The organism is Cobetia sp. 2AS (assembly GCF_029846355.1).
Taxonomy (GTDB): domain Bacteria; phylum Pseudomonadota; class Gammaproteobacteria; order Pseudomonadales; family Halomonadaceae; genus Cobetia; species Cobetia amphilecti.
Genome location: NZ_JARWKQ010000002.1, coordinates 807,239 through 864,302, shown reverse-complemented (window position 1 = coordinate 864,302; position 57,064 = coordinate 807,239). Strand labels below are relative to the sequence as shown.

At 63.3% G+C, this 57,064-nt stretch carries 52 protein-coding genes and 1 pseudogene (2 of these 53 cut by a window edge); 32 read left to right on the top strand and 21 right to left on the bottom strand.

Going from position 1 to position 57,064, the window contains the following annotated elements; genetic code table 11:
* Positions 1-151 carry the 5' end (the start) of a sigma-54 dependent transcriptional regulator gene (locus tag QD356_RS08815; protein WP_192837622.1) on the bottom strand. Its footprint begins 1,427 nt before the window's first position, so 151 of the gene's 1,578 nt are visible here — the first part of the coding sequence; the start codon lies at positions 149-151; its stop codon lies beyond the left edge, outside the window.
* A gap of 634 nt (positions 152-785) precedes the next feature.
* Here QD356_RS08815 and QD356_RS08810 point away from each other — a divergent pair.
* From QD356_RS08810 to QD356_RS08765, 10 genes and pseudogenes are all read left to right on the top strand, one after another.
* Entirely contained in the window at positions 786-1,709 is a 924-nt protein-coding gene (locus QD356_RS08810) for a substrate-binding domain-containing protein (RefSeq protein WP_192837623.1), read from the top strand.
* 26 nt (positions 1,710-1,735) lie between these two features.
* Positions 1,736-2,410, top strand: a complete 675-nt coding sequence (locus tag QD356_RS08805) for an ABC transporter permease (RefSeq protein WP_199852303.1) — start codon at positions 1,736-1,738, stop codon at positions 2,408-2,410.
* Positions 2,411-2,528: 118 nt separating this feature from the next.
* Positions 2,529-3,341, top strand: coding sequence for an ATP-binding cassette domain-containing protein (locus QD356_RS08800; protein WP_192837624.1), 813 nt, complete (start codon positions 2,529-2,531; stop codon positions 3,339-3,341).
* 154 nt (positions 3,342-3,495) lie between these two features.
* The gene (mobA, locus tag QD356_RS08795; RefSeq protein WP_192837625.1) at positions 3,496-4,212 is read left to right on the top strand and encodes a molybdenum cofactor guanylyltransferase; all 717 of its coding nucleotides are present in this window, start codon (positions 3,496-3,498) and stop codon (positions 4,210-4,212) included.
* A 517-nt stretch (positions 4,213-4,729) separates the two neighbouring features.
* Positions 4,730-5,329 carry a molybdopterin-guanine dinucleotide biosynthesis protein B gene (gene mobB / locus QD356_RS08790; RefSeq protein WP_192837844.1) on the top strand — a complete coding sequence of 200 codons (600 nt, stop codon included), beginning with the start codon at positions 4,730-4,732 and terminating at the stop codon, positions 5,327-5,329.
* Positions 5,326-6,753: a gephyrin-like molybdotransferase Glp gene (gene glp, locus QD356_RS08785; RefSeq protein WP_192837626.1), complete on the top strand. Its 1,428-nt coding sequence runs from the start codon at positions 5,326-5,328 to the stop codon at positions 6,751-6,753. Before mobB ends, glp begins: the two co-directional genes overlap by 4 nt.
* Before the next feature lie 163 nt (positions 6,754-6,916).
* Positions 6,917-7,780 (top strand): cyclic pyranopterin monophosphate synthase MoaC, encoded by an 864-nt coding sequence (moaC, locus tag QD356_RS08780; RefSeq protein ID WP_192837627.1) that lies wholly within the window; start codon positions 6,917-6,919, stop codon positions 7,778-7,780.
* Position 7,781: 1 nt separating this feature from the next.
* Positions 7,782-8,237 (top strand): annotated as a pseudogene (locus QD356_RS08775) (molybdenum cofactor biosynthesis protein MoaE); the annotation flags it as partial.
* Positions 8,238-8,398: 161 nt separating this feature from the next.
* The gene (gene moaA / locus QD356_RS08770) at positions 8,399-9,388 is read left to right on the top strand and encodes a GTP 3',8-cyclase MoaA (RefSeq protein WP_192837629.1); all 990 of its coding nucleotides are present in this window, start codon (positions 8,399-8,401) and stop codon (positions 9,386-9,388) included.
* A 240-nt stretch (positions 9,389-9,628) separates the two neighbouring features.
* Complete coding sequence (locus tag QD356_RS08765) at positions 9,629-9,913, top strand: hypothetical protein (RefSeq protein WP_043336782.1); 285 nt, start codon at positions 9,629-9,631, stop codon at positions 9,911-9,913.
* Between the two features lie 209 nt (positions 9,914-10,122).
* Here QD356_RS08765 and QD356_RS08760 read toward each other — a convergent pair whose 3' ends face one another.
* Entirely contained in the window at positions 10,123-11,703 is a 1,581-nt protein-coding gene (locus tag QD356_RS08760) for a ribonuclease J (protein WP_192837845.1), read from the bottom strand.
* Positions 11,704-12,117: 414 nt separating this feature from the next.
* On the opposite strand from QD356_RS08760, the gene purU reads away from it, so the two are divergent.
* From purU to QD356_RS08740, 4 genes are all read left to right on the top strand, one after another.
* The gene (gene purU, locus QD356_RS08755) at positions 12,118-12,972 is read left to right on the top strand and encodes a formyltetrahydrofolate deformylase (protein WP_043336780.1); all 855 of its coding nucleotides are present in this window, start codon (positions 12,118-12,120) and stop codon (positions 12,970-12,972) included.
* Positions 12,973-13,465: 493 nt separating this feature from the next.
* On the top strand, positions 13,466-15,004 hold the full coding sequence (locus QD356_RS08750) for a hypothetical protein (protein ID WP_192837630.1): 1,539 nt from the start codon (positions 13,466-13,468) through the stop codon (positions 15,002-15,004).
* Positions 15,001-16,356 (top strand): glycosyltransferase family 2 protein, encoded by a 1,356-nt coding sequence (locus tag QD356_RS08745; RefSeq protein ID WP_192837631.1) that lies wholly within the window; start codon positions 15,001-15,003, stop codon positions 16,354-16,356. Before QD356_RS08750 ends, QD356_RS08745 begins: the two co-directional genes overlap by 4 nt.
* Positions 16,356-17,507 (top strand): biotin/lipoyl-binding protein, encoded by a 1,152-nt coding sequence (locus QD356_RS08740; RefSeq protein ID WP_192837632.1) that lies wholly within the window; start codon positions 16,356-16,358, stop codon positions 17,505-17,507. Before QD356_RS08745 ends, QD356_RS08740 begins: the two co-directional genes overlap by 1 nt.
* A gap of 18 nt (positions 17,508-17,525) precedes the next feature.
* Here the strand turns inward: QD356_RS08740 and dinB are convergent, their stop codons facing one another.
* The gene (gene dinB, locus QD356_RS08735; protein ID WP_153636234.1) at positions 17,526-18,584 is read right to left on the bottom strand and encodes a DNA polymerase IV; all 1,059 of its coding nucleotides are present in this window, start codon (positions 18,582-18,584) and stop codon (positions 17,526-17,528) included.
* A gap of 164 nt (positions 18,585-18,748) precedes the next feature.
* A complete protein-coding gene (locus tag QD356_RS08730; protein WP_043336774.1) occupies positions 18,749-20,095 on the bottom strand; it encodes a Na+/H+ antiporter family protein in 1,347 nt (448 codons plus the stop codon).
* Positions 20,096-20,425: 330 nt separating this feature from the next.
* Here QD356_RS08730 and QD356_RS08725 point away from each other — a divergent pair, with 330 nt between their 5' ends.
* Positions 20,426-21,043 carry a YrbL family protein gene (locus QD356_RS08725; protein ID WP_043336773.1) on the top strand — a complete coding sequence of 206 codons (618 nt, stop codon included), beginning with the start codon at positions 20,426-20,428 and terminating at the stop codon, positions 21,041-21,043.
* Positions 21,044-21,181: 138 nt separating this feature from the next.
* Here QD356_RS08725 and bioA read toward each other — a convergent pair whose 3' ends face one another.
* Both bioA and QD356_RS08715 read right to left on the bottom strand, forming a co-directional pair.
* Complete coding sequence (gene bioA / locus QD356_RS08720; protein WP_225996322.1) at positions 21,182-22,492, bottom strand: adenosylmethionine--8-amino-7-oxononanoate transaminase; 1,311 nt, start codon at positions 22,490-22,492, stop codon at positions 21,182-21,184.
* 75 nt (positions 22,493-22,567) lie between these two features.
* Positions 22,568-22,765: a hypothetical protein gene (locus tag QD356_RS08715; protein ID WP_192837633.1), complete on the bottom strand. Its 198-nt coding sequence runs from the start codon at positions 22,763-22,765 to the stop codon at positions 22,568-22,570.
* Positions 22,766-23,209: 444 nt separating this feature from the next.
* Between QD356_RS08715 and QD356_RS08710 the strand changes: the two genes are divergently transcribed.
* A complete protein-coding gene (locus QD356_RS08710) occupies positions 23,210-23,593 on the top strand; it encodes a histone-like nucleoid-structuring protein, MvaT/MvaU family (protein WP_043336770.1) in 384 nt (127 codons plus the stop codon).
* A gap of 252 nt (positions 23,594-23,845) precedes the next feature.
* Here QD356_RS08710 and QD356_RS08705 read toward each other — a convergent pair whose 3' ends face one another.
* On the bottom strand, positions 23,846-24,670 hold the full coding sequence (locus QD356_RS08705; protein ID WP_192837634.1) for an anti-sigma factor: 825 nt from the start codon (positions 24,668-24,670) through the stop codon (positions 23,846-23,848).
* A complete protein-coding gene (locus tag QD356_RS08700; protein WP_192837635.1) occupies positions 24,667-25,245 on the bottom strand; it encodes a sigma-70 family RNA polymerase sigma factor in 579 nt (192 codons plus the stop codon). Before QD356_RS08700 ends, QD356_RS08705 begins: the two co-directional genes overlap by 4 nt.
* Before the next feature lie 324 nt (positions 25,246-25,569).
* Here QD356_RS08700 and QD356_RS08695 point away from each other — a divergent pair, with 324 nt between their 5' ends.
* The 5 genes from QD356_RS08695 (at position 25,570) to QD356_RS08675 (ending at position 30,127) form a co-directional block, all read left to right on the top strand.
* A complete protein-coding gene (locus QD356_RS08695) occupies positions 25,570-26,454 on the top strand; it encodes an NAD(+) kinase (RefSeq protein WP_043334090.1) in 885 nt (294 codons plus the stop codon).
* A gap of 16 nt (positions 26,455-26,470) precedes the next feature.
* Positions 26,471-27,547 (top strand): metallophosphoesterase, encoded by a 1,077-nt coding sequence (locus QD356_RS08690; protein ID WP_192837636.1) that lies wholly within the window; start codon positions 26,471-26,473, stop codon positions 27,545-27,547.
* Positions 27,548-27,848: 301 nt separating this feature from the next.
* On the top strand, positions 27,849-28,754 hold the full coding sequence (locus QD356_RS08685; RefSeq protein WP_192837637.1) for a rhomboid family intramembrane serine protease: 906 nt from the start codon (positions 27,849-27,851) through the stop codon (positions 28,752-28,754).
* Between the two features lie 138 nt (positions 28,755-28,892).
* Positions 28,893-29,168 carry a DUF1315 family protein gene (locus QD356_RS08680; RefSeq protein WP_043334093.1) on the top strand — a complete coding sequence of 92 codons (276 nt, stop codon included), beginning with the start codon at positions 28,893-28,895 and terminating at the stop codon, positions 29,166-29,168.
* Positions 29,156-30,127 carry a DUF2797 domain-containing protein gene (locus QD356_RS08675; RefSeq protein WP_279877542.1) on the top strand — a complete coding sequence of 324 codons (972 nt, stop codon included), beginning with the start codon at positions 29,156-29,158 and terminating at the stop codon, positions 30,125-30,127. Before QD356_RS08680 ends, QD356_RS08675 begins: the two co-directional genes overlap by 13 nt.
* Positions 30,128-30,269: 142 nt before the next feature.
* Here the strand turns inward: QD356_RS08675 and QD356_RS08670 are convergent, their stop codons facing one another.
* Positions 30,270-31,865 (bottom strand): RimK family protein, encoded by a 1,596-nt coding sequence (locus tag QD356_RS08670; protein WP_318833277.1) that lies wholly within the window; start codon positions 31,863-31,865, stop codon positions 30,270-30,272.
* Between the two features lie 168 nt (positions 31,866-32,033).
* Here QD356_RS08670 and QD356_RS08665 point away from each other — a divergent pair, with 168 nt between their 5' ends.
* From QD356_RS08665 to pepN, 6 genes are all read left to right on the top strand, one after another.
* The gene (locus tag QD356_RS08665) at positions 32,034-32,675 is read left to right on the top strand and encodes an N-acetyltransferase (protein ID WP_192837638.1); all 642 of its coding nucleotides are present in this window, start codon (positions 32,034-32,036) and stop codon (positions 32,673-32,675) included.
* 78 nt (positions 32,676-32,753) lie between these two features.
* Complete coding sequence (locus QD356_RS08660) at positions 32,754-33,242, top strand: YajQ family cyclic di-GMP-binding protein (RefSeq protein ID WP_054556286.1); 489 nt, start codon at positions 32,754-32,756, stop codon at positions 33,240-33,242.
* Positions 33,243-33,561: 319 nt separating this feature from the next.
* The gene (locus QD356_RS08655; RefSeq protein ID WP_192837639.1) at positions 33,562-34,404 is read left to right on the top strand and encodes a S1-like domain-containing RNA-binding protein; all 843 of its coding nucleotides are present in this window, start codon (positions 33,562-33,564) and stop codon (positions 34,402-34,404) included.
* Positions 34,405-34,560: 156 nt separating this feature from the next.
* On the top strand, positions 34,561-35,772 hold the full coding sequence (locus tag QD356_RS08650; RefSeq protein ID WP_192837640.1) for a glycerate kinase: 1,212 nt from the start codon (positions 34,561-34,563) through the stop codon (positions 35,770-35,772).
* Between the two features lie 294 nt (positions 35,773-36,066).
* Positions 36,067-36,492, top strand: coding sequence for a YbaN family protein (locus QD356_RS08645; protein WP_225996323.1), 426 nt, complete (start codon positions 36,067-36,069; stop codon positions 36,490-36,492).
* Between the two features lie 99 nt (positions 36,493-36,591).
* Positions 36,592-39,243, top strand: a complete 2,652-nt coding sequence (gene pepN, locus QD356_RS08640; protein WP_192837641.1) for an aminopeptidase N — start codon at positions 36,592-36,594, stop codon at positions 39,241-39,243.
* Between the two features lie 200 nt (positions 39,244-39,443).
* Here pepN and QD356_RS08635 read toward each other — a convergent pair whose 3' ends face one another.
* The 10 genes from QD356_RS08635 to QD356_RS08590 all read right to left on the bottom strand — a co-directional run bounded on the left by QD356_RS08635 (position 39,444) and on the right by QD356_RS08590 (position 50,092).
* A complete protein-coding gene (locus QD356_RS08635; protein ID WP_192837642.1) occupies positions 39,444-39,731 on the bottom strand; it encodes a hypothetical protein in 288 nt (95 codons plus the stop codon).
* Between the two features lie 61 nt (positions 39,732-39,792).
* Positions 39,793-42,000, bottom strand: a complete 2,208-nt coding sequence (locus tag QD356_RS08630; protein WP_192837643.1) for an EAL domain-containing protein — start codon at positions 41,998-42,000, stop codon at positions 39,793-39,795.
* A 229-nt stretch (positions 42,001-42,229) separates the two neighbouring features.
* Positions 42,230-42,865: an endonuclease III gene (gene nth, locus QD356_RS08625; RefSeq protein WP_043334098.1), complete on the bottom strand. Its 636-nt coding sequence runs from the start codon at positions 42,863-42,865 to the stop codon at positions 42,230-42,232.
* An 88-nt stretch (positions 42,866-42,953) separates the two neighbouring features.
* Complete coding sequence (locus QD356_RS08620) at positions 42,954-43,664, bottom strand: electron transport complex subunit E (RefSeq protein ID WP_043334099.1); 711 nt, start codon at positions 43,662-43,664, stop codon at positions 42,954-42,956.
* Positions 43,657-44,436 (bottom strand): electron transport complex subunit RsxG, encoded by a 780-nt coding sequence (gene rsxG, locus QD356_RS08615; protein WP_192837644.1) that lies wholly within the window; start codon positions 44,434-44,436, stop codon positions 43,657-43,659. The genes QD356_RS08620 and rsxG overlap by 8 nt, the downstream gene beginning before the upstream one ends.
* On the bottom strand, positions 44,433-45,473 hold the full coding sequence (rsxD, locus tag QD356_RS08610) for an electron transport complex subunit RsxD (protein WP_192837645.1): 1,041 nt from the start codon (positions 45,471-45,473) through the stop codon (positions 44,433-44,435). The genes rsxG and rsxD overlap by 4 nt, the downstream gene beginning before the upstream one ends.
* Positions 45,474-45,564: 91 nt before the next feature.
* Complete coding sequence (gene rsxC / locus QD356_RS08605; RefSeq protein ID WP_225996324.1) at positions 45,565-48,564, bottom strand: electron transport complex subunit RsxC; 3,000 nt, start codon at positions 48,562-48,564, stop codon at positions 45,565-45,567.
* Entirely contained in the window at positions 48,564-49,202 is a 639-nt protein-coding gene (gene rsxB / locus QD356_RS08600; RefSeq protein WP_192837646.1) for an electron transport complex subunit RsxB, read from the bottom strand. The genes rsxC and rsxB overlap by 1 nt, the downstream gene beginning before the upstream one ends.
* A gap of 1 nt (position 49,203) precedes the next feature.
* Positions 49,204-49,785 (bottom strand): electron transport complex subunit RsxA, encoded by a 582-nt coding sequence (gene rsxA / locus QD356_RS08595; RefSeq protein ID WP_043334102.1) that lies wholly within the window; start codon positions 49,783-49,785, stop codon positions 49,204-49,206.
* Positions 49,786-49,801: 16 nt separating this feature from the next.
* Entirely contained in the window at positions 49,802-50,092 is a 291-nt protein-coding gene (locus QD356_RS08590) for a hypothetical protein (protein ID WP_152965392.1), read from the bottom strand.
* 29 nt (positions 50,093-50,121) lie between these two features.
* Between QD356_RS08590 and QD356_RS08585 the strand changes: the two genes are divergently transcribed.
* On the top strand, positions 50,122-50,628 hold the full coding sequence (locus QD356_RS08585) for a DUF3465 domain-containing protein (RefSeq protein ID WP_043334103.1): 507 nt from the start codon (positions 50,122-50,124) through the stop codon (positions 50,626-50,628).
* A gap of 114 nt (positions 50,629-50,742) precedes the next feature.
* Here QD356_RS08585 and metG read toward each other — a convergent pair whose 3' ends face one another.
* On the bottom strand, positions 50,743-52,794 hold the full coding sequence (metG, locus tag QD356_RS08580; protein ID WP_192837647.1) for a methionine--tRNA ligase: 2,052 nt from the start codon (positions 52,792-52,794) through the stop codon (positions 50,743-50,745).
* Between the two features lie 249 nt (positions 52,795-53,043).
* Here metG and QD356_RS08575 point away from each other — a divergent pair, with 249 nt between their 5' ends.
* A complete protein-coding gene (locus tag QD356_RS08575; protein WP_052384628.1) occupies positions 53,044-53,517 on the top strand; it encodes a TerB family tellurite resistance protein in 474 nt (157 codons plus the stop codon).
* 177 nt (positions 53,518-53,694) lie between these two features.
* Here the strand turns inward: QD356_RS08575 and QD356_RS08570 are convergent, their stop codons facing one another.
* Positions 53,695-54,372, bottom strand: a complete 678-nt coding sequence (locus QD356_RS08570) for a cell wall hydrolase (protein ID WP_192837648.1) — start codon at positions 54,370-54,372, stop codon at positions 53,695-53,697.
* Positions 54,373-55,003: 631 nt separating this feature from the next.
* On the opposite strand from QD356_RS08570, the gene QD356_RS08565 reads away from it, so the two are divergent.
* The 3 genes from QD356_RS08565 to dcd all read left to right on the top strand — a co-directional run.
* A complete protein-coding gene (locus tag QD356_RS08565) occupies positions 55,004-55,717 on the top strand; it encodes an RNA pseudouridine synthase (protein WP_159055855.1) in 714 nt (237 codons plus the stop codon).
* A gap of 162 nt (positions 55,718-55,879) precedes the next feature.
* Positions 55,880-56,716, top strand: a complete 837-nt coding sequence (gene apbC / locus QD356_RS08560; RefSeq protein WP_279877671.1) for an iron-sulfur cluster carrier protein ApbC — start codon at positions 55,880-55,882, stop codon at positions 56,714-56,716.
* A gap of 125 nt (positions 56,717-56,841) precedes the next feature.
* A protein-coding gene (dcd, locus tag QD356_RS08555) for a dCTP deaminase (RefSeq protein ID WP_043334107.1) crosses the window boundary here: on the top strand, positions 56,842-57,064 show its start. The gene runs 344 nt beyond the window's last position; 223 of the gene's 567 nt are visible here — the first part of the coding sequence; its start codon is at positions 56,842-56,844; its stop codon lies beyond the right edge, outside the window.

Below are 57,064 nucleotides of genomic sequence, written 5' to 3'. Positions count from 1 at the left end.
ATTCGATCAGCGCGAAGCGCGAGGACAGTGCCTTCTCCAGATAGCGGCGCATGCCGGGCTCGTCATCCACGATCAGTACCGAGGCGGTGGGGAGGGGGTCGCTGCCGCTACGCCGGGTCTCACGGGGTGTGGAGGGGGCGTGGGCAGTCATGGCGTTCCTCGGGTCAACAGGGCAGTAATGGTCGCAGGGGAGATCATCTCTATCATGCGGGCATTGTGGCGTGCTGCTCACTGGTAATCTAGCGCTGGATGCCACATTGCGGCCTCTTTCTGCTTACGCTGGCCACAGGCAGGGCCTTGCAGCCTTGTCAGCACGCGGCGCTGGCGGGCAGGGTTGGCAGGCTGTCCCGTTGCGCTACGCAAGGCCCGGCGATGACTCGGCAATCGGGTCGTCATGGGCCAGTGGTGGTCATGCCTGGAGTTATTGTCAGTATTTTCTCGGCCATTCCGGCAATGCTATTCCCGCAGTGCCATTCCGGTAGCGCCATTCGCTCCAGTCGATATAGCGACGTCATCAGGGCGACAGGGCGACAGGGCGTCAGGGCGTCAGGGACGACAGGAGGCGGGTACCGGCAAGTCTGCCTGCTGGAGAGGATTCCGGTATCATCGCCGGCTGTCTTGCGTGCCAGCCCATGTATCAGCGCTGTCTGGCAAAGCCTTGAAAGCCTTTATTGGATAGTCCATCTCGTCACCAGAGCGCTTTCGGCATGTCGTTTGCAGAGTCAGCATTCACGCTGATGTCATCAAGACCGTCACGCCAGAAAAAATATTCAGGGAGCTCCTCCATGCCGCAACGCCATACCTTGTCTTCTCGTCGCCTGCTGGCCACCCTCGCAGGCCTGTCATTCGGTGCGCTGAGCATTCTGCCGGCCCAGGCAGCCGACGACATCATCCGCCTGGCCACCACGACCAGCACCTACAACTCAGGCCTGCTCGATCACCTGCTGCCGGAGTATGAAGAAGCCCACGATGTCACCATTCAGGTCATCGCGGTCGGTACCGGCAAGGCGTTGCGCATGGGGCAGGATGGCGATGTGGATCTGGTGATGACCCACGCCCCGGGCGCCGAGCGCAAGTTCGTCGATGCCGGCTACGGTGTCGAACCGCATGGCGTGATGTACAACGACTTCGTGCTGCTCGGCCCCGAGACGGACCCGGCGGCCATTGATGGCATGCAGGATGTGGACGCGGCACTGGGCAAGATCGCCGGCGCCAATGCCGGTTTCATCTCGCGCGGCGATGACTCCGGCACCCACAAGAAGGAATTGGCCCTGTGGCAGAGTGCCGATGTCACCCCTGACTTTTCCGGCTACAAGGCCGTCGGCCAGGGCATGGGCAAGGTGCTGAGCATGGCCAGTGAGCTGCAGGACTACACCCTGAGTGATCGTGGTACCTGGCTTGCGATGGAAGACAAGCTCGAGCTTGAGATTCTGGTCGAGGGCGATGCGCGCCTCTTCAACCCCTATCAGGTGATTCTGGTCAACCCGGCCAATCATGATGGGCTCAATACCCGTGGTGCGCGTGAGCTGGCCCAATGGCTGATCTCCAGCGAAGGGCAGCAGGCAATCGATGATTACCGTCTCAAGGGCAAGGCGCTGTTTCATGCCAGCCATGGCGAGACCGGCTTCGATGCTCGCCAGACAGCGGATCGCGCCTCTGAGCGCGCGCCGGTGAAGGCGCAGGGCGCACAAGCTGAGCCGCGTTCGTGAGCTTGTGGCAAACCACACAGGAGGCCATGAGCCTCCTGCTGAGCATGGATGGCGCGCTGTGGGAGATCATCGGCGTGTCGTTTCGTGTCTCGTTGATGGCGATGTTGATCGCGGTGCCACCGGCACTGTTGATCGCCTTCGTGCTGGTTCGCTGTGCCTTCCCGGGGCGCTGGCTGTTGATCTCGCTGATCAATACCCTGATGGCCGTCCCCACCGTGGTGGTGGGGCTGCTGCTGTTCATCCTGCTGTCGCGCGCTGGCCCGCTGGGTGACTGGCATCTGCTGTTCACCCAGCCGGCGATGGTGATCGGGCAGATTCTGCTCGCACTGCCGATTCTGGTGGTGATGCTGCATGCCGCGCTGGCGGGCGTCGACAAGCGTGCCTGGGAAACGGCCTTGCAGCTGGGGGCGTCGCGCCGGGCGGCGCTGTGGCGGCTGGTGATGGAGGCCCGTTTCGGCGTGATGGCGGCGTTGGTGGCCGCGTTTGGTAGAATCATCGCTGAAGTGGGTTGCGCCATGATGGTGGGTGGTAACATTGCCGGTTTCACGCGCAATATCACCACGGCCATCGCGCTGGAAACCCTCAAGGGCGAGTATGCCCAGGGGGTCGCCCTGGGCATGGTATTGCTGGTGTTGGCACTGGCGCTCAATCTGATGCTGGGCCTGTTGCGCGGTCGTGGTCAGCTGGTGGTGCAGGCGTGACCTGCGGCCTCGCCGCCAGTCACGTTCTGCTCCCGCAGCCTGCAAGCCGCCTGCCTGCCAGTTGAGACAAGCACACCAGCACTGATCGCGTCAGGCTGAATCGTCGTATGGAGTCATGATGTTCCCCCCTAGTTCTTCGTCCTCGTCTGTTCCCCCGGGCGACCCCTCCTGCCCGGTGGCGGGGACTGGCTTCGCGCAAGCCGAGCCGCCTGCTGCCCAGGTACTCCCTGCCGACGCAAGCGTTGCCCCTCTGTTGCGTGTGCGCGGCCTCGAATATCGCTTGCCGCCTGCGGCGCAGGCATCCGGCGAGGGCGCCGAGGCGCAAGGGCGCCTGTTATGGCATGTGGCGGCGCTGGATTGGGCGCCGACCCCGGCGTCCGGCTGGGTGCACCTCAAGGGTGACAACGGCAGCGGCAAGACCACGCTGTTGCGCGTGCTGGCCGGCATGCAGCCAGCGACTGGCGGCAAGCTTGAATGGCAGACCCGTGACGCTCATCCGGTGCGCTACCTGCACCAGCAGCCGTATCTGTTCGACACCAGCGTGGCCGGCAATCTGGTGCTGGCGGCTCGCTGGCAACCCGACAGCGGCTCTGCCGGCCAGCAGCGCGATCAGGTCGAGGAGATGCTGCGCTGGAGCGGGCTGAGCGATCAGGCCCGTCAGCCCGCCCGCTCCCTGTCGGGTGGCGAGCGGGCGCGACTGGCATTGGCGCGCGCCTGGTTGTCGCGTCCGCCGGTGCTGTTGCTGGATGAGCCTGCCGCCAATCTGGATCAGGCCGCCGTCGAGCAGTTGGCGCTGCGACTGGAGCAGATGTGCCAGCAGGGGTGTGCGGTGATCCTGTCCTCGCATCAGGACAATGCCTTGAGTCAGGGCTCGAGTGCGCGCTGGACGCTGAGCGCTGCCAGCCTGCACACTGAGCCCACAGCGGGCTGAGTCGTCTTCAATGGGCTGAGCCTTCAGTGCAAGCACCTCAAGCTTCAGGGCTGAGAAGGCCTTGTGCATCAGCCGCTTGCACTGGATGCCCTGCCAGCAGCCCTGCTGCATGCCATTACCTGCGCCTATGCGCACTCGACCGGGATACGCCTTCATGCCGAGCTCCAATCACACCTCTGACGCCACGCCACTGCCGAGCGATGCCGAGCAGCTCAAGGCCTCGCTCACGCCCGCCAATATCACCGGGGTGGTGCTGGCCGGTGGCCAGGCGCGGCGCATGGGTGGCGTCGACAAGGGACTGGTCATGCTCAATGAGGTGCCGCTGGTGGCGCATGTGCTGGCGCGCCTGACCCCTCAGGTGGGTGAACTGCTGATCAATGCCAACCGCTCGCACGCCGAATATGCTGCTTATGGTCATCCACTGGTCGAAGACAGCGAGCAGGGCTACCACGGCCCCCTGATGGGCATGGCCAGTGCACTGGCGGCAGCGCGGACGCCCTGGGTGATGATGGTGGCCTGCGATGTGCCGCACCTGCCCAATGAACTGGTCGAGACGCTGAGTGTGGCGCTGATCGATCATGCCAACGGCGATCAGCTGGAAGGCTTCACTGTCGAGGGTGGTCACGCTGGTGATGCCGGGCCTGCACTCTTGGCCGTGGCGGCAGACGAGTTCCGTTACCATCCGGTGATCTGTCTCATGCATCGTGGCCTGCTGCCCTCGCTGCAGGCGGCGCTGGCCGCTGGCGAGCGCAAGATCGACCGCTGGTTCGATCAGCACGTCTGGCTCAAGGTTCAGGCGGGCAGCGAGCAGGACTTCGCCAATCTCAATACCCTTGAAGAGTGCCGTGAGATGGAAGCCGGCTCGCGCTGAGCGTGCTTCTTTCCTGACGTCCTTTGCGTGTCATCCGTTCCCGCATGCACGCCCAGGGTGTGTCATTGTGATGCAGGTCGTCATAGCCGGGGGCGTCTCTTCAAGAGTCTGGCGGGTTATTGTCTTTGCCTGCCCGGTATTGATGGCCTTGGCGTTGCACCTTGAAAGTGTCGTGTCTGGCGGTTCTGGCGGCTGTCTTGCCACTCTGCGTCGTTGCCCCCATTGAACCCTTGCTCATATCGAGCCGTTGCCCCATTGAAATGAGCGCCATGCGTGTTCACCTTCATGGCATCCGCTCAGCCCGCATTGTCATCGTCACCTCTTTCCTTTGCGGGCGCGGGAGCGCTGCGGTGAGCCCGTCGACAGGCCGCCTTACGCCGGAATCATCAAGAGAACCTTCATGCCTGAGTCTTCCTCCACGACTGACCAGCGTGCTGATACCGCTGTCAGTGCTGAACATTCCTCCCCCCGCAGTGATGCTCCCACGCCGCGTGGTGATATTTCTCATGAATTCGGGATGTCGCCCGCCTGGCAGGCACGCCTGGCGGCATCAGCGTGTCCGCTGCTGGGCATCGCGGCCTGGAGCGGCACCGGCAAGACCACGCTGCTCGAGCAGCTGCTGCCCGAGTTGAGAGCGCGCGGCCTCCACGTCGCCGTCATCAAGCATGCGCATCATGCCTTTGATGTCGATACGCCGGGCAAGGACAGCCATCGTCTGCGAACGGCCGGTGCCGTGCCGATGCTGGTGGCGTCCGCCAAGCGCTTTGCGCTGATGATGGAGACGCCGGACCAGGCGGAGGCCGATCTGGAGCAGTTGGTGGCGCAGCTCGAGGGGCTGGAGGTGGACCTGATTCTGGTCGAGGGCTTCAAGCAGTGGCCGCTGCCCAAGCTTGAGCTGTACCGCGAGGCCGTGGGCAAGCCGCTGCGAGCCCCAGAGGACCCCTGGATCCATGCGCTGGCGACACCGGCGGCGCAGCTGCCGCCTCGTGATGATGTGCCGCAGGACCTCAAGCGGCTGGATCTTGACGATCCTCAGGCGCTGGCCGCCTGGATCGCCGCCTGGCCGGTGCATTGGCGTCTGGAAGGCGGCAAGCCGCGTGGCGAGGTGGGCGCATGAGCCTGTCGTGTTTCGATCCGCGTTTCGGCGAGCGCATGCTGAGTGTCGATGAAGCCTTGAGCGTGCTGGGGGAGAGCCTGGCGGGCGTGATGCGCACGCCACGCAGCGAGCGTGTCGCCCTGGCGCAGGCGCCCGGACGTGTGCTCGCCGAGACGGTCATCTCGCCGCTGGATGTCCCGGCGCAGACCAACGCGGCGATGGATGGCATCGCGCTGGCGCAGGCTTCATTGCCAGACGCGGCGAGCGGCGAACCCCTGAGCGATCGCGGCGAATTGAGCGATCACTGCGAGCTGAGCGTGATCGGCAGCTCGCTGGCGGGCCATCCCTGGACGGGGCGGGCGCTCGCCGCGGGGGAAGCCATGCGCATCACGACCGGCGCGGCCCTGCCCGCAGGCGCCGACACCGTCGTCATGCAGGAGCAGCTCGAGTATCGCTCCGCGCAGGGCGAGGGCCGAGCTGAGGGCGACGCAGGCGAGCGGGTGGTGATCGAGGGCGTGACCAGCATTCGCCGTGGCCAGAATGTGCGTCAGGCCGGAGAGGACATCGCGCGCGGCAGTCAGGTGATGGCGCCGGGCCAGTGGCTGACGCCCGCCGCCGTGGGCGTGCTGGCCTCGCTCGGACTCGCCGAGGTCGCCGTCTATCGGCCGCTGACGGTGGCGATCTTCTCCACCGGTGACGAGGTCACGGCCCCCGGCGAGACGCTGCCGGCCGGCGGCATCTATGACGCCAATCGCTTCAGCCTCGTGGCGCTGCTGCGCGACCAGGGCATCGAGGTGCTGGATCTTGGCATCCTGAGCGATGACGAGGCGAGCGTGAGTGCTGCCCTGCGTGATGCCGCGACGCGTGCCGACATGGTCATCACCTCCGGCGGCGTGTCGGTGGGCGAGGCCGATCATGTGCGCAGCGCCCTTGCTGCCTGTGGTGAGCTCGCGCTGTGGCGCATCGCCATGCGTCCGGGGCGCCCGCTGGCGTTCGGCATGTTGCGTGCCACTCCCGCCGACGCCGAGTCGTCATCTGGTCAGGTGCCGTTCTTCGGCTTGCCGGGCAATCCGGTGGCGACCATGGTCACCTTCCTGCAGTTCGTGCTGCCCGCGCTGCGCCTGTTGTCGGGCCAGCAGCGGTTGGCGAAGGCTGAGGCGGGCGCCTCCGCGACGACGCTGGCGCAGTGGCAAGCCCCGCGCCTGCAGCTGATCGCCGGCGAGACGCTGCGCTCACGTGCCGAGCGTGTCGACTATCATCGCGGCCAGATCGTACTGGATGACCAGGGGCGTCAGGTGGTGATGACCACGGGGCGGCAGGGCTCGGGTATTCTGACCTCGATGTTGCTGGCCGAATGCCTGATCGAGATTCCCGCCGGCTGCGCCACGCTTCACGCCGGCGAGCCGGTCATGGTGCAGTGGCTGGGCAGTCGCGGCATCGTCTAGGCGATCCCCGCGCAGTGGTCATGCCAGCTGATTCATGAAAAGATAGTCTGCTAATTTCTTGGCCAGTCCTGTCCATCAGGGCTTGCCTGCCTGCTTCTTCAGGCATTGGTATTTCAGAGATTGCCGCCAGTCAGGCGCACCCGATACGGATACGAGACAGCTCATGAGCCTTACTCATCTCAACGCACGCGGCGAAGCCCATATGGTGGATGTTGCGGACAAGCAGGAAACCCGCCGCGAGGCGCGAGCCAGCGCACGCGTCAGCATGCTGCCTGCCACGCTCGCCCTGCTCGCCGAAGGTGGCTTGCCCAAAGGGGATGTGCTGGCGACGGCGCGTATTGCCGGCATCCAGGCGGCCAAGCGCACTCATGAGCTGATTCCGCTCTGTCATGCCTTGATGCTCTCCAAGGTGACGGTCGACTTCACGCTGGACAGCGCCAACAGCTGTGTGGAAATTCAGGTGCTGTGCCGCCTCAATGGGCGTACCGGTGTCGAGATGGAAGCGCTGACGGCGGCCTCGGTGGCGGCATTGACGCTCTATGACATGTGCAAGGCGGTCGACAAGGGTATCGTGATCGGCGATATCCAGCTCGAGACCAAGACCGGTGGCAAGAGTGGTGATTGGCAGCGTCCGGACGAAGCCGCCGCTGTCGAGCAGACGCCGGTTGAGCCAAGCCGGACTGAACCAAGCCGGACCGAACCAAGCCGTGCTGCAACAGCTGAGCCCATCGAAGCGACAGCGGGACAGGCCGCTCCGGCGGCCCGCGGTGATGCCACCGTGCGGGTTCTCTTCCTGGCGGAACTGCGGGAACGCCTGGACCTCGACAGTCTGGCGCTGAACCTGACGACGCTGTCCGAAGCGACGGTCGGGGGCTTGAAGCGCACCCTGGCGCTGCGTGACCCTCAGCTTGAAGCGCTCAATGACACTCGCGTGCTGTGCGCCGTCAATCAGGACATGGTGCGCGATGACCACCCATTGAATGCCGGTGATGAAGTCGCCTTCTTCCCACCGGTGACGGGGGGCTGACATGACCCAAGTCGCAAACGAAGCCTCGCGGGCCTTTTCGGTCAGCATTCAGGCCAGCGATTTTGATCTGCGTGTCGAGCAGGACGTCCTGACGCGTGGGCGCGGCGACATTGGTGCCGTGGTGTCCTTCACGGGACTGGTGCGTGATTTCAATCAGCGACCGGATGTCGTCGCGCTGACGCTGGAACACTATCCCGGCATGACGGAGCGCAGCCTCGAGCGCTTGATCATAGAGGCGCGCGAGCGCTTCCCGCTCACCGGGGTGCGCATCATTCACCGTGTCGGACGGCTCGAGCCCGGCGACAATATCGTGCTGGTGCTGGTCGCCAGTGCGCATCGTCAGGCGGCCTTTGCCGGCTGTGACTTCCTGATGGACCACCTCAAGTCGCGGGCGCCTTTCTGGAAAAAGGAGCACACCGCCACGGGAGATTATTGGGTGCGGGAACGTTCGAGCGATCGCGAGGCACTCGAGCGCTGGCATCCAGAGTCCGCGGTGACGGCAGAGGGTGAAGCGGTATCCCCCTTTGTCGAGCAACACAAGGCTGATGACTCATTGGCCGAGGCCAGCAGCGAAGAGAGACAATCATCGCTGGCAACACCCAAGTTTTCGGGAGAGTCATGATGGAAACCCTGGTCGATGACTTCGGTCGTCGCATCCGCTATGTTCGCCTGTCAGTGACGGACCGCTGTGATTTTCGCTGCGTCTATTGCATGAGCGAAGAGATGACCTTTCTGCCGCGCGACGAGGTCTTGAGCCTCGAAGAGATCGCGTTGCTGGCGCGCGCCTTCGTGGAACTGGGGGTCGAGAAGATTCGCCTGACCGGCGGGGAGCCGCTGGTGCGGCGTGATATCGGCAAGCTGGTCGATGAAATCGGCGCGCTCGAGGGGCTCAAGGACTTCTCGATGACCACCAACGGCGCGGGCCTTGCCAAGCACGCCGCGCAGTTGAAGGCCGCCGGCATGTCACGGCTGAATATCAGCCTTGATTCTCTGGACCCGGAGCGCTTCAAGGCGCTGACGCGTACCGGCGACCTGAGCAAGGTGATCGCCGGCATCCGTGCTGCGCGCGAGGAAGGCTTCCGCATCAAGCTCAATGCGGTGGTGCTGAAGGGGCGCAATGATCACGAAGTGGTGTCGCTGGTCGAATTTGCGCGTGAGGAAGGGTTGGACATCAGCTTCATCGAGGAGATGCCGCTGGGCCAGGTCTCGGATCACGGGCGTGACGAGACCTTCTGCTCCAGTGATGATGTCCAGGCGCGCATCGAGACGCGTTATCCGCTGATTCCCACGCTTGAAGACAGTCTGGGGCCGGCGCGCTATTTCCGCATGGCGGACAGCGAATCACGGGTGGGATTCATCTCACCGCACAGTCATAACTTCTGCTCGACCTGCAACCGCGTTCGCGTCACGGTAGAGGGGCGTCTGTTGCTGTGTCTTGGCAATGAGCACTCGCTTGACCTGCGTGACATCATGCGTCGCCACCCGGGTGACATCGAGCCGCTCAAGGCCGCGATCATCGATGCCATGCACCTCAAGCCCGAGCGTCATCACTTCACGACGGACGGTGATGTCCAGATCGTTCGCTTCATGAACATGACGGGAGGCTGAGACCTTTTTCGTCATCAGTCGTGGCGCTCATGTTGATCGAGCCATCCAGGATAACCCACAGGCGCTCACAAAAACCCCGCTATCAAGCGGGGTTTTTGTTGGTCTATCCTGTGGAAACACTGCCTTGCTTTTGACAAGGCTTGTTAGTTCATATTTAGCGCTTATACTTTGCTGCATTATCACATCCAATGCGATGACTCGCAGGGATTCCAGCTCAGTGCATATGGTGGAGGTAGCGAAATGACAGCCGATTCTCTCGAAAAGATCGCTCGTAACAAGAATGTTGCTCGTGCAGCAGCGCGTCAGCTGTCCATGGAACAACTGCACAAGCTCTCCGAGGTCATCAATGAGGTGATCGAGCAGAAAGCCGAAGAAGACGAGCAGCGCCGCGAAGAAGAAATCGCCAAGGAGCGCAAGCTTGCCGAGATTCGTGATGCGATGATCGAAGCTGGCCTTTCCGTGGATGATCTGGTCAGTGATCAGCCCAAGCGTCGTGGCCGTCCGCCGAAGAACAAGTCCGTTTGAGACCTTCGGCCTGACGCCATGGAGGTGGCTGAAGCGCCTGAGATCGAGATTGCCAGTCGGCAAGTCGGCAATGTCGCCATCACCAGTCCCTGAGCGCCTCCCAGCAGCAGAAAAGCCCGCCCGGTATTTCCCGGGCGGGCTTTTTCATGCGCTGCTTTGTGCAGGGCAGTGAGATCAAGGTGGCCATCACTTCGATGATGGCGCGACACTCACTCCTGATTCATGGCCATGATATGCAGGAAGAGCACCGGCTCATGGCGCAGATGGTTGCGCAGCCAGCGATTGATGCGGCCATCGAGTTGCTGCTTGAGTTCACGTTCATTGCTGGCATTCAGGCCTGCCAGGGTGTCATCCAGCCACTCGGCGAAGCTGTCTTCATCCAGGCTTGAGGTGCCGCTGATATCCAGCATCAAGCGGCCGATGCGAACCCAGCCGGCCTCCTGCAGCGTGACGGGCAACGCCAGCGAGACGCTGCCATGCCGGCCGAGACGCGCGCGGGCACGGCGGTCCATGGAATCCAGCGGACGCACCTTGTCATGCTCGATGATGCGCTCGTGCAGTGTCAGGCGTTTCTCCACCGACAGCCCCTGAGCATCGAGGCGAATCACGTCACCATTGACGGGAATCAGCGGTGCCTCGATGCCCAGGGACTGTGCCACCTGGGTGTGAGCGAGCTGGTGGCGATATTCGCCATGCACCGGCAGCAGACGTACCGGTTTCAGCCAGCCATAGAAGGTGCGCAATTCTTCCTGCGCCGGGTGCCCGGAGGCGTGGAGGTCCGGGAACTGCTTCTCTTCCATGATGCCGACGCCGAGGCGTGTCAGCGCGTTGTGCAGCTTGCCGATGGCCAGCTCATTGCCGGGAATCGCCTTGGAAGAGAAGATCACGGTGTCGCCGGCGGCCAGCTCGAAGTCAGGATGGCGGGAATTGGCCAGGCGTGACAGTGCGGCGCGCGGCTCGCCCTGGCTGCCGGTGGCGATCACCATGACCTCTTCCGGGGGCAGGTAGCCCAGGTCCTTCACCGGGACCAGCGGCGGGAAGTCTTCCAGATAGCCGAGACCGCGGGCGACGCGCACCATGCGCTCCATCGAGCGTCCCAGTAGCGTGATGCGGCGACCATTGCGTGCGGCGGCGCGCCCCAGTGCCAGGATGCGGGCCAGGTTGCTGGCAAAGCAGGTCACGACGACGCGTCCGCGGCAGCCGGCCAGCGTCTTCTCCAGTGCGCGTGCTACCTCGCCCTCGCTGCGCGAATGACCCGCCAGCGGGGCATTGGTGGAGTCGCCGACGACCAGATCGACCGGCGCCAGTGCCTGATAGCGCTCCGGATCCGTGGGCTCGCCGATCAGCGGCTCCGGGTCCAGCTTCCAGTCGCCGGTATGCATCACGCGATATTCCGGCGTGACGATCAGCAACGAGCAGCTTTCCGGAATGGAGTGGGTCAGTGGCAACAATCGCAGCGCGAAGGGGCCGGATTCAAAACCTTCATCCACCTCGATGATCTGCAGGCTGGAGGTTTCCAGCTCGCGCTCGGCAAACTTGGCGCGCAGCAGGCCAGCCGCCAAGGGCGTGGCGATGATCGGGCAGCGCCATTTCGGCCACAGCCAGGCGACCGCGCCGATGTGGTCTTCATGGCCATGGGTGATCACCAGCATCTGTGGGCTGATGCCCAGGCTTGCCAGGGACTCGATATCCGGCACCTGCAACGGACCTTCCGGCAGGTCCTGGCGAATCATCATGCCGCAATCCACGGCAATCCAGTGATCCTGATAACCATACAGCGTCAGATTCATGCCGATCTCGCCGCAGCCACCCAGCGGTAGCAGGTGCAGCGGCGGACGTTGTCTCTGACGGACTTGAACGCGGGGTTTCAACATGGATGTCATGCCATCTATAAAATGTGGCTCAACTATACGGGAATCCCGCGAAGCGCCACAAATGGCGCTGTTGTCCGGTCGCGTCGATTCGAGAGCGGCCCAGCCGTTCGCACGACGCCTTGAGGTGGGCCGGCGTGATGGCCGCTGATCGCAATGTCGTATTGACCATATGGACAGAATCGGGGTGCAGCACTGTTTCAGGCCGCGTGATCAGCTACAATACCCCACCTTTGCCGAGGGGCTGCTTACGGGCGGTGTCATGATTCCTCGCGCAGGCCGGCGCTTCGCCGGCTGAACATCATTCCCGCTATCACAATGGTTGAACTTACGATGTCTCACGCCTATCGCCTGGTGGTGTCCTGCCCTGATCAGGTCGGAATTGTTGCCCGAGTTTCCACTTTCATCGCCGAGCAGGGCGGGTGGATCACCGAAGCCAATCAGCATTCTGATCTTGGCGCCGGTCGTTTCTTCATGCGCTATGAGATCAACCCCGAGACCATCGGCTTGAGCGCCGCTGAGCTCGGCAAGCGCTTCGCCCCGATCGGTGAAGAGTTCGGCATGCAGTGGCGCGTGCATGACACCGCCGCCAAGAAGCGTGTCGTGCTGATGGTCTCCAAGGACTCCCATTGCCTGGTGGACCTGCTGCATCGCTGGCAGTCCGGTGATCTGGATTGCGAGATTCCCTGCGTCATTTCCAACCACGACGACATGCGTTCGCTGGTCGAATGGCACGGCATTCCGTTCCATCACGTGCCGGTCGACAAGAATGACAAGGCGCCGGCCTTTGCCGAGGTCGAGCGTCTGGTGGAAGAATCCCGGGCCGATTGCATCGTGCTGGCGCGCTACATGCAGATCATTCCGCCGAGTCTGTGTGAGCGCTATGCCGGTCGCCTGATCAACATCCACCACAGCTTCCTGCCTTCCTTCGTGGGCGCCAAGCCGTATCACCAGGCCTTCGGGCGTGGGGTCAAGCTGATCGGCGCGACCTGCCATTACGTGACCGAAGAGCTGGATGCCGGCCCGATCATCGAGCAGGACATCCACCGCGTCACTCACTGCCATACCGCCGAGGAACTGGTGCGCATCGGTCGTGATGTCGAGCAGAAAGTGCTGGCGCGCGGGCTGCGCTGGCACCTGCAGGATCGCGTGCTGATCCACGGCAACAAGACCATCGTCTTCGCCTGAGCCTCGCTTGCTCAACGCATGAGTCTGTCATCGACCTGAGGTCGTGACGAAGAAGCCGGTACCTGTTTCAGGTGCCGGCTTTGTTGTTTGCGGGAACTGCCTGACGGCCATCTGGTTGCCAGGGAGTGTGTTGAGCAGAGCAGTATCGTCAGGACGCGCATGCCAAGGGAATGACTGGGAGGCCATGCATTTGGGGGCTTGACGGGGGAGAGGTTCAACGAGGAGAGATTCAATAGTCCATCAGGTTAAATGCAATTTGCATCAAACTTTTGTGTCAGTTTTCTCAGTCTTTGTCATTAGATAAATGTGTGTTTGACGACATGAGGGTATGAAACCACTGCTCAAAAGGCCGATGTTGGCAATCCGCCATGAACTCCATTTCATGGCGTCAGTCCCATGGGGTTGGTTCTGCACCAGTGTTTCGTCCGTGATGTCTCATGCTGAAGTATGGGCGCGCGTGGTGGAGCGAAGACTGACCTCACGGGATTTTCTGATGTACATAGCCGTTGTTGGCCGTCCTGCGGCTGCAAGTAGTGAGCACTCAAGTGGTGGGCATTCGCAGATCGAACAGGGAGAGTGGGCAGTCGAGTCACAGGACCTGCTGGCGATGCTCGCGGAGCGAGCGCCATATCGCGCCTCGCACGCCGCCGCGGCTGAATTTTCTGCGACTGGCTTTCCTGCGTCTGACGTTTCTGCGGGCAGCCAGTGTGATGCCATCCATCTGGCGGTTCAGCCGGCGGGGCATCTGACGCTGCAGGAGGCAGAGCGCCTGCTGAGCGATATCCGAGCCACGGCGTCAGGTGCGCTGATACCCGTGATCGTGACGGGGGCGAGCTCTCCCTCCATCGAGGCACTGGCCAATCAATGGCCGGGGAGCCGTCTGCTTGATCTGTCAGATGTGGTGAAGCGCCTGGAGGCCTCGGCGTCAGCTGAGCAACACGAGGCTGGGCTGTCGGCGAGCGCTGAGCGTCTGTTGCGCTGGTGGCGCCTCTATCCCGACCATGTCCTGCAGGTCTCTCTGTCACCTGCACTGATGGCCGGTTGTGAATGGCCTCTGTTGAGTGCATGGGGCATGACTGCCAGCGAGCAGCACGATCTGCTTGCGCTGTTCGCTCAGCGTGGCTGGACCCGCGAGGCGACGCTCATGACACGCACGCGTCATTGCCGACAGTGTCGCAGCGTGCACCTCAACTATATCGATGTCTGTCCGCGTTGCCGCCATCTGGATCTCGTGCCGCTCGATGGACTGCACTGTTTCACCTGCGGTCATGTGGACCGTCTTGATCACTTCACGCATGACGAACGACTCGTCTGCCCGAAATGTCATGTCCGACTGCGGCATATCGGGGTCGACTATGATCGACCGCTGGAATCGCTGGCCTGCGGGAAATGCGACCTATGGCTGGTAGAGGGCGAGGTGGAAGTCCAGTGCATGGATTGCGGCCAGTTGCAGCAGCCCGGAGAGCTGATCCAGCAACGTGTTGCCTCGCTGGCGCTCAGCGAAGCCGGGCGTCGCGTCGTTGCCTTGCCGCGCAAGGAAGGCATGCCCGAGCAGATGGTGGGACAGCGAGTCTCACGCGCCGAGCTTCATCACATGCTGGACCTGCTGGTGACGCTCGCCCGTCGTCATGCCCACCGCCATCTGCTGATGGTGATGTCCTCCGGCGCCCTTCCTTCACGCTCGGTGGCGTCTCCGCTGTCGGCTTCATCGCCGGCTGCGTCATTGAGCGCCATGGCCCAGCGTCTGACGAGCCTGCTGCGTGATACTGACCTGGTCTGTGAATACGACGCCGGCCATTGGCTCTTTCTACTGCCCCATACGCCCCGTGAACACTTTGCGGATATCGCACGCCGCATCAAGTCACTGACCGACCTGGCAGAGGACGACGCGGGGCTGAATATCGCGCTCGAGATGCATGAGCTACCCAGCGAGCGCTGCACAGGCAAGGCGCCATACTGGCTGGCGCAATTGCTGGACGATCAGGCGTCTGGTCAACCGAGTGGCAAGATGCCATCCGAGGCCGAGGCATGAGAGAGCTGGATATCTTTGTCTCGCAGGTATTGATGGAAATGCATTGGGTCAATGGCTCGATGCTGCATTCGCCGTGGGTGGCGGTATCCATTCTGCCCTTGTTGATTCTCTTCGAACTGCCACTGGCCGCCATCGTGATTACTGGCATGGTCGGCCATCTGCGCGATCGCGGCTGGGGCAGCACTCATGATGCCAGGGTCATGCCCGAGCGCTATCCCTCCGTCAGCTGCCTGGTGCTTTGCTATTCCGAGGGCGAGGGGGTGACCGCCAGCGCCGAATCCTTGTTGCATCAGGATTATCCCGGCCACGTCGAGGTGATCATGGTGATCGATGGCGCCACGGCCAATCACGAGACGTTGGCGGCTGCTCGACGTCAGGTCAGTGCTTTTCGGCAGCATGCCAACCGTACTCTGCGGGTGGTGCCCAAGTGGCAGCGCGGGGGGCGGGTCTCGTCACTCAATACCGGGCTCGGGCTTGCCACCGGTGAGCTGGTGTATGCATTGGATGGTGATACCGGCTTTGCCAGTGACATGGTCACGCGCAGCGTGGTGGTGTTCGAAGACCCCGATGTACTGGCGGCGGCCGGCAACTTGCGCATTCGTAATCGCAAGGTCTCGCTGGCAACACGCCTGCAATCCCTGGAATACCTGCTGTCGATCGAATATGGCCGTACCGGGCTGGCGCGCTGGAATCTGATCAACAACATCTCGGGGGCCTTTGGCATCTTCCGCACCGATATCGTGCGTCAGGTCGGCGGCTGGGACACCCACACCGCGGAAGACCTGGATCTTACCTTGCGCCTCAAGCAGTACCAGCGTCGGCATCCACATATGCGACTTGCGTTCATCCCCGAGGCCGTCGGCTTCACGGATGGCCCGGAAACTCTGCGCAGTCTGGCGAGTCAGCGCATGCGCTGGGAGGGCGATCTCTATTTCATCTACCTGCGCAAGCATTGGCGCGGCATGCGGCCGCGCTTGATGGGGTGGCCCGGCACGCTGTTCACGATGACCTACGGCTTGGTGCAAAGCGTGGCGCTGCCTTTCCTGATCGGTGGCTATGTCATCTGGTGGTACGCCACCCAGCCACTGGTGCATGCGGTGTCGATCAGCGTGCTGCTCTACCTCATCTATCTGCTGCTGTGCAGCTGGTACGCGCTGGCCGGGCTTTGCTGTGTCAGTCGCGATATTCCGGTCGCGCTCAGGAACATGGTCTGGCTGCCGGTGCTTCCGTTCTACCAGCTGAGCATGCGTCTGTTGGCACTGGTCGCGATTCTCAATGAAATGCTGCGTCGCAGCCACGAAGAAACCAGCATGGCCCCGTGGTGGGTCCTGCGCCGAGGAAAACGCTTCTGATGGATATTCGATTTGACCCGGAAAAGTCTCGTCACCCGGACCAGCAGTCCGGGCTGAAGGTTCCCTACGCCAAGGCCAGACGGGGCGGAGGGCGCTGGCGCTGGATAGGGCTGATGGCTCTGGTACTGGTGCCGGTGGTGGCCTTCTCCTGGTATGCGCTGCGCGACCGCTTGCTGCTGTCGGCCCCGGCGGTACTGACGCACGAGCCGCTGGTGATCACCAGTCCGCGTGATGCGCGTGTCGTGGATGTGCCTCAGCGTGCCGGCCAGCGCGTCAAGCAGGGCAACCCCCTGTTCGTGCTCGAGGATGGTGAGCTGGAGGCCGATCGCACCGCGCTCAAGGAGATTCTGGCCACGCTGCCCGCCAAGGGCGCACAGCAAGAGAGCGAGTCGCTGGTCGATACCGCTCGCCAGCGGGTCGATAACGCCGAGGCCTCGTTGCGCTTCCAATCTGGTCTGGCTGACAAGTTCGATGACTTCCGTCGCCAGGGTGAGGTCCCCCTGACGGATCTCGCCAGTATCCACGTGGCTCGTGCCAGTGCTCAGGATCAGCTGTCGGGAGCGCGTGAGAACCTGCTGCTGCAGCTGCGAGAGAATACGCGCTCCGAGCTGGCTGGCCCGGTAGTTCAGCGCCGTCAGGACCTGACCCGCCAGCTGGCGCGTATCGAAGCCAGCATCGCGGCGATGTCCTTGATGGCGGCTCAGGATGGCCTGTTGGCCAAGAGCTACGTGCAGCCTGGTCAGCAGGTGAGTGCTGGCGAACCTCTGGGCGTGCTGGTGCCTGCCAATGCGCCGGAACTGCATGCCTATTTCTCGCCGAAATATGTCGGCAAGGTGGCTGTCGGGCGAGTGGCCGAGGCACATTTCGCGGATGGCCGCAGTGTATTGGCGCGTATCGTGGCGCCGCCGGAGCTGACCCAGAAGCTGCCCTCACAGCTGGCGGGCCCCTTCGACGCCAATCAGGCGATGCTCGAAGTCAGGTTGCGCCCCCTCGAAGCCATCGATGTTCAGCATGATGTAGAAGGTCTGCCGCTGGAGATTCGTCTGCGTTCTCCATCGGCGCTCTGGGGAGATTGGGGCGATGAAGGTGAAGCGGATACCACTGCGGCAGAGCGCTCTTCGCCCGAGGCGAAGGCGAAGGCGGAAGCATGACTGCGAACGAGCAAGGCGCTAGAACAATCCCAGCTGCTGGGCGTCCTCGCGGGCCTTGAGGCGCACGCCGACGCCCAGCAGGCGGACAGGGCGATGCCCGCGTTGCCAGGCTTGCTCCATCAGCAGGGCGAAGCTGTTGGCGCTCGGCAGCGTGGTGGTCGAGGCGGGGAGCAGGCTTTCCAGCGTGGTGCTCTCGAAGTTGTTGAAGCGGATCTTGACGAACTGCTTGGCCAGCACCGGCTGGTCATGGCGGGCGTGACGGCTGGTCAGGCGTTCGAGCAGGGCGGGCAGGCGCTCGAGGCAGGCTGGCAGGTCGGGCAGGTCGTGATCGAAGGTGTGCTCGACACTGATCGACTTGCGCTCGCGCTCGACACGCACCGGTCGCTCATCGATGCCGTGCGCCAGTTCGTGCAGGCGGGTGCCGAACTTGCCGAAGTGCTCGGCCAGCGTCGTTAGCGGCGTGGTGCGCATGTCCTCGCAGGTGGTGATGCCCAGGCGTGTCAGACGCGCCAGCGTCGCTGGGCCGACCCCATGCAGCTTGCCGACGGGCAGCTGGCGGATGAAGGCGTCGCTGGTCTCGGGCGTGATCACCGTCAGGCCGTCGGGCTTTTCCCAGTCACTGGCGATCTTGGCCAGAAACTTGTTGGCGGCCACGCCAAGGGAGAGGGTGATGCCGGTGCGCTTGAGCGCCTCTTCCTTCAACCAGCGCGCCATCCAGGTGGCGCTGCCCTGAAAGTCAGTCACGGCGCTGACATCCAGATAGGCCTCATCCAGCGAGAGGGGCTCCACCAGAGGCGTCAGTTCATGGAAGAGTGCCTGGATCTCGGCGGAAACGGCGCGGTAGCGCTCGAAGTCCGGTGGCACCAGAATCAGCTGTGGGCACAGGCGCAGCGCGCGGGCAGTCGACATCGCCGAGCGTACACCGAAGGCACGCGCGGGATAATTGCAGGTGGCGATGACACCGCGTTGCTCGGTGCGGCCACCGATGGCGATGGGCACCTCGCGCCACTCGGGATGGCGGAGCATCTCGACGGCGGCATAGAAGCAATCGCAGTCGGCGTGGAGGATCTTGCGCATGCGCGCATCATGCTAAAAGACTGGATGGCTGTCCAGTGGCGGTACCCATTCATTGCGCCTGAGCCGGCTCCGCAACGACAACGCCCGACAGTGAGGAAGGTCCTCTCTGTCGGGCGTTGGCATGTCTGGCATCTCGCTTGGGCGCGAGACTGTCGCTCAGCGGATTACAGCGTCATCGCGGCCACCCAGCCGAACACGATCAGAGGGATGTTGTAGTGGATGAAGGTCGGCACCACGCTGTCCCAGATGTGGTCGTGCTGCTGATCGACATTCAGGCCGGCCGTCGGGCCGAGGGTCGAGTCAGAGGCCGGTGAACCGGCATCCCCCAGCGCGGCGGCGGTGCCGATCAGCGCGACGGTGGCCAGCGGCGAGAAGCCGAATTGCAGCGCCAGCGGTACGTAGATGGCGGCAATGATCGGAATGGTCGAGAAGCTGGAGCCGATGCCGAGGGTGATGAACAGGCCGACCATCAGCATGACCAGCGCGGCCAGCGGCTTGTTGTCACCGATGATGTGGAAGGAGGCGTCGACCAGGGTCTGGATATCGCCGGTGGCCTTCATCACGGAAGCGAAACCTGCCGCCGAGATCATGATGAAGCCGATCAGCGCCATCATGCGCATGCCGGACGTGAAGAGGTCATCCGCTTCGTTCCACTTGAATAGACCACCCAGCGAGAGGATGGCGAAGCCGACCAGCCCGCCGAGAATCATCGAGCCGGAATACAGCTGAATGCCGAGGGCGGCGATGATGGCGACGCCTGCCATGATCAGGCCGCTCTTGGACGGCGTGTGCATGGGCGTGTGGTGCGGTACGTTGCTGGACTTGATCTCGCGGGTCGCGTAGTCACGCGGCTTGCGGTAGGAGACGAACAGCGCCGTCAGCAGGCCGAGAAACATGCCGCCGACGGGAATCGCCATCGCCATCGGCACCATGCCGCGGGTCACGTCGAGGCCGAGCGACTGGCCGGCCTCATTGATGTTGGCCAGCAGGATGTCGTTGAGGAAGATGGAGCCGAAACCGACCGGCAGCAGCATGTAGGGCGCGGTCAGGCCGAAGGTCAGTGCACAGGCCACGGCGCGACGATCCAGGCGCAGGCGGTTCATGGCGACCAGCAGCGGCGGAATCAGGATCGGGATGAAGGCGATGTGAACCGGAATCAGGTTCTGGGAGGAAATCGCGACCAGGGTCACGCTGCCCAGCAGGCCGTACTTGATGGCCGTCTGGCGGCGCGGCGTGCTTTCGCCATTGAGCAGGCCGATCAGGCGTGCGGCGAGCAGGTCCGGCAAACCGGAGCGAGACAGGGCGACGGCGAAGGCACCGAGGGTAGCGTAGGCCAGCGCGACCTTGGCGCCGCCGCCGACACCGTCATTGAAGGCGCCGAGCGTGTCGGTCAGAGACAGGCCGCTGAACAGACCGCCGACCAGGGCGCCGGCGACCAGCGCGAAGACGACCGAGACGCGAGCCAACGACAGGCCGACCATGACCAGGACGGCCAGAATTACCGCATTCATGCGAGTACCTCTATGTGGGGTTGTGCCAGCTTTGGGAGTGTTGCGGACAGAGCGGGCGAACTGTGGGTGCGTGGCCACCCGATCCCGGGGCAATGCCTCGCATGACGTGTACATTCGTGACGAATGCCTTGCTGTCGCAGTGTTCCTGCGGCTTCCTCCTGAATGCCGTCAAAAACGGCGCATTATCTTACCAGAAGGGCAACGCAAGCTGAATGGCCGATGAACGTGGGCGCCGCCAAATGGCACAAGTTGGCGTGCCATGACGGCTTTTTGTAGAATGCCACGCTGCCCGGCGGCTGCAGTCGCAGGCGTTATTCAACAGGAGTGCGCATGCTGGAGCTGGAAAATGCCCGCGTCATCGGCATGGGAAATGATCGGCGTGTCTATCAGGACCCGAACGACCCCCATCGCTGCATCAAGGTCCCGCGTTACCCTGACAAGGGCAGCCGCCAGAATGAACGCGAGCAACGCTATTTCGAGGGCCTGGTCAGACGTGGCATGCGCGACTGGTCCTATGTGCCTGCCTACCACGGCAGTGTCGCCACCGCCGAGGGGCTCGGACTGGTCTTCGATCTGATTCTCGACAGTGACGGCTCCACGTCACGTCGACTGCGCGAGGTGCATCTCGAGACCCCCGAGCGCCTGAGCGCCGAGGTGCTGGTGAGCGAGCTGGCCAATCTCTATCGCTATCTCGAGAAACGCTGGTTGATTCCGTCTGATCTCAATGATCGCAATATCGTGGTCCAGTTCAGCGACGACCAGCCGCCCAGATTGTGGCTGATCGACGGTATCTCGAATCCTGACTTCATTCCGCTGGCGACCAGTGTCGCCTGGCTGGCGCGGCGCAAGGTCGCGCGTCGTTATCGTCATTTCCTCAAGAAGCTGGTCAAGGGTGGTCAGCTCTCGCCAGAGGATTACCAGGCACTCGAAGCCCGCCTGTGGGGGTGAATGCCTCTGATGGTGATAGCTCTCGAGACTGGTGGCGCTCGAGAGTGACTGCCCCTGATGGCGCTTGCCTCTGATGGCAATCGCCTTTGATGAACATCGCCAGGGGCAGTCGTGTTGTATGTCAGTGCAATCAGTGCATCAGTGTTCCAGGGTCTCGAAGTAGCTGGTCATCGCATGGGTGATCTGGCGCAAGTCCTGCGGCGAGGTGATATAGGCCGGCATGGTATAGAGCCAGCGACCGAAGGGACGTAACCAGACACCCAGTTCACGGGCATGGGCCTGAGCGCCTGCCAGACTGCTGGCATCGTGCACTTCTATCACCGCCGTGGCACCCAATACGCGTATATCGCGAATGGCGGGGTGGGAGAAATTCAGCAGGGTATCGCGCAACAATTGATTGAGCTCGGCAATCTTGCCCAGATAATTCTCTTCCTCGAATACCGCGAGACTTTCCAGTGCTACCCGACAGGCCAGCGGATTGCCCATGAAGGTCGGGCCGTGCATGAAGGCGCTATTGGCATCCTCGCCATCAAATGTATGGAAGATATGACTCTGGGCCAGGGTGGCGGCATGTCCCAGATATCCCCCCGTCAGTCCCTTGGAGAGCACCATGATGTCAGGAGAGACATTGGCGTGTTCACAGGCAAACATCTTGCCGGTCCGACCGAAACCGGTCGCGACTTCATCGAAGATCAATGCGATCCCGAACTCGTCACATAACTCGCGTGCCGCCTCGAGATAGTAGGGCGAGTACATATTGAGGCCACCTGCCGCCTGCAAGAGAGGCTCCATCAACAATGCCGCTATCTCATGCTGGTGTGTTTCCAGGCAGGCGCGCAATGCGCTGATATCGTCTGCTACCTCGTCACGACTGGCGCTGAAACCGGCAGTCGGCGCCGGTGCGAAATGATGTCTGGGCAGGAAATCGGCGAACAAGGAATGCATGCCTTCTTCGGGGTCACACACTGCCATGCAGCCCGCCGTATCGCCGTGATAGGCCTTCATCAATGACAGCATGCGCGTCCGTCCCCGCGTGTCATCGCGGTCTTTGCGCTGTTGCTGATATTGCACTGCCATCTTCATGGCGACTTCCATGCCCACCGAGCCGCTATCCGAGAAGAAGACATGATTCAGGCCCTCGGGGGTGACGCGCACCAGCGCATCGGCAAGCTCCTTGGCCGGTCGATGGCGAATGCCGCCCAGCATCACATGGCAGAGTTCTGCCGCTTGCTGCTGAATGGCCGCGACGAGACGCGGGTGTCCGTAGCCATGGATCATGCACCACCAGGAACATGTCGCATCCAGCAGTGTCTCACCTCCCGCCAGTGTCATGCGGGCTCCCGTGCCGCCGACCACCTCCAGTGGCGCTGGCATGTCCTGCATCTGGGTATAAGGGTGCCAGAGAGAAAGTGAGTCCGTATCGCGGGTCGGCATCTGGGAGAATGGCATGGAGTGTCTCTGCGAGTGGCGGGAGAGTGGAATGGCTTGAAGACGGCTCAATCTTTGTCAACTTTGACCATTCTATCAGGTTGACGGTGTTTTTGAAGTGACGCTTTCTGGAGAAAGTGTTGCATTTTGCACCACTATTAGTTCGCTACCTGCTTTAGTATGGACTTCTGTTGTTCGTTCATGTGCATGCTTTTCGAGGTGCGCAGGCAATGACAGCCCTACATCGAAAGTCTGCAATCTGACGCCGCCACGCCAACGGGAAAGTGGTTGCATAATACTTCCTTGTGGGTTGTTGTCATGAATTGTGCATATCCCGTGAATATTGGAGGTCCAGTGATGGCGGGCCCTCAAGCCCGATATCAGGTCGTGGTAAAGACTTCTTCGTGTTGTTGCAGAGACACTTTTGGAAGGCCTGTCTTCAGTTGTGACAGGGGATAATGAAGTGCCTGGGCAGTGAGTACTGTTTTTTTGCTGGCTATTGCATTGATCGGAAAGATTGCATACTTTGGAAACATGTTATTTAAGACTTCACCTCGCAGTTGACTCGGTCTATAATCGCCCTTGATCTGGTGTGGGCGCTTAACTGTCCCGAGTGTCCTGCACAAGTCTTTATGAAAACGCGCTGTTAAACATGTACGGCAGATGAATATCGCCGAGCCTCTTTCAGCATCGTGTTTTCGTGACTCAACTGTCTGTCCCGACATCCTGGAGATACTCATGTCCCTGTTGACTGATTTCATGCAGAAAGAGCAAGAGCTCAAGAAACTTCAAGAGCAGCTGGAAAGCCTGCGCAATGATGACCGTCTGAAGAACGAACTCGAATTCAAGGACAAGCTGGACGCACTGATGGGCGAGTACGGCAAGTCCACTCGTGACGTCATCACCCTGCTGGACCCGAAAGCGTCCCAGGCGCCGGCTGCTGCCGCACCGGAAAGCAAGACCGGTGGTGTGCGTCGCAAGCGCAAGCTGAAGGTCTACAAGAACCCGCACACCGGTGAAGTCATCGAGACGCGTGGTGGCAACCACAAGCAGCTGAAAGAGTGGAAGGAAGAGCACGGTGCGGAAACCGTCGAATCCTGGCTCGAGCGCACTGAAAGCTGAGCACTGGCTTTGTTGCCAGCTAGCTGACGCTGTCAGACATGAAAAAGCCCCGCAATCGCGGGGCTTTTTCATGTCTGGCGTTTGACTGACGCTAGACGACGGACTCCCTCTTTTGAGCAGACCTTGAGCAGACCTTGAGCAGGTCTTGAGCAGACCGATAGGGCGCTTTCCCGTGAGACTCGCTGTGAAATTACAGCGTCAGAAAGCGCCACTATCGGCAGCCGTCATGCCCGAGGGCTACCTCGAGGGCTTTCAGCTATCACGCTGATTGAGGTCCACCAGGCGACCGATGGCGAGAATCTTGCCCGTCGGTTTGCCGGTCGGCGAACCGCCTTCTGGCTCCAGTGTCATCTCCAGCAGCTGGCCCGGACTCATGCTGCCGATCTGCTCGGCGCTGAGTTCGATGCCCGCAATCGGGTCGACCAGCCCCAGTGAGCGCGGCCCTTCTTGCGGGTCGGTCAGGGTCCACAGTTCGATGGCGCGATCCGTCGGGCGCTCGATGGAGACCTTCGGTGTCAGCTGCAGGCCACCGCTGGGCGTGACATTGGCCACCCAGGTCGGCGTGCCCGGATCTTCCAGTGTCTGCAGGATAGCGACCATACGTTGCGCGTCGCCGTCAGGTGTCTGGGTAGCCACCTCCGGTGACGTGCCTTCCAGCGGCGCGCTGGGAGAGAAGGGCCCCATCTGCATGACCAGTGCCAGGGCGAGACCTGCCCCCAGACCCAGTCCGAGGCCACCGCCGAGCCAGCGCAGCAGCCAGGGCGCCTTGGTTGAGGTGCTTGCCTGATCTGCGTCATGTCGAGCGGCGTCATCGCGGGTGGCGGAGGACTGCTTGAGGCGCACCAGGCTGGCGTCGATGCGCTTCCATAATGAGTCGGAAGGGGGCTCCGGCGGCAGGCGATCACTCACGCTCAGCCAATGTTGCTGCCAGCGCAGGGCCATGCGTGCGGCATTGTCATCGCTCTCGATCCAGGCGCGCACTTCGGCCTCGCGCTCAGGGTCCAGCAGCCCGAGGGCATGCTCACCCAGCAGCAGGTTCTGTTCTTCGGGAGATTCGGGAATCAGGGGGCTATTCATCGTGACAGGCACTCCTGCAGTAGCTTGAGACCGGCGCGGATGCGTCCCTTGATGGTGCCAAGCGGTGCGCTCAGCTTCTCGGCGATCTGTTCGTGTGTCAGTCCCTTGAAGAAGGCCAGCAGAATGGGCTCGCGTCGCGGCACTTCCAGCTCACCCAGGCAGTCGCTCAACTGATGGGCCGTCTGGCTGTCATCGGCCGCGGTTTCCGGGTTGGCGAGCAGATCGGCCAGCGTGTCGAGCGCATCGCTGTCGCCGCGAGGCGTCCGCCCCTGGGCGCGCAGCTGGTCCAGAGCGCGATAGCGCAGGATGGTAAACAGCCAGGCGCGACCATTGCCGAGTTCTCGGCGGTACTGGCCCGCATTGGACCACAGCTTGATGAAGGCGTCATGGACGGCATCTTCCGCCTGGTCGCGGCTGTTCAACAGGCGCATGGCGAGCGCCAGCATGCGGCCCGATTCAAGATCATAGAGGCTGCGGAACGCGGCCTCGTCTCCGCGTGCACAGGCTTCTATCGCACTGGCGTGGTCAAAGCTTTCCGCCTCTGGCGGACTGACTGACGGCTTCTGTGCTGGCATGGGGCGGCCGGCTCCTTTGGCAGGGGGTCCATTGTTCAGCTGACGGTAAGTGCACCGCCGGGGAATGGCAAGTTGCATGATAGAGGCCTTTGTTCGGGAAAGAATCAACGCCCGTGACGATCGGGATGGCGGTGCGTCAATTGCGGGGGGATAGTCAGGTAACGTCCCGCTTCCCGCCTTGGATGTTCGTGGCCGGTTTTCAGACGTGTCTGGGCGTGGCGTCAGCCGGGCACCTCACATCCGATGGGAAAAGCGCGGCGCGGCTGCATTGCTGCTCGCGCGGTGAGTCCGCATAATGGCCGGCATGACAGCCTGGGAGGCGTGATGAAGCAGCAATTCAATACGATCGGCGTGATTGGCCGACTGGGCAGTGCCCAGGTGGTGGATACGCTCAAGCGCTTGATTCGCTTTCTGGATTCCCGTGGCCTGGCCATGGTGATCGAGGAACGCACTGCCACGCTGCTGCTGGACCACGGTCTGCAGGTGGCCAGCCGCCGTCAGATGGGCGAGCAGTGTGATCTGGTGATCGTGGTCGGCGGCGATGGCAGCCTGCTGGGCGCCGCGCGCGCGCTGTGCCGCAGCGGCACGCCCGTGCTCGGCGTCAATCGTGGGCGACTCGGCTTTCTGACCGACATTCGCCCCGATGAGCTCGAGGAGAAGGTGGCCGAGGTGCTGGGCGGTGACTATCTCAGCGAGCAACGCTTCCTGCTCGAGGCCGAGGTTTACCGTGAAGGCGAGCGCATCGGGGCGGCCGATGGCCTCAATGATGTGGTGCTGCACCCCGGCAAGGCGGCGCGCATGATCGAATTCGAGCTGTTCATCGATGGCCAGTTCGTCTACTCCCAGCGCTCGGATGGCTTGATCGTCGCCACGCCGACCGGCTCGACCGCCTATGCGCTGTCCGGTGGCGGCCCCATCGTGCATCCGCGTCTCGAGGCGATCACCCTGGTGCCGATGTTCCCGCATACCCTTTCCAGTCGTCCGATCGTGATCGATGCGGCCAGCGAGATCATCCTGCATATCAGTGCCAGCAACTCGACCTATCCGCATATCAGCTGCGATGGCCAGACCCAGGTGGTGGCCAAGCCCGGGGATGTGCTCAAGATCCGGCGCAAGAGTGAGCGTCTGACGCTGATTCATCCGCTGGAGCACAACTATTTCGAGATCTGTCGCACCAAGCTCGGTTGGAGCAATCGCCTCGGCGAATGACCTCAAGGCTCACAGCATGCAAGCATTCGTGGCGCCACAGGATGGCTATGACCTTATCGGCGATGTACACGGCTGCGGCGCCACTCTGGCGACGTTGCTGGAGACGCTCGGCTATCACATCGTCGATGGCGTCTATCGCCACCCGACCCGCAAGGTCATCTTTCTCGGCGATATCATCGATCGTGGTCCGCGCATCCGCCTGGCGGTGCAGCTGGCCAGCAGCATGGTCAATGCCGGCGAAGCGCTGATCGTGATGGGCAATCACGAATACAACGCCCTGGCGTATTGCCGGCGCGCACGCCCGCGTGCGGGCGGCGAGCATCGTGATTTCCTGCGCTCGCATACCTCACGTCACAATCGCATCATCCGCGAGACGCTTGACCAATATCAGCATCATCCCGATGAGTGGGACGAGGCGCTGCGCTGGTTCATGCGCATGCCGCTGTGTCTGGAGCTGCCGCCGCTGGCCCCCGGCCAGAGCGGGCTGCGCGTGGTGCACGCCTGCTGGGACGAGCCACTGGTACGTCCCTTCCTGGAGCGCTACCCCGATGGCTGCATCGATGAAGACTTTCTGCATGAGTCCATCGAGCACGACAGCTTCGCCTATCGCGTGCTGGACCGCATGACGCGCGGCGCGAATCTGCGCTTGCCGGAAGGGGTCGAGATCCACTCCGGCGATGGTTTCACCCGCCGAAGCTTCCGCACGCACTTCTGGGCACGTGAGCCCCGCACCTACGGCGATGTCGTCTTCCAGCCCGACAACCTGCCTGGCGAGCTGGAATCGCGCTGGTTGAGCGAGCAGGAGCTGGCCAATCTGCCTTACTACGGGCCAGAGCAGCCGCCGCTGTTCCTCGGACACTACTGGTGCGAGGGCTTGCCGGCGCTGCCGGCCCCCAACATTGCCTGCCTGGATTACAGTGCGGTCAAGTTCGGGCGCCTGGTGGCGTATCGCTTCAGTGGTGAAGCCACGCTGGATGCCGCCAACTTCGTGTGGGTACCGGTACCGCGTGAGCCCTCCCGACGCCCCGTGCCGGAAGAGCTGTCCCGCGACACCCTGTCGAATCAGTCCTTCGCCAATGGCGCCAGTCAATAGCACTGGCTATTAGCACTGGTCATGGGCATGCCCCAATAGCGGCAGTGATGCTGGTGATGAATGGCGATTGTTTTTTACAATCACGCATCAGTGAACCAAAGCTCGATTGCGCACTCTGAGTAAGTGTTCCCTTGAATGATCCTTGCTCAGTCCGGTGCCCCCCACCGGGCTTTTTTTATGTCTGTCATAAAGCCAGACGCCTGCGGCGCTGTGGTAGGTTTTCACAGGCTGGTCTGACTTCTCCTTGTTTATCAACGTGTACTGAGTCTGTTCAGTCGCGTGTCATCTTCAGAGGCATAGCATGTTCAAGGTTCTGACGCTGCCCGAATCCTTCGACAGCCGCCCCCTGCGTGAAGCCCTGTGGGCCGAGAAGATCGGTCACCAGATCACCCTGAGCCAGGCTCGCCCGACAGAGGCTGCGTCTGGCGACGATGCCGAGAGCCACGAGGGCGGCCAGGAGCTGTGGCTGGCCGACCCCGAGCAGCTGCCGCGCGTCATCGCGATGCTCGAGCGCCAGTCACGCGGTGAACCGTTGCGGGACGCCTCCGCAGGCGCCGCGACGGGTGGCGGCGGCAGTTCTCAGTCCCTCATCGCCCTGGTGCGCCAGACGCCGCTGACCTGGCTGGTCGGTCTGGCCTGCTGCGTCACGGTGCTGTTCCAGTATGCGCTGGGCCAGGCGGCGGTATTCGAGTGGCTGGCCATCGTGCCCTTCGAGCTTGTCGGCAGTCAGCATATCGCGCCCGAGCCGCTGTCCGTGACGCTGGCGGGGGAGTGGTGGCGGCTCTGGTCGCCGTCGTTGATGCACTTCGGGGTACTGCACCTGGTGTTCAACCTGCTGTGGCTGTGGGTGTTCGGGCGCCAGATCGAGGCCATCGATGGCGGTTGGCGCTTCGCGATGGTCGTGGTGCTGAGCGGCGTGGCGGCCAATCTGGCGCAATACGCCACCGGCAGCGTGCTGTTCGGTGGGCTGTCGGGGATCGACTTCGCCGTCATCGGCTATGTCTTCATCGCCGCACGCCGCCGCCCGGCGCTGGGCTATCAGATGCAGCGCTCGCTGATGATCTTCATGCTGATCTATCTGGTGCTGTGCATGACGCCGCTCTCGAGCGCCATCGGTCTGGGCGCCATCGCCAACGAGGCGCATCTTGGCGGCCTGTTGACCGGTCTGCTGCTGGGCTGGCTGCTCCCCAGGCGCAGCGCAGCCTGAGCGTTGGCACTTCGGCCCCGGGGATGCCACCTCTGGAAATGACACTGCGCGAAACGACAATGCTAGAATGGCGGCCATCCCCGGTGACTCCGATGGTCCGCCTTCGGCAGTCGTGGACCCGTATCAGGAGAGTATGTGATGAGCAACATGTCCTTTGACGGCATGGTCGAGCAGATGACGCCGACCATCTACGAGAGCCTCAAGCAGTCCATGCAGCTGCGCAAATGGCCGGATGGCCGCGTGCTGACCCAGGAGCAGGTCGAGCTGTGCATGGAAGCCGTCATCAAGTACGAAGCGCACAACAACGTGCCGGCCGAGTCGCGTGTCGGCTTCATCGACAATGGCACCTGTGGGCCGCGTGATGACGACAGCGCCGCAAGCGATGAGCCGGAGCAGATCAAGTGGGTCAACTGACGCTGGATGATGCCCTGAGTGCGGATGAGGCCTCCGGCACGGCTCAGGAAGCCAGTGCTCAGGATGCGGCGCCCATCACGCTGAGTGGTAACCTCCACAAGATGTCCATCGTGCCCGCCGGTGAGGCGCTTGCGATCGATACCTCGTTTGATGCGTCGTCGGTCACGCGGGAGCCGCTGGCGGCCAACTATGGCCTGCGTCTGGGCGAGATTACCCAGCCGCTGAATGCCTATATCGGCCACAAGGTGCGATTGAGCTTCACCGGTCAGATCCACTGCAGCCATTGCGGTCGCAAGACCAAGAAGAGCTTCGCGCAGGGGCATTGCTATCCGTGCTTTCGCAAGCTGCCGCAGTGCGATGGCTGCATCATGAAGCCGGAGACCTGCCACTACGCCGAAGGCACCTGCCGTGATCCGCAGTGGGGTGAGGAGCACTGCTTCCAGCCGCACATCGTCTATCTGGCCAATTCCTCCGGCCTCAAGGTCGGCATCACGCGCAAGACCCAGATGCCGACGCGCTGGTTCGATCAGGGCGCCATCCAGGCGCTGCCCATCGTCGAGGTGTCCAATCGCCTGCAGTCGGGGCTGGTCGAGGTGCTGTTCAAGCAGGCGCTGAACGATCGCACCAACTGGCGCGCGATGCTCAAGGGCGATGTGGCAGAGCTGGACCTGGAAGCCGAGCGGGATGCCTTGCTGGCCCAGATGTCAGAAGGTCTGGCGGCGCTGCAGGCGCATTGCGGTGAAGGCGCCATCCGGGTGCTGGACACCACGGCGCTGGCCTTCGAGTTTCCCGTGCGCACCGCGCCGACCAAGGTCACCTCGTTCAACTTCGACAAGACGCCAGTGGTGGAAGGCGTGCTCGAAGGGCTCAAGGGCCAGTATCTGATTCTCGACAGCGGCGTGATCAATCTGCGCAAGTTCACCGGCTATGAGATCGAGGCTCAGCTCGGCGAGCAATGAGCCGCGGCTGAGCCATAGCCAAGAGCACAGCACCGCACACACGACAGCGCCCACGCTCCTTCATGGAGGGTGGGCGCTGTCGTGTGTGCCTCTAGTTTCTGGTTTCTCGCTTCTTGTTACAGGCTTGCAGACTCGAGGCGCGTCAGCCCAGCACGGGCTGGCGGCGCGCCTGCATACGGGCCAGAAATACCTGCATCACGCGCCGGTAGAGCTCGCGTCCCAGCACCACATCCTCGACGCCGGCATCCAGATTCGGGTTGTCGTTGACCTCGATGACCACCACGCGGTCCTCCAGCTGTTTCAAGTCGACGCCGTAGAGGCCGTCGCCGATCAGACGCGTCGCCTTCAGGGCCGCCTTGATCACGGCCGCTGGCACCTCGCTCGGGTCGACCGTCGCGAAGCCACCGGAGCGGGTGCGCGCGCCGCTGTGGTCGTAGATCTGCCAATGGCCACGCGCCATGTAGTAACGGCTGGCGAACAGCAGCTTGCCGTCGAGCACGCCGATGCGCCAGTCGAACTCGGTCGGCAGCCACTCCTGCAACAGCAGCAGGGCAGAATCATGGAACAGCCGCTCGGCTTCGCGCACCAGTGTCTCGGGGCCATCGATCTTGACGATGCCGCGGGAGAAGGCACCATCCGGCACCTTCATCACCAGCGGGTAGCGCATGTGCTGACCGCGCTCGGCCAGCTGGCGCAGTTCGCCCCGATGAATCAGGCGACCCTGCGGGGCACTCAGGCCGCGTGCCTTGAGAAGCTCATGCAGGAAGACCTTGTTGGTGCAGCGCAGGATAGACTGGCTGTCATCGATCACCACCAGCCCTTCGTGCTCGGCACGCTTGGCCATGCGATAGGTGTGGTGATCCAGACTGGTCGTCTCGCGGATGAACAGGCCATCGAACTCGGCCAGACGGCCTTCATCGCGCCGCGTGATCAGGCTGACATCGATGCCCAGGCGCCGTCCTTCGCGGATGAAATGCTTGAGCGCGGTGCGGTTGGACGGCGGCAGCGCCTCGTCCGGGTCGACCAGCATGGCGAGATCGAAGCGGTAATGGCGACGTGCCTTGGGCGTGCGCCATACCTTGCGCGAATGGCGATTGAGCGCCTGGGCGAAGCTGTCTTCATCCGCCGCTGCCAGGTGGCTCAGGGATTGCGGGCGCACTCGCTTGAGCACCCAATGTTCGCCTCTGCCTTCAAGACGCACCTCCAGCAGCGGGCAGGGCAGGCGCTCGAACAGCTTGCGTGCGAGACGCGCAAGCGCGGGGTCTGCGCTCTCGCCGAAGGTCAGCAGCAGGTCGAGGCGTGGCGGCTTGCCAGCTCCATGCGTCACGCCTTGCGGGGCGGGCAGGGCGCCCTTGCGTGTCAGTTCCTCGAGCAGCACGCGGATGCCGCCCAGCTCCATGTCGATCAGCGACTTGCGTGACAGCTGATTGAGGGTCTCCACCGACGGCAACGCCTTCTGACCGCGCGCCTGGGCCAGCAGCGAGACGTAATAGCCGATGCCCAGGTAATCCAGTCCGCCACACAGATTGATGACGTGGGTGGCGGGCTGCGGCGCATCGTCGGCGCGCTGGGCTGGCGCATCGCTTGAGAGTTCGGAAAGAAAGTCATGGGCGCTGATGACATCATCACTGGGATAGAAGGCGCGCCAGTCAGAAACACGGTCAACCACGATACGCAGGCGGGACATTGCGAAGCCTCGCAAGGCGGGCACCGAAGCGGTGCCGAATGCGCGCATCATGAGAAACAATCCCCGTCATCGCAATAGGCTGGAAAGTGAAATAATTTCATGCAAAGAGACCAAGACAAGACGCGCCTGCATGCCCAGAATGCAGCGCATTGCTACCGCCCCGCGACACGCTGATCCTCGGACAGCGTCAGGGCGCTGACAGGCGGGAGAGCCTGCACCATGACCCCCATTCTGCGCCCGGCCATCCGGGCCGATCTCGACGCTCTGGTAGAGCTCGAGGAAGTCAGTTTCGACAGCGACTGGTTCAGTCGTCGTCAGCTGTCCCATCTGATTCTGCGTGCCCATGCCCGTACCCTGGTGATCATCCAGCCCGATGACGATGTCATCCCGTCCGCACCGGCGGTGGACGATGTGATGGCCGCGCTATGGCCGGCCGGTAGCGTCGAGCGCGATGACGCCACGCCGCTGCGCAGCGTGCTCGGCTACGGCACCGTGCTGTTTCGGCGCAATTCACGCCGGGCGCGACTCTATTCCTTCTGCCTGCATCCGGAATCGCGTGGCCGCGGCCTTGCCCAGCGCATGCTGACATCGCTTGAGCAGCTGGCCATCGCGCAGGGCTGTACGCAGTTCGATCTTGAGGTGCACACCGGCAATGGCGCGGCGATCGCGCTCTACGAGCGTCACGGCTTCGAGAAGTGTGGTCGCCTGCGCGATTACTATGCCGACGGGGCCGCCGCCTGGAAGATGCGCAAGGCATTGACGCTGGATTCGCCGGCGCCGATGGCTGAGGAACTCGCGGCCGGTGATGCCGGTGAAGCGCACCCGAGGCCGCCCTCGACGGTGAATGCCGGCGCCGCCTGAGCCAGGGGCATGGCGCGCGTGGCCCCCATGGGCTAGGATGCGCTGTTTATTCTTCATGGCTTCAAAGGAATCGCTCCCATGCCGTCATTCGATATTGTCTCCGAACTCGACAAGCACGAAGTTCAGAATGCCGTCGATCAGGCCAATCGCGAACTCGCGACGCGCTTCGATTTCAAGGGCGTGACTGCCAGCTTCGAACTCGAGAAGGAAGAGAACGTCAATCTGGAAGCCGACGCCGACTTCCAGTTGCGTCAGATGATCGAACTGCTCAAGGGCCGTCTGATCGCGCGCGGCATCGACGTGCGCTGCCTGGAAGAGAAGGACGCCGACACCGCTGGCGTGCGTGCCCGTCAGCAGCTGGTGCTGCGTCAGGGGCTGGACCAGCCGACCGCCAAGAAGATCGTCAAGGCGCTCAAGGATGCCAAGCTCAAGGTCCAGGCACAGATCCAGGGCGAGAAGGTCCGCGTCACCGGCAAGAAGCGTGATGACCTGCAGGGCGCCATGGCGCTGCTCAAGGGCGATGAGAGCCTCGAGCTGCCGCTGCAGTTCAACAACTTCCGCGATTGATCCAGCGCGCAAGTGACTGGCGATCGCCATTCTCAGCACCGTTCGCTATCGGCGTGCGGTGCTGTATTCGTTTGATTCGTTTGATTCGTTTGATTCGCTGATTTGCGGTGTCGTGAGAGTCACTGATTCGCTTGTTTTCTGGATCAACAGATTCGCTTTGAAAGCGTCATGTCTCGTCGCTGGCGCTACGCTTGTCCAGCTCGGTGCTTCACTCGAGACGACCGGACGCGTCGCTTTCAAAGCGTTTCACCCTATTCGTACGTAATATCTGCGCCATGCGGGCCGCTTCGGCACCCGACAACGCGCAAAGAGAGGTTATATGTCTGCTCCGCTCGCTATCGGCCAGCGCAACACCCTGACGATCACCAAGCGGGTCGGCTTCGGCGTCTTCCTCGATGGTGGGGATCGCGGGGAAATCCTGCTGCCGACGCCCTTCATTCCGGCGGGGGCCGACATCGGTGACGAAGTCGAAGTCTTCGTCAGCCTGGATGATGAAGACCGCCTGCTGGCCACCACGCGCTATCCGCGTGCCATGGTCGGCGAATTCGCCGCGCTCAAGGTGGTCGAGGTCAATGACATCGGCACCTTCCTCGACAATGGCCTGGGAAAGGACTTGCTGCTGCCCTACGGCGAGCGCAAGCGTGAGCTCAAGGCCGGCCAGTTCGCCATGGTGCACGTCGGTCTCGACAAGCACAGTGACCGCATGGTCGCCTCGATGCGTCTGGATCGCTGGCTCGACAAGACTCCGGCCACCTACGCGGTGGGCCAGGAAGTCTCCGGTCTGGTCGCTGCGCGCACCGACCTGGGCATGAAGATCATCATCGAAAACGCCCATTGGGGCCTGGTGCACCACGACCGTATCTTCACGCGTCTGCGCATCGGCAACCGTCTGCGTCTGTGGGTGTTGAAGAATGACGGCAACGGCAATGTCGATCTCACGCCGCAGGCGCCGGGTCCGGCCGGCCATCAACAGCTGGCGGACCGCATTCTGGCCGCGCTGGAAGCCAGTCAGGGCGTGCTGCCGCTGGGCGACAAGAGCGAGCCGGAAGCCATCAGCGAAGCCTTCGGTGCCAGCAAGGCCAACTTCAAGCGCGCCATCGGTCACCTGAAGCGCGAAGGCAAGGTCACGCTGGCGCCCACCGAGACGCGTCTGGTCAAGTAAGCGCCACTTGTCAGCCTGTACTGCCACCCTCGGGAGACCGACGGGTGGCAGTTTGCGTTTCAGGGTCCCGCATGGCACCAATGACAGCGTATCATTGGGGTATCTTGCGCTGAGTCGCCCCCATTCGCTCCTTCACCTTCGACAAGGAATGTCTGCATGACTGTCTCCGCTTCTGCTGCCTCCGCTTCTTCTGGTCCCTCAACTTCTGCTGGCTCGCCGCGTCTGTTGATTGCTCCTGACAGCTTCAAGGAAGCGCTGGCAGCCAGTGATGCCGCCGAGGCCATGGCGCGGGGTGTTCGCCGGGTATTGCCCGAGGCACAGATCGATCTCTGCCCGCTGGGGGATGGCGGTGAGGGCACGCTGGCGGCGTTGTTGGCGGCGGCCAGTGAAGCAGACCCCATCGAGGCGCGCAGCGCTCAGGTGCGTGATCCGCTCGGGCGTGAAGTTACCGCCCAGTGGGGCTGGCAGCCGGGTAGCCGCACGGCCATCGTCGAACTGGCCGAAGCCAGTGGTCTGCATCTGGTCAGCCCTGATGAGCGCGACGCGCGGGTCGCCGACACGCATGGCGTGGGCGAGCTGATCCTGGCGGCGCTGGACGCCGGTGCCGAGCGACTGATCGTCACCCTGGGCGGCAGCGCCACCAACGATGGCGGCAGCGGCATGCTGCGCGCGCTCGGGCTGCGTCTGCTCGACGCTGATGGCAATGAGCTGCCCGCAGGTGGCGCGGCCCTCGCGCGTCTGGCGAGCCTGGACGTCACTGCGCTGGACCCACGCCTGGCCAACCTCAAGGTGTCTGCCGCGGTCGATGTCGACAACCCCCTGTGTGGTCCGCGTGGCGCGAGCGCCGTCTTCGGCCCGCAGAAGGGCGCCGATGCCGAGGTGGTCGAGGAGCTGGATGCGGCACTGGCCCACTTCGCGCGCCTGAGCGCGGAAGTGCTGGGCGCAGACCAGCAGCAGTTGGCCGGTGCAGGGGCCGCAGGCGGCATGGGCTACGCGGTGGCGGCCTGGTTGAACGGCGAGTTGCGCCCGGGCATCGAGCTGGTGATGGAGCGCCTCAACGTGAGTGAACGCCTGGCGGGCTGTGATCTGCTGATCACCGGGGAAGGCGGCCTGGATGGCCAGAGCCTGGGCGGCAAGACCCCCATCGGTGCCGCGCGTGCCGCGCGAGCCGCCGGGGTGCCCGCCATCGTGTTGGCGGGGCGACTGGCCGAGGGCTGGCAAGCCGCCCATGATGAGGGGGTCAGTGCCGTCTTCACGCTGTGTGACAGTGCCATGCCGCTTGAGCAGGCGCTGGCGCGCACCTCGGAGCTGCTGACTGACCGCTGCGAGGCCATCATGCGTCTCTGGCAGTTGGCGCAACGTAGCTGATCGCAGCCCGGCTGATCGCAGCGCGGCTGATCGCAGCGCGGCTGATCGCAGCCCGGCTGACCGCAGCTAAACCACGCCCGGCTCGACGGATTGCGGCATCGAATCCGGCCGCAGACAGCGGCCCACGGCCCCCATGGCGGGGGGCGTGGCCTTTCGCGATATCGGCAAGCCCGTTACCATGCACGCAGTTGCTATCAGGCGGATAGTCAGAAAGTACTTTTCCCATGAACGACTTGGCGTTTGACTGATAGCAGGAAGCACACGGTGTGTGACCGCAGGTGGTGAGGAACCGACATGATGATCTTTCGGCGCATGAAGCGTATCTGCTGGCTTGGCCTGGCCTGGTTGTTCTTCGGCATCGGCTTCGCTGGCATGTTTCTGCCGCTGCTGCCCACCACCGTCTTCATGCTGCTGGCGCTGGCCTGTGCCAGCCGAGGCTCACCGCGCTTTGCGCGCTATATCCGTGAACATCCCCAGATCGGGCCGACACTGGTGGCCTGGGAGCGCGAACGCGCCATTCCGCTGCGCGCGCGCATCATGGCGGTCAGCATGCTGGCCGTCTCGATGCTGATCATCCTGTTCACCGTCTCAGTGCTGGCCGTCAAGGTCTCGCTGCTGGTCTTCCTGTCGCTGCTGGCACTCTGGCTGGCCACGCGCCCGGAGCCCAAGGGCGAGGGGGCGAACCTTGCCGTCAGTGGCGAATCCCTTCCGCGCGAATGAGCGCTTCATCGCGGGCAGGTGAGGTGTCTGCTCCCTCGCTGTCCGCTGTCTTCCTGCCGTGAGGAGTCCTCTCCCGCGGCGCTGATTGCGGAGTCTTTGATGTCACAACCTGCAGCGATTCATCTTGCCGATTATCAGGCACCCGCCTGGCGTGTGCTGGACACCCGTCTGACGTTTGATCTGGCACCGTCGGCGACCCGTGTGACGACCGTGCTGACCCTCGAGGCCAATCCCGATGCCGCCGTGGGCAGTGATGCCACGCCGCCGCTGGTGCTCAATGGCGAGCATCTGACGCTTGAGTCCGTGCGTGTCGATGGGCGAGCGCTGGCCAGTGATGAATACAAGCTCGACGAGACTCACCTGACCTTGGCCGGCCTGCCGGCCAACTGTGAGCTCGAGACGGTGGTGGTGATCGACCCGGCCGCGAATACCGCGCTGGAAGGGCTTTATGTGTCCTCGGGCATGTTCTGCACCCAGTGCGAGGCCGAAGGCTTCCGTCGCATCACCTACTACCCGGACCGCCCGGACGTGATGTCGGTGTTCACCACCACCATCATCGCCGACAAGGACAGCTACCCGATCCTGCTCTCCAACGGCAATCCCGTCGAGCGTGGCGAGCACGAGGGCGGTCGTCACTTCGTCACCTGGCAGGACCCGCATCCCAAGCCGTGCTATCTGTTCGCGCTGGTGGCGGGAGACCTGGTCAAGCATGACGACAGCTTCACCACCATGAGTGGCCGTGACGTCGCTCTGGAAATCTGGGTCGAGCCGGAAAATCTCGACAAGACCCAGCACGCCATGAACTCCCTCAAGGCCTCCATGAAGTGGGACGAGGAAGTCTACGGTCGTGAATATGATCTCGACATCTTCATGATCGTCGCGGTCAACGACTTCAACATGGGCGCGATGGAGAACAAGGGCCTCAACATCTTCAACAGCGCCTGCGTGCTGGCCAACCCCGATACCACCACCGACGCCGCCTTCCAGCGCGTCGAAGGGGTGGTCGCCCATGAGTACTTCCACAACTGGTCGGGCAACCGCGTCACCTGCCGTGACTGGTTCCAGCTGTCCCTGAAGGAAGGCTTCACCGTCTATCGCGACCAGACCTTCTCCGCCGACATGAACTCGGCGCCGGTCAAGCGTATCGAAGACGTCGCCATGCTGCGTACCGCGCAGTTCGCCGAAGATGCCGGCCCCACCGCACACCCGGTACGCCCGGCGTCCTATATCGAGATTTCCAACTTCTACACCCTGACCATCTACGAGAAGGGTTCCGAAGTGGTGCGCATGGTCGCCAATCTGCTCGGGGAAGAGGCCTTCCGCCGTGGCAGTGACCTCTACTTCGCGCGCAACGATGGCAGCGCCGCCACCATCGAGGACTTCATCAGCGCGATGAGCGAAGCCTCCGGCCGCGACTTCAGCCAGTTCATGCGCTGGTACTCCCAGGCCGGAACGCCGAACATCGCCGCCAGCGGCACCTTCGATGCCCAGGCTGGCACCTATTCCCTCACGCTGCGTCAGTCCACGCCGCCTTCGCCGGGGCAGGCGGAGAAGCTGCCGCTGGTGATTCCGGTGCGCATGGGGCTGGTCGGCGCCGATGGCAGCGATCTGACGCTGACCCTCGACGGCGAAGCGCTGGGCACGGAAACCGTGCTGGAGCTGACCGAAGCCGAGCAGACCTTCGTCTTCACCGGCCTTGCCGGCGCTGCCGAGCCGGTGCCGTCGCTGCTGCGTGGCTTCTCCGCGCCGGTCAAGCTGACCTTTGACTACAGCCGTGAGCAGCTGGCCTTCCTGATGCAGCACGACAGCGATGGCTTCAACCGCTGGGATGCCGGTCAGCGTCTGGCCATGGCAGCGCTTGAAGACCTGATGGCGGCCTGGCAGCGTGGCGAGCAGGAGGCCCAGCTGGATGAGCGCCTGCTGGCCGCCTATCGCTTCCTGCTCCAGAGCGAAGCTTCCGATCGTGCGGTGCTGGCCGAGATGCTGACGCTGCCCTCGGAGGCCTATATCGCCGAGCAGCAGAGTGTCGTCGATGTCGATGCCATCCACTGGGCGCGCAAGACCGCCAAGGCGCAGCTGGCCAGTACGCTGCGCGATGATTTCGTGGTGCTCTATCACGCCAATGCGCAGCAGGGTGACTACGCGCCGACCTTCGAGCAGATGGCGCGTCGCAGTCTCAAGAATGCCGCGCTCAGCTATCTGATGAGCATCGAGGACGAGGAGGGCGTGCGTCTGGCCCAGGCTCAGCTGGCGGCGGCCCACAACATGACCGACGTGCGTGCCGCGCTGACGATGCTGGTGCACTCCTCACGCACCGACCTGGGTGACCCGGCGCTCAAGTCCTTCGCCGAGCGCTGGTCGCATGATCCGCTGGTGATGGACCAGTGGTTCTCGATCCAGGTCACGCGTCCGCAGGCCGATGTGCTGGACCGCGTGCGCTTCCTGATGGAGCACCCGGCCTTCTCGTTGACCAACCCCAACAAGGTGCGTGCATTGATCGGCGCCTTCGCCGGCCAGAACCGCGTCAACTTCCACCGTCTCGACGGTGAAGGCTATCGTCTGTTGGCGGATGTGGTCATCGAGCTCAATCGTCTGAATCCGGAAATCGCGGCGCGCATCATCACGCCGCTGACGCGCTACAAGCGTTTCGATGCCAAGCGTCAGGACTTGATGAAGGCAGAGCTTGAGCGTATCCGTGGCGAGAAGCTCTCGAACAACCTGTATGAAGTCGTGGAGAAGGCACTGGCCTGATCCTCTGAGCTGACCCTTGAAGACGGACGGCAGTCATCGCGCGATGCGGTGACTGCTGCTGACATGAAAAAGCCCCTGCCGAATGGCAGGGGCTTTTTCATGTCACGAGCCTGGCGCAAGTCCCGTCAGGGCATCGCTTTCAAGACCATCGCGTATACGATCATTGCGTACACGGTCATCGCTTTAAGGGTCATCGCGCGTCAGGCAATCATCCAGCCCAAGAAGGTCAGGCCGATGAAGGTCATCAATAGCCCGCCGATGATGGAGCCTCTCAACAGTGACGTGATGCCCTTGAAGAGCAGGTAAAGTCCCAGAATCAATCCCAGCAGGCTGAACAGCGAAGTGCTGAGCCCCAGCTCACCAGTGAGGCCATTGAAGAATCCCGATAGGGCATCATCGAAGTTGGCGAAGAAACCGCTCAGACCTTCGACGATGAAGCGAATGGCAGCACCCAGTTGCGTGCCGATCCAGTTGAAGAAGTCTTCCATAACGCATGATGTCCAGACAGAAAAGAGGCCCCAGTGTGCCATGAAAGACGCGGATGCGCTGTCATCCGAGCTGATACTTGGCGGTGAATGCCTCGATCGCCATCGGCTTATCCATCAGATAGCCCTGCAGGGCATCACAGCCCATCTCCAGCAGCAGTTCGCGCTGCCTGGGGGTCTCGACGCCTTCCGCCACCACGCACATGCCCAGCTCACGCCCCAGCTGCACCATGAAGTTCACCATGCGGCGGTTCATCTCGTCGTTCTCGAGATCATTGACGAAGCTGCGGTCGACCTTGAGCTCATCGAAGGGCAGGTGCTTGATGTAGGTCAGGGAGGAGAAGCCGGTGCCGAAATCATCCAGTGACAGGCGCAGGCCCAGCGAGCGCAGCTCGTGCATGCGTGCGACCGTGGCGGGCATGTCGGTGGCGAAGACGTTTTCGGTCAGCTCCAGCTGCAGATATTGCGGGTCAAGCGTGTGCTGGCTGAGTGCCTTGGCGACATTGCCGACGTAGTGAGGGGAGTCCAGCTGCTTGACGCTGACATTGACCGACAGATAGATCTTTGCGAAGGCGGTGCCTTTCTGCCAGTCCTCCAGCAGCTTGCAGGCCTGCTCCAGTACCCAGTCGCCGAGGCTGTCGATCAGCTGGCTCTTCTCGGCCAGCGGAATGAATTCATAGGGCGAGATATTGCCGAGCTTGGCGTGTCGCCAGCGCAACAGGCACTCGGCGCCGACCAGCTTGAGTCCCCGATCGAATTGCGGCTGTAATTCCACGTAGAGCTCTTCATTCTCGATGGCGCGGCGCAGGTCATTTTCCAGCTGCACGGCGCGCTCAAGCTCCACGCGCATGCTGGGATCAAAGCGGACGGTCTGGTTGCGCCCGGCCTCCTTGGCGCGATACATCGCGATATCCGCGCGCCGGATGAGCTCCTCCGCACTCAGATGGCGATCATGGAACATGATGCTGCCCAAGCTCGCCGAGCTGTGATGTTGCAGCGGCTGCGACTGTGGGCCCAAGAGCGAATACGGCTGGTTGAGCGCCTGCTGCAGGCGCTCCATCAGCTCATCCAGTTCGCGACAGGCAGTCTGTGGATCATGGCTCAGGGGCTGAACCAGGATGACGAACTCGTCCCCGCCGAAGCGCGCCACCAGGTCGCTGTCACGCACCGTGGAGCTCAGGCGATGCGCCACCTCGATCAACAGATGGTCGCCGGTGGTATGCCCCAGCAGGTCGTTGATCTTCTTGAAGTGGTCCAGATCGATGAAGATGAGCGCGCCGTGGGTGTCACGGGCGTCGGTGATGATGATGGCCTGCTGCAGGCTGTCGATCAGGGTGGCTCGGTTGGCCAGCTTGGTCAGCGAGTCGAAGCGGCTGTGCTGGTGCAGCAGGGCCTCTGATTCGACGATACGCGTGATATCGGTGATCGAGCCAATCATGCGTAGCGGATTGCCTTCGCTGTCCCGCTCGATGACATCGCCCTTGTCGATCACCCAGACCACATCGCCACCGCGGGTCAGCATGCGGTGGCGGTGATAATAGGCCGTCTTGCCCGCCATGCAGTCCTGGATGGCGATCATCGTCTCGGGCTTGTCCTCGGGGTGCAGCAGGCTTGCGAATTCTTCCAGGCTGTTGCTGAGCTCGCTCTCCGGGATGCCCAGAATCTGTGACCAGCGGCGATTGTGCGTCACGGAGCTGGTCAGGATGTTCCAGTCCCAGAAGCCTTCCAGCGAGGTGTCATAGATGTGGTCGATCTGGCGGGTCTTGCGCTCATGCTCACGGACTTCGGTGGTGATGTTGTGCGCCAGAACGGCGACCAGCGGCTGGCCGTGAATGTCATGGAAGGGCTGCTTGATGGAGCGGAAGTGGTTGACCTCGCCGGTGGTGCCGTCGGTGGCATCCTCGAAGATCGTCTCGCGCTCGAACCTGCTGAGCACCTGCTCCACGCTGCGCCTGAAGAAGTGGCTCTGCTCGGTATTGCCGGTGTAATGGCTGTCATCGCGCCCGATGATGTCCTCGCGCGAGGTGCCATAGAATTCGGTCAGGGTGCGATTGGCATAGCGAAACAGCCCCTTGGCATCCTTGATGAACAGGATGTCGGGGTGGGTGTCGACCAGGGTGCGCAGCAGGTGGTTCTCGGCTTCCAGTGCCTCGAGACGTGACGACATCTCCTGCAGTCGCGAGTGCAGGCAGCTGTCATCAGGCTGGCGGGAATCGTCGGAGCCTTCTGGGCGAGGAGAGCGGCGATCCCCTGCATCGGAAGGTGCGGTCATGGCAGGTTCCTGAGGCGACGGTCTGTGCGCTCAGTCTACGTTGCCGCTCGGTTGAATAGGCGGGGAGGAAGGGTTCATGCTCAATCAACGATCATGCATGCAGCCCACGCTGCAGGCCACGCAGGCAGTCTACGCAGGATCGGGGCTTACGCCAGGCGCCTGGTGATCAAATCCCAGTCATCAAGCCCCTGATCATGAAGAAGTCATCAAATTCTCGTGCCTTGCGGCGTTACAAGTCGACCTTGTCCTTGTACTCGCAGAGATCTTCGATGATGCAGCTGCCGCAGCGGGGCTTGCGTGCCACGCAGGTGTAGCGGCCATGCAGGATCAACCAATGGTGGGCATCGACCAGAAACTCCTTGGGCACATGGCGCATCAGCTTGTGCTCGACCTCCAGCACGTTCTTGCCCGGGGCGATGCGCGTGCGGTTGGAGACACGGAAGATGTGCGTGTCCACCGCCATGGTCGGCTGGCCGAAGGCGGTGTTGAGCACCACGTTGGCGGTCTTGCGTCCCACGCCCGGCAGCGCTTCTAGCGCCTCGCGAGTCTGCGGCACCTCGCCACCATGCCGTTCGATCAGCATGCGGCAGGTCTTGATGACGTTCTCGGCCTTGGTGTTGAACAGGCCGATCGTCTTGATGTACTCCTTCAGGCCCTCGACGCCCAGCGCGAGGATGCTCTCCGGCGTATTGGCGACCGGATACAGCTTCGCCGTGGCCTTGTTGACGCCCACATCCGTCGCCTGCGCCGACAGCAGCACCGCGATCAAAAGCTCGAAGGGCGTTGACCAGGCAAGCTCTGTGCGTGGCTCAGGATTCTCGTTGCGCAGACGGGTGAAGATCTCGAGGCGTTTCTGGGCGTTCATGATATCTCGGGTACGGCGGTAAGGGCTTGGGAGCAGGCGTCGTCGACACAGGCCGTCAGGCAGCGGGCTGACAGCCTGTGTGAGGGGCTCAGGAGATGGTGCCGGTCACGCGTACACGACGCGATACCTTGGGCGCATCAGCGTTGGCTGCCTTGCGGCGCTGCTCGAGACGCTCATCGATGGTCTTCTTGCCCGCGATGATCAGCCCCATGCAGAAGAAGGCGCCCGGCGGCAGCACCAGGAACAGGAAGGAGTAGTCCGGGAAGATCGTCAGCTGCCAGTCGGCGGCCATCGGCCCGACGAGCAGTTCCATGCCCGCAAACAGCGTGCCCTGGCCGAACAGCTCACGCATGCCACCCAGCAGCACCAGCACGGCCATGAATCCCAGCCCCATCATCAGGCCATCGGTGGCCGCCGGCAGCACGGGGTGCTTGGCGGCGAAGGCATCGGCACGCCCGAGAATCGCGCAGTTGGTGACGATCAGCGGAATGAAGATGCCGAGAATCTGATAGAGCTCATAGGTGTAGGCCTTCATCAGCAGCTCGGCACAGGTCACGAACGAGGCGATGATCATCACGAAGGCCGGCAGGCGCACTGCAGAAGGCACCAGATTGCGGATCAGCGACACCGCCACGTTGGAGCCGATCAACACCAGCAGCGTGGCAAGCCCCAGCCCGATGGCGTTGACGACGCTGGCGGTGACGGCCAGCAGCGGACACAGGCCCAGCAGCTGTACCAGCGCCGGGTTGTTGTCCCACAGGCCGTCGCGGCTGATCTTGCCAAGCGAGATATCACTCATGAGGTTCGTCTCCACCGTGTTCAGAAGGCGCTGATGGCGTGAGCGTGCCATCAGCGGTGGGAGCTTGCGTGTCTTGCTGGGCCTTGGCAGCGCGGCGGGTCGCGGTCAGCGTCTCGCTGTCGCCGGCCAGCAGCGCCGTGCGGTGCGCCATGAAGTAGATCAATGCCTGACGAACGGCACCCACCACGGCGCGCGGGGTGATGGTCGCACCGGTGAACTGGTCGAAATCACCGCCATCCTTGTTCACCTTCCATTCCACCGAGCTGAGCGTCTGGTCATCGAATTCGTGAATCCAGTCGGACTTGCGCGCTTCGATCTTGTCGCCCAGCCCCGGGGTCTCGGCGTGCTTGACGGCACGCACTCCGGCCACGCTGCCATCGGCACGGATTCCGACCAGCAGGCGGATATCGCCGCTGTAACCCTTGCCGGTCACCACCGGCAGCAGCACCGCGACGGTCTCGCCATTCCGGGTGGCGCGCCAGCCGGTATCGGCGCTCTCCAGACCCAGCACCTGAGAAGGCGGCAGGGCGAAGGCTGCGTCGAGCAGGTCATTGTCGTGCAGCGACGGCGGGATGATCTCGGCCAGCGCCGCGCTCTGGGCGGCACGCTCGTTGTCGGCGATGGTCTCGGCGGTGGTCATCTGGGTCACGGCGACGACGCCTGCGGTGACGACGGCGAAGACCGCCAGGCCCAGCGCTGCCCGCGCGATGGTGTGCTTCAGACCCTGCGCGGCCTGGGCTTGCTGTTCGGGCTGATCAGGCGTCAGGCTCATGCCTTGTCCTCCAGCTTGATGCCGCGACGGGCCTTCTTGTGACCATAGCTGCGTGGCTGGGTGTAGTAATCGATGAACGGCACGCTGAAGTTCATCAGCAGCACCGCGAAGGCGATGGCGTCAGGATAGGCGCCGAAGGTGCGAATCAGGTAGATCAGCACGCCGATGCCGACGCCGTAATAGAGCTTGCCCTTGTTGGAGGTCGCCGCCGTGACGGGGTCCGTGGCGATGAAGAAGGCGCCGAAGATCGCCGCACCGCACAGCAGGTGGAACAGGGGGCTGGCGTGCTGCTCGCCATCCACGAAGGCGAAGATGGCGGAGATCACCGCCAGGCTGCCCAGCATCGCCACCGGGATATGCCAGGTGATCAGGCGACGCGCCAGCAGCACCAGGCCGCCGAGGCCCCAGGCGATGGCCGTCTGCTGCCAGGCCAGCAGGTTGGCGGCAGGCAGCAGGCTCGGGTCTGCCCAGAACTCGCTGCTGGAAAACTCGCCCTTGTTGCGGAAGGCGTCCAGCGGCGTGGCGCCGGTCAGGGCATCTGGCGTGGGGATCACGCCGAAGAACTGCTGCAGGCTGTCAGTGAAGCCGAGTGCGAAGCCATCCGGGGACGACCAGCGCGACATCTCGACCGGGAAGGAGATCAGCAGCAGCGCGTAGGCGACCATCGCCGGGTTGAATGGATTCTGGCCCAGACCACCGTAGAGCTGCTTGGCGACCACGATGGCCGCGATCACGCCGGTCAGTACCAGCCACCAGGGCGCCAGCGGCGGCAACGACACCGCCAGCAGCACGCAGGTCACCAGCGCCGAATTGTCCTTGAGGAAGAAGCTGACCGGACGGCCACGCAGCTTGAGCAGCAGTGCCTCGAGGGCGACACCCGCCAGACAGGCGAAGACGAGGTTGAACAGCACACCCCAGCCATAGTGCCAGCACAGCACGGCGATACCCGGCAGCGTCGCGGCCAGCACCCAGGCCATCACGCGCGAGGTGGCGGTTGGCCCGTGGGCATGGGGGGAGCTTGCATGCATCAGGCTCATGAGACGGTCAGATCCTTGCGGTAAATGGGCAATGACACGAGGCGTGCTTCAGGATGAGTCGCCATTGGCGCGGTAATTGGGCTCAGGTCACTCATTGGGCGTCCACCAGTGCCTGCACCTCGGCCAATGACTCGCGGGCGTGTTCCAGATTGCGGCGCGTGCGGTCGACCTTGGTCGCCAGGCGCTGACGGTTTTCGTCATCCGCCTCGCTCAATGCGGCCTCTGCCTTGCGGTGGGCTGCCTCGGCCGCCTTGACCGCGATGCTGACCTGCTTGTGGCGCTTGGCAAGGTTCTCGGCGCGTGATGCCTCGATCTCGGCCTGCGAGAGCGTCACGTTGCTGGCCATGCTGCCGCGCCCGACTGAACCCGCAGCGGGCTTGGGCGCCTCGGGAATCAATTCGCCCGCGCCCTTGGCGGCAGGCGACACCTCAGTGCTGCCAGCTTGCGCGCTGTTGAGGCGCACCTCGGCGGCACGCAGGTTTTCCTGGGCCGTGGCCAGCAGGGTCTGCAGGTCCTCGATATCGCCTTCGCCACTTTCGCTGGCGCGGGCCAGGGCCTTTTCGGCCTTCTTGACCGCGATATTGGCTGCGGCGCGCGCCGTCTTGAGTGCCTTGATATCGGCGCTGGGTGCCGCAGGTGCCGGTGCAGCAGCGTTGGCAGAAGAGCCAGCCGCACCTGTATCAGTGGTTTGAGCAGAGCCAGCCGCAGCGCTTGCCACAGGGCCTTTATCAGTACCTTGAGCAGCGCCAGCGGCGTCGGTCGCTGCCTTGAGGTCGCCCTCAGCCTTGGCAAGGCGTGCCTTGGCCTCGGTGACGCTGGTCTCGAGGGCGGAGATGTCGCCCTCACCGCTGTCCTGGGCGGTCTTGAGGGCCTTCTCGGCCTTCTTGACCGCGATATTGGCCGCGGCACGTGCCGTCTTGAGCGCCTTGAGGTCGGCTGCCGGGGCAGCCGCGCCTGTCGCGGAAGCGCTGGCCGCCGCAGGGGCAGCTGACTCGCTGGCCTCGCTGGCAGCCTTGAGATCGCCTTCGGCCTTGGCCAGTCGCGCCTTGGCATCTGCCACGCTGGTCTCGAGGGCGGGAATATCGCCTTCACCGCTGTCCTGGGCGGTCTTGAGGGCCTTCTCGGCCTTCTTGACCGCGATATTGGCCGCGGCGCGCGCCGTCTTGAGCGCCTTGAGATCGGCGGCGGGAGTAGCCGCACCGGTTGTCGAAGCGCCGGCAGCCGCCGGGGCAGCTGACTCGCTTGCCTCGCTGGCGGCCTTGAGGGCGCTCTCGGCGCTGGCGAGCTTGGTCTTGGCCGCGGTCACGTTGGCCTCGAGCTTGGCGATATCGCTCTCGGAGCTCTCACCGCCATCCTGGGCTGTCTTGAGGGCCTTCTCGGCCTTCTTGAGGGCGATGTTGGCCGCGGCGCGCGCCGTCTTGAAGGCCTTGATGTCGGTGGCCGGTGCCGGCTGGGCAGCGGCGGCCGCTGTGGAGGGCGAGGCCGAAGGCGCGTCTGCGGCGGCGCTGGCATCGGCGCGGGCGGCGGCGGACTTCTGGGCCGCCTGAGCGCGCTGCTGACGCTTGGCTTCCTTCTCGGCTTCCTCGCGCGCCATGCGCGCCTGCTTGAATTCGAAGCGGTGACGCGCGCGCTCGGACTTGCGCGCCTCGTGCTGGGCACTGCGAATCTCGCCCTTGGCGAAGCGGTAATACTGCACCAGCGGAATCTGGCTGGGGCAGACATAGGAGCAGGCGCCGCATTCGATGCAGTCCGCCAGATTGTAGAGCTCGGCCTTGTCGAACTCGCGTGCCTTGGAGAACCAGTAGAGCTGCTGCGGCAGCAGCTCGGCCGGGCAGGCCTGCTCGCACATGCCGCAACGGATGCACGGCTGCTCGACCGCCGGTGCCGGCAGTGACTCGGGAGAGGAGGCCAGCAGACAGTTGGTGGTCTTGATGATCGGCAGGGCGTCGCTCTCGAGCGTGAAGCCCATCATCGGGCCACCCATTACCAGGCGGGCGATGCCCGTCGGCGCAGGCGCCGCCAGACGCAGCAGGTCTGCAATGGAGGTGCCCAGGCGCGCCTCGACATTGTGCGGATGCTGCAACGCCTCGCCGGTCAGGGTGACGACGCGCGAGATCATCGGCTCGCCGAAGCACACCGCGCGCTGCACGGCGCGCACGGTGCCCGGGTTGTGCACCACCACGCCGACATCGGCGGGCAGGCCACGGCTGGGCACTTCGCGGTCCGTAAGCAGCTTGATCAGCTGCTTCTCGCCGCCGGAGGGATACTTGGTCGGCACCACCACGACTTCGAGGCGTGAATCCAGCGGCGGCAGGCGCTTGTCGGCGCGGCGGGCGCGAATCGCCTGTTCAAGCGCGATGACGGCCTCGGGCTTGTTGTCCTCGATGCCGATCAGGATGCACTCGGGGCCGATCAGGCTGGCGAGAATCTCGAGCCCTTCGATCAGCGCTTCCGGATGCGTGCGCATGGTCAGGTCATCGGCGGTGATGTAAGGCTCACACTCCGCCGCGTTCAGAATCAGGGTGTCGATGGCGTGGCGCTCACGCACCCGCGCCTTCACCGCCGAGGGGAAGCCGGCGCCGCCCTGGCCGACCACGCCGGCGTCCTGCAGACGCTGGATCAGGTCCTGGGCTTCCTGCTGACGCCAGTCGCGCCAGGCTTCCAGGCGCGCCCATTCATCGATCTCGCCGTCGCGCTCGATCACGATGCACAGGTCTTCCAGGCCCGAGACGTGGGGAATCTGGCGCGGCTCGATGGCGGTGACCACGCCGGTGATGCTGGCATGCACCGGGGCGGAGATCATGCCCTGGGCGCGCGCGATCAGCTCACCCGTCTTGACGCGCTGGCCGATCTCCACCAGTGGCTGGGCGGGCGCGCCGATATGCTGGCTGAGCGGCAGCACCACCTCACGGGGTAGCGGGGCGGCTACCAGCGGGGCGCGGTTGGAGAGCGCCTTGTGCTCCGGCGGATGGATACCGCCGTGGAAGTCGAACACGCGCGGCGTGCCCTGACCCTTTTGTGTGTGTTCCGCCTCCGCCGTGGCAGAGGAGCGTGAGGAAGTCACCATGGATTTGAGTAACGACAGAACCATCAGGCGACATTCCTTGCAGATGTGGCAGTAGAATCGGCGGCATCGGTCACGATCAGGTTGCCGCTGAAGCGGGCATTGTCGCGGGTCGGGCCCGCCGGTTGCGGCCAGTGCCAGCTGCGCACATCAGTGGCGACCGGCACCATGTCGATGCAATCGACTGGGCAGGGCTCGACACACAGATCGCAGCCGGTGCATTCGTCGGCGATCACGGTGTGCATGTGCTTGGCGGCACCTAGGATGGCATCGACAGGGCAGGCCTGGATGCACTTGGTGCAACCGATGCACTCGTCCTCGCGAATCACCGCTACCTTGGGCGTGTTGTCGCTGTCACCATCCAGCGGCGTGGCCTCACGGCCCAGCAGGTCGGCCAGCGAGGCGATGGTGCTCTCGCCGCCCGGCGGGCACTTGTTGATCTCGTCGCCTTCGGCGATGGCCTGGGCGTAGGGCTTGCAGCCCGGATAACCGCACTGGCCGCACTGGGTCTGCGGCAGCAGCTGGTCGATCTGCTCGACGATGGGGTCGCCCTCGACCCTGAAGGCCACGGCGGCAAAGCCGAGCAGGCCCCCGAAGACGACGGCCATGGCCACCAGTGCGACGATGGCGGAGATCAGCGTATGGTCGTTGAAGAATTCGAGCATGTCAGATCTGCACCAGTCCGGAGAAGCCGAGGAAGGCCAGCGACATCAGGCTGGCGGTGATCATCGCGATGGCCGGGCCCTGGAAGGGGCGCGGCACATCGGCGACGGCCAGGCGCTCGCGCATGGCGGCGAACAGTACCAGCACCAGCGAGAAGCCGACGGCCGCGCCGAAGCCGTAGAGCGTGGCTTCCATGAAGCTGGAATTGCGGTTCAGGGTCAGCAGCGCCACGCCGAGTACCGCGCAGTTGGTGGTGATCAGCGGCAGGAAGATGCCCAACACCTGATAGAGCAGCGGGCTGGTCTTCTTGACCACCATCTCGGTGAACTGCACCACCACGGCGATCACCATGATGAAGGCGATGGTGCGCAGGTACTCGAGCCCCAACGGCGCGAGGATGAAGTGATAGGTCAGGTAGGCGCACATCGACGACAGCGTGAGCACGAAGGTGGTGGCCAGCGACATGCCCATCGCGGACTCCAGCTTGTTGGAGACACCCATGAAGGGGCACAGGCCGAGGAACTGCACCAGTACGAAATTGTTGACCAGGATGGTGCTGATCAGGATAAGAAGGTATTCACTCATCAGGGGCGTCGCTCGGTCAGGGTGTTTCGAAGGCGCTTCCGTGCTCGCGGCATGCATGAACCGGCACTCGCAGGCGATCAGGGCTGTTGCTGCCGCAAGCTGTCAGGAAGCTGCACGGCAGGGGATCGTCGAGCGCGGCGGTATTATACGCAAGATGCTGCTGGCCGACAGCCTGTAGCGTGGCAAGCGAGGCGTAGTGTTGCCAGCATGAGACGACCATTGTTTCGCGTTTTGCTTGGTTCTTGAAGTAATAAAGAAGAATTCCTTTATTACTTTTATTGATTATGGCGTGATCAGAGACTTTCACGTCATCCGGGGTGGCACAAGGAGCGGGATATGCGCAGGACTGGAACACGCGGCCGTCGGCCGTTATGGGTCATCATTCTGGTGGTGGCGATGGCGGGCATCTCGCAGCTGACGGGCAATGGCAATTTCTCGCTCTCCCAGCTGTGGAATGACTTCCAGTCGCCGCAGGCCGAGGCGACGCAGGGGGAAGGCGCCTCCTCGGCAGACGAAAGCCGACTCAGGCGCGCCATCAGTGCCCAGCAGAGTGATGTGCAGGTGCGGGGCGTGGGCGAGGTGACGCGTCTGCTCAGGGATGATCTCAAGGGCAGCCGTCATCAGAAGTTCCTGATCCGGGTCGCGGGCGGGACCACCATTCTGGTGGCGCACAACATCGACCTCGCGCCACGCATCGACAGTCTTCAGGTCGGTGATCGCATCGGCTTCTACGGCGAATATGAGTGGACCGACAAGGGCGGCGTGATCCACTGGACGCATCATGATCCCGGTGGCCGCCATGTGGATGGCTGGCTGGAGCATGCCGGTCGCCGTTACGAGTAGCCCTCCCGCAGGCAGAATGTGACGCATGAACGACAACGCCCCGCCAGAGAGTCTCTGGCGGGGCGTTGTGCTGAAGAGGCTTCAGTTGGGCAGCATCAGCGCATCATCACTGCATCAAGTGACGCGCTGGCCCGGCTTGGCGCCGGTGTGCGGCTCCAGCAGGTAGATGCCTTCGTCGTCACCGGCGGCCAGCACCATGCCCTCTGACACGCCGAAGCGCATCTTGCGCGGCGCCAGGTTGGCGACCATCACCGTCAGACGACCTTCCAGCGCTTCCGGCGCGTAGGCGGACTTGATGCCGGAGAACACGGTGCGTGTCTCGCCACCGATGTCCAGCGTCAGCTTGAGCAGCTTGGCCGCCTTCTCGACATGCTCCGCCTTGACGATCTTCGCCACGCGCAGGTCGGTCTTCATGAAGGTATCGAAGTCGATCTCGTCGGCGATCGGGTCGGCGTCGAGCGGGCTCGGCGCGGCCGCGGCTTCGGCCTTGGCGGTGCCGTCCTTGATCTTCTGCTCCTCGACCAGCACTTCGCGCGAGGCTTCGAGCATCTTGTCGATGCGCTCCGGCTCGACACGGGTCAGCAGCGGCTTGAACTTGTTGATCGCATGATCGGTCAGCACGCTTTCACGGCTGGCCCAGTCGAGGCTCTCGAGGTTCAGGAAGTCGCGTGCCTTGTCGGTCAGCTCCGGAATCACCGGCGCCAGATAGACCATCAGCTGGCGGAACAGGTTGATACCCACGGAGCAGACGTCGAGCACTTCCTGCTCGCGGCCGTCTTCCTTGGCCATCGCCCACGGCGCCTTGTCGGCGATGTAGGTGTTGGCTTCATCGGCCAGCTCCATCACCTTGCGCATGGCGCGCGCGAATTCACGGGCTTCGAAGTCTGCCGCGATGCCTTCGCCAGCGGCGATGAAGCGCTCGACCAGCTCCGGCTCGGCGCAGGTGGCGGACAGCTTGCCGTCGCCGAACTTCTTGACGAAACCGGCGCAGCGGCTGGCGATGTTGACCACCTTGCCGACCAGGTCGGAATTCACGCGGGCGGTGAAGTCGTCGAGGTTGAGGTCGAGGTCATCGACGCCGGAGGTCAGCTTGGCGGCGAAGTAGTAGCGCAGGTATTCCGGGTTGAGGAACTGCGCGTAGGTGTCGGCCTTGATGAAGGTGCCGCGCGACTTGGACATCTTGGCGCCATTGACGGTCACGAAACCGTGGCAGTTGACGCCGGTCGGGGTGCGCATGCCGGCACCTTCCAGCATCGCCGGCCAGAACAGGGCGTGGAAGTAGACGATGTCCTTGCCGATGAAGTGATAGACCTCGGCGTCGGAATCGGCCTTCCAGTAGCTGTCGAAGTCGATGCCCTGCTTCTCGCACAGGTTCTGGAAGCTGGCGAGGTAGCCGATCGGCGCGTCCAGCCACACGTAGAAGTACTTGCCCGGCGCGTCGGGAATCTCGAAGCCGAAGTAGGGCGCATCGCGGGAGATGTCCCACTCGGCCAGACCCGCCTCGAACCATTCCTGCAGCTTGTTGGAAATCTGGCTCTGCACGCGGCCGCTCTTGGTCCACTCCTGCAGGAACTCGGCGAAGTTCGGCAGCTTGAAGAAGTAGTGGGTGGACGTGCGCATTTCCGGCGTGGCGCCGGAGATGGCCGAGACCGGATCGATCAGCTCGGCCGGCGTGTAGGCCGCGCCGCAGGCTTCACAGTTGTCGCCGTACTGGTCTTCGGTCTTGCACTTCGGGCAGGTGCCCTTGATGAAGCGGTCGGCGAGGAACAGGCCCTTGACCGGATCGAACATCTGCTCGATATCGCGCGTGGCGATATGGCCGGCATCGCGCAGCGCCAGATAGATGCACTCGCTGTGGGCGCGGTTCTCCGGCGAGTGGGTGGAGTGATAGTTGTCAAAGCCGACGCCGAACTTGGCGAAGTCGGCCTGGTGCTCGTCACTCACACGCTGGATCAGCTGCTCGGCGGTGACACCTTCCTGCTCGGCACGCAGCATGATGGCGGTGCCGTGGGCGTCATCGGCGCACACGTAATGGCATTCGTGGCCACGGCTTTTCTGGAAGCGTACCCAGATGTCGGTCTGGATGTACTCAAGCAGGTGACCCAGGTGGATCGACCCATTGGCATAGGGCAGGGCACTGGTAACCAGAATCTTGCGCGCTGACATGAGGCCTCGTCTTGACGGTAAAGGGCGCCTGCTGCGCAGTGCGCAGCGACTCGCCGGGATGACTCGTGATAAGGGGCGAACGCATCGCCCCGTCGGGATGGGCGCTACTATATCGCGAAGGTGCGGGCGGCGCGAAGGGCGCGTCGCGTCACCGGCAACGCTGGCGTGCGCAACTGCGAGGTTGCAACCCGTGCCGCTGCCCTCATGAAGGATTCAAGGACACTACATTTTCCGTTCCTGGAGGTCAGCATGCCAGCACAGCTATCCGTCGCCGGTCAGATCAATCGTCTCATCCGCCAGGTGATGATGCCCGGCAGCAACGCCCGCCCCAACGAGGAGCCCGGCCCGGAACTCGCCATGGCCGTGCTGATGTTCGAGGTGGTACGCGCCGATGACCATCTCGATGTGCGCGAACGTGAAGCCCTGGCGCGCCAGCTGGCCGAGCGCTTCTCGCTGGGGGATGAGGAACTTGCCAGCCTGCTGACCCAGGCCGAGCAGGATGCCGAGCAGGCCACGGACCACTACCGCTTCGTCAAGCAGCTCAACGAGCACATGAGCCTTGAGGAGCGCAGCGAGCTGATCGGCATGCTCTGGGAGCTGGCCTACGCCGATGGCGAGCTGGACCCGCAGGAAGAGCATCGCATCCGCCGTCTGGCCGGCCTGCTGCATGTCAGCCACAGCGAGTTCATCCGCACCAAGCTGGCGGCACAGCCAGACACCTGATCCGTCAGGAATTTTGGGAAGGGTGTCCCTGCCCACCCCTTAGGCACACGCCCCTATTACGACACCCCCAAACATGACGCCCCCGTTGCCAATGGCAGCGGGGGCGTCGTGTTTGCGACTTCGGGTCGCAGTGTCGCTGGCTCTCAGCAGCGGTCATCCAGCAGCAGCGGCTCGCACTCAGTTGCGATAGAACAGGTGCTGACCGATGCGCGCGGTGCGCACGAAGCGCTTGGCCCAGTAGGGCGTGGCGTAGCGGGCGTGGAAGTAGAGGGCGCCGTCGGTGACGTCTTCCAGCTGATGGTTGAGCGCCTGACGGGCCACGTCGCGTGCTTCGGCGTAGGCGGCGGGTTCGCGAATGCGGTCTGAGCGCCCGTCACACCACCAGGAGAACTGGCAGCTGCCGCTTTCGCCGCCCTGCTTGACCACGCCGCACAGGCTATCGGGGAAGCGCGGGTCGGCGGCGCGGTTGATCACCACATTGACAATGCCCTGCATGCCGCTTCTGCCTTCGCCCTTGGCTTCCCAGTAGGCGGCGCGCGCCAGGCAGGTCAGCGGGTCATCCACCGGGCGCTGGCCGTTGGGGTCGATCGCCTTGGCGCCGGCCTTGCTGAGCAGCAGGCTCTCCGGCACATCGCTTTCGCCTTGCACCAGCAGGCTTTCCAGCCGTTCGGCCTTGACGGCTGCCTTGGCCGCGGTAGTCGGGGCGGCAGGCGCGTCCGAGGCGTGCGGCGCGGAGCACCCTGCGGCCAGCGTCAGGCCGAAGATCAGTACCAGATGACGAAGCGTGCGTGCACTGCTGATGGCGTAGCGCCTAGTGTGAGTCAGTGGGCGGCGCGATGTGGGAGATAAACGCATGCAAGATACCTGTGAACGTGGCCTGGGAAGCGCAGCAAGGCGGGATGGCGCGCAGGGTCAATCCGGGTCGATCGCACACCTTCGGTTGGCGAGTCACTGACGGAGACTGAAGCGTTGGCCACCGGCTTCCTCGGTAGCGACAGTCGACGCGCAAGCGCATCAGTTTGCCTGACCCTGACCTTGTATGGTCCAGGGTGAGCTTCAACGCAACTCTGACGCTTTGCCGCGCAAAGGGTTCCGCAACTGTCACCACGCGGTTGCGTAGTGATGACGATGACGATGGTGCGGGCAGCGCATCGTGCCTGCCAGCGCACGATCAGGCGTGCCAGAGGCAGCCAGATCGCTTGCGCCAGAGGGGCGGATGACCAGGCGTAGTGGATCAGATGCGCTGGCGGAGAGCGTCAAAGGACCTGGTGATGAGCATCATATGATCTGCTCAAGCGCGCCGCGCCGATTTCTGGCCACGCAGCCTAGCATCTTCAGCGCGTCTCGTCCGTGCCATCCTCGGCGCATGCCGTTATCATGGCGGGCTAGCCTTGATGACCCTGTCAGGCTGTCCCACTTCTTTTTATCTGCGCTTCTGCGTGCTGCTGCTCTGCCTGTTGCCTGCGTCGCTGCCTCGAGAGTCCCCATGACCGAACCCGTCCGTCTTTCCAAGTTTCTGGCCCATCAGCAGGGCATCTCGCGCCGTGAGGCCGAGCATCTCATCGCCAAGGGGGTGGTACGTGTCGCGGGCGAGATCGTGGAAGCGCCTTTCTTCAAGGTCACCGATGAGGAAGTCACCGTCGATGAAGGCGCCAGCATGGCACCCATCGAGCCGCTGACCCTGGTCTGGTATCAGCCGCCGGGCACGCCGCTGCCGGACCCGCTGACCCTGCGTGACGGCGCGCCGCGCAGTGCGCTCGACAACAGCGGTGCCGACTGGCTCAAGGTGCATTTCCTGTCCCAGCAGCCGCTGGCCGAGCTCGGCGAAGACGAATCCGGTCTCGCGGTGTGGTCACAGAACCGTGGCGTGATCCGCAAGCTGGGTGATGACCTCGACCAGCTGGAGCAGGAGTACGTCGTCGAAGTGGAAGGAACGCTGGATGACGAAGGCCTCAAGCGTATCGGCTTCGCGCTGTGCGCCGACATCCGTGGCCGCAAGCCCAAGGTCAGCATCAGCTGGCAGAGTGATACCCGTCTGCGCATCGCCATGAAGCGGGTGCCGGTGGGGGGTATCCGCGGTGCGGTCGAGGAGCAGGGCCTCAAGGTTATCGAGGTGCGTCGTCTGCGTCTGGGCGCGATTCTGCTCGGTCGCATGGCGCCGGGCGAGTGGCGCTTCCTGCCGGTCGACGTGCGCTTCTGAGACGTGCGCTTCTGATTTGCTCCCAAGTTCATGGCTTCCTGAGGCATGGCTTCCATGGACATGCTTCCTCGGCTTGGCCCGTGTAGCGGTGGCAGGCATACTGTGCCCATCGTGTTCCACGGCTTTTTTCGCTGACAGTTCAGACGCCTGCGCGCCACATTCATCGCGTCGCGCAGGCCGTCACAGGAGTTTCAAGGTATGGAAGGTATCAAGCACATTGTCGCGGTCGCTTCCGGCAAGGGTGGCGTCGGCAAGTCCACCGTCACCGCCAATCTGGCACTGGCATTGGCGGCGGAAGGTCTCAAGGTCGGCCTGCTGGACGCCGACATCTATGGCCCGAGTCAGGCGCAGATGTTCGGCGTGCCGACCGGCCAGCGTCCGGAGATGGCCGGTGAGCAGGTCTTCAGCCCCATCGAGGCGCATGGCATCAAGACCATGTCGATGGCCTATCTGGTCGACGTGAAGGATCCGATGGTCTGGCGTGGCCCGATGGTTGCCGGTGCCTTCCAGCAGCTGCTCAACCAGACCGCCTGGGGCGAGCTTGACGTGCTGCTGATCGACATGCCGCCGGGCACCGGTGATATCCAGCTGACCCTGTCGCAGAAGGTGCCGGTCTCCGGCGCCGTCATCGTCACCACGCCGCAGGACATCGCACTGCTGGACGCCCAGAAGGGCATCGAGATGTTCCGCAAGGTCAAGGTGCCGGTGCTGGGTGTGGTCGAGAACATGAGCACTCACACCTGCAGCCAGTGTGGCCACAGCGAAGCGGTCTTCGGCGCGGGCGGTGGTGAGCGTATCGCCGATGAGTACCAGACTCGTCTGCTGGGCCAGCTGCCGCTGACTCTGAGCATTCGCGAGAATGCCGATGGCGGTCGCCCGAGCGTGATCGCTGAGCCGGACGGCGAAGTGGCCGCGAGCTTCCGCGCCATCGCGCGTCAGGTCTCCGAGTCTCTGGAAAGTGCCGGCGCAGACGAAGGCCCGAGCATCAGCTTCAGCTGAGCCCGACACGCCAGGCGCTAGCCGCGCGTGCCGAGGTTTCCAGCGACACAGCGGGCCGGTATCATGCTGGCCCGCGTTTCATGGCGCTCACGCGTCTCTCCCCATCAGTCAGTCAGGTACGCTCGATGAGCATCAAATCCGACAAGTGGATCCGTCGCATGGCCGAAAGCCACGACATGATCGAACCCTTTGAGCCCGATCAGGTGCGCTTTCACGATGAGCGCCGTGTGATTTCCTACGGCACTTCCAGCTACGGCTACGATGTGCGCTGCTCGGATGAGTTCAAGGTCTTCACCAACATCCATTCGGCGACGGTGGACCCCAAGCACTTCGATGAGAAGAGCTTCG

Coding starts and splice junctions, on each gene's coding strand:
- moaA (WP_192837629.1), top strand. CDS start 8,399: ATGATGGAAACCCTGGTCGATGACTTCGGTCGTCGCATCCGCTATGTT.
- QD356_RS08665 (WP_192837638.1), top strand. CDS start 32,034: ATGACCCCCATTCTGCGCCCGGCCATCCGGGCCGATCTCGACGCTCTG.
- rsxD (WP_192837645.1), bottom strand. CDS start 45,473: ATGAGCCTGATGCATGCAAGCTCCCCCCATGCCCACGGGCCAACCGCC.
- glp (WP_192837626.1), top strand. CDS start 5,326: ATGAGCCTGTCGTGTTTCGATCCGCGTTTCGGCGAGCGCATGCTGAGT.
- QD356_RS08740 (WP_192837632.1), top strand. CDS start 16,356: ATGGATATTCGATTTGACCCGGAAAAGTCTCGTCACCCGGACCAGCAG.
- QD356_RS08620 (WP_043334099.1), bottom strand. CDS start 43,664: ATGAGTGATATCTCGCTTGGCAAGATCAGCCGCGACGGCCTGTGGGAC.
- rsxC (WP_225996324.1), bottom strand. CDS start 48,564: ATGGTTCTGTCGTTACTCAAATCCATGGTGACTTCCTCACGCTCCTCT.
- QD356_RS08745 (WP_192837631.1), top strand. CDS start 15,001: ATGAGAGAGCTGGATATCTTTGTCTCGCAGGTATTGATGGAAATGCAT.
- rsxB (WP_192837646.1), bottom strand. CDS start 49,202: ATGCTCGAATTCTTCAACGACCATACGCTGATCTCCGCCATCGTCGCA.
- metG (WP_192837647.1), bottom strand. CDS start 52,794: ATGTCAGCGCGCAAGATTCTGGTTACCAGTGCCCTGCCCTATGCCAAT.
- pepN (WP_192837641.1), top strand. CDS start 36,592: ATGTCACAACCTGCAGCGATTCATCTTGCCGATTATCAGGCACCCGCC.
- QD356_RS08715 (WP_192837633.1), bottom strand. CDS start 22,765: ATGCAACCACTTTCCCGTTGGCGTGGCGGCGTCAGATTGCAGACTTTC.
- QD356_RS08645 (WP_225996323.1), top strand. CDS start 36,067: ATGATGATCTTTCGGCGCATGAAGCGTATCTGCTGGCTTGGCCTGGCC.
- QD356_RS08655 (WP_192837639.1), top strand. CDS start 33,562: ATGTCTGCTCCGCTCGCTATCGGCCAGCGCAACACCCTGACGATCACC.
- QD356_RS08670 (WP_318833277.1), bottom strand. CDS start 31,865: ATGATGCGCGCATTCGGCACCGCTTCGGTGCCCGCCTTGCGAGGCTTC.
- purU (WP_043336780.1), top strand. CDS start 12,118: ATGTCTCACGCCTATCGCCTGGTGGTGTCCTGCCCTGATCAGGTCGGA.
- QD356_RS08565 (WP_159055855.1), top strand. CDS start 55,004: ATGACCGAACCCGTCCGTCTTTCCAAGTTTCTGGCCCATCAGCAGGGC.
- QD356_RS08705 (WP_192837634.1), bottom strand. CDS start 24,670: ATGAATAGCCCCCTGATTCCCGAATCTCCCGAAGAACAGAACCTGCTG.
- QD356_RS08800 (WP_192837624.1), top strand. CDS start 2,529: ATGTTCCCCCCTAGTTCTTCGTCCTCGTCTGTTCCCCCGGGCGACCCC.
- mobB (WP_192837844.1), top strand. CDS start 4,730: ATGTCGCCCGCCTGGCAGGCACGCCTGGCGGCATCAGCGTGTCCGCTG.
- QD356_RS08730 (WP_043336774.1), bottom strand. CDS start 20,095: ATGAATGCGGTAATTCTGGCCGTCCTGGTCATGGTCGGCCTGTCGTTG.
- QD356_RS08685 (WP_192837637.1), top strand. CDS start 27,849: ATGTTCAAGGTTCTGACGCTGCCCGAATCCTTCGACAGCCGCCCCCTG.
- QD356_RS08630 (WP_192837643.1), bottom strand. CDS start 42,000: ATGACCGCACCTTCCGATGCAGGGGATCGCCGCTCTCCTCGCCCAGAA.
- rsxA (WP_043334102.1), bottom strand. CDS start 49,785: ATGAGTGAATACCTTCTTATCCTGATCAGCACCATCCTGGTCAACAAT.
- QD356_RS08810 (WP_192837623.1), top strand. CDS start 786: ATGCCGCAACGCCATACCTTGTCTTCTCGTCGCCTGCTGGCCACCCTC.
- QD356_RS08570 (WP_192837648.1), bottom strand. CDS start 54,372: ATGCGTTTATCTCCCACATCGCGCCGCCCACTGACTCACACTAGGCGC.
- bioA (WP_225996322.1), bottom strand. CDS start 22,492: ATGCCATTCTCCCAGATGCCGACCCGCGATACGGACTCACTTTCTCTC.
- QD356_RS08750 (WP_192837630.1), top strand. CDS start 13,466: ATGTACATAGCCGTTGTTGGCCGTCCTGCGGCTGCAAGTAGTGAGCAC.
- QD356_RS08710 (WP_043336770.1), top strand. CDS start 23,210: ATGTCCCTGTTGACTGATTTCATGCAGAAAGAGCAAGAGCTCAAGAAA.
- QD356_RS08690 (WP_192837636.1), top strand. CDS start 26,471: ATGCAAGCATTCGTGGCGCCACAGGATGGCTATGACCTTATCGGCGAT.
- QD356_RS08650 (WP_192837640.1), top strand. CDS start 34,561: ATGACTGTCTCCGCTTCTGCTGCCTCCGCTTCTTCTGGTCCCTCAACT.
- rsxG (WP_192837644.1), bottom strand. CDS start 44,436: ATGAGCCTGACGCCTGATCAGCCCGAACAGCAAGCCCAGGCCGCGCAG.
- QD356_RS08660 (WP_054556286.1), top strand. CDS start 32,754: ATGCCGTCATTCGATATTGTCTCCGAACTCGACAAGCACGAAGTTCAG.
- nth (WP_043334098.1), bottom strand. CDS start 42,865: ATGAACGCCCAGAAACGCCTCGAGATCTTCACCCGTCTGCGCAACGAG.
- QD356_RS08680 (WP_043334093.1), top strand. CDS start 28,893: ATGAGCAACATGTCCTTTGACGGCATGGTCGAGCAGATGACGCCGACC.
- QD356_RS08725 (WP_043336773.1), top strand. CDS start 20,426: ATGCTGGAGCTGGAAAATGCCCGCGTCATCGGCATGGGAAATGATCGG.
- mobA (WP_192837625.1), top strand. CDS start 3,496: ATGCCGAGCTCCAATCACACCTCTGACGCCACGCCACTGCCGAGCGAT.
- QD356_RS08635 (WP_192837642.1), bottom strand. CDS start 39,731: ATGGAAGACTTCTTCAACTGGATCGGCACGCAACTGGGTGCTGCCATT.
- QD356_RS08765 (WP_043336782.1), top strand. CDS start 9,629: ATGACAGCCGATTCTCTCGAAAAGATCGCTCGTAACAAGAATGTTGCT.
- QD356_RS08575 (WP_052384628.1), top strand. CDS start 53,044: ATGCCAGCACAGCTATCCGTCGCCGGTCAGATCAATCGTCTCATCCGC.
- QD356_RS08695 (WP_043334090.1), top strand. CDS start 25,570: ATGAAGCAGCAATTCAATACGATCGGCGTGATTGGCCGACTGGGCAGT.
- QD356_RS08585 (WP_043334103.1), top strand. CDS start 50,122: ATGCGCAGGACTGGAACACGCGGCCGTCGGCCGTTATGGGTCATCATT.
- moaC (WP_192837627.1), top strand. CDS start 6,917: ATGAGCCTTACTCATCTCAACGCACGCGGCGAAGCCCATATGGTGGAT.
- QD356_RS08700 (WP_192837635.1), bottom strand. CDS start 25,245: ATGCCAGCACAGAAGCCGTCAGTCAGTCCGCCAGAGGCGGAAAGCTTT.
- QD356_RS08805 (WP_199852303.1), top strand. CDS start 1,736: ATGAGCCTCCTGCTGAGCATGGATGGCGCGCTGTGGGAGATCATCGGC.
- QD356_RS08760 (WP_192837845.1), bottom strand. CDS start 11,703: ATGAATCTGACGCTGTATGGTTATCAGGATCACTGGATTGCCGTGGAT.
- dinB (WP_153636234.1), bottom strand. CDS start 18,584: ATGCGCAAGATCCTCCACGCCGACTGCGATTGCTTCTATGCCGCCGTC.